A 57,671-nucleotide genomic window follows, 5' to 3' on the forward strand; every position below is an offset into this window, starting at 1 on the left:
AAAAATTGACAAATCTTCTTGGACATTAGTTGCAAATCAATCAATAAATGGAAATGCTTATGAGGGGCTAACTATTAATTTTTGGGATGATATTATAGATACAGTAGAAACAGATGCTGATAACAGTTATTTTATTATTACCAGAGATAACAATGGAGGTAGTTTAGACTTTCCACTAGACATTGTTATCGATTTAAATAAAAATGTGAAAATTCAACGTTTTAAGGTTTGGCAAAGAGCCTTTTGGTATAATGGTGGTGGAGTTACTTATCACTATCAAGAAGAAAACCTTAAATCGTTCGATTTGTTTTCGAGTACAGATGGTCAAACCTGGCAATTGCTGGGGCAGTTCGATATTGGAGATCCAAGAGATGCTGCAGGTAATATCCCAGCATCTGCTTTACAAGACGCTATAGATGGTCATGAATTTAGCTTACCAAATACCTCAGAAGAGTTTAGATATTTAAAATTCTCGATTACTTCTAATTACGGAAGTACTCAGATTACAGTAGGATCAGAAATTACATTATTCGGTTTAGATAACTTATAAAATGAAAAAAAATATAAACTTTTTTATCGTACTTTTTATGCTTAACACATTAAGTACAAATTCACAGGGCTTAAGAGCATTAGGAAAAAAAATTGTCAATAAAAATGGCAAAGAAGTATTGTTAAAAGGCATAGGACTTGGAGGTTGGATGCTACAAGAAGGCTATATGATGAATTCTTCTGGAGCAGCAGATACGCAACATGAGTTCATTGAAAAATTAAACGATTTAATTGGTGAAGAAGAAACTAATACTTTTTACACAAATTGGCGAAAAAACTTTATACAAAAGCGTGACATAGACTCCATTGCAAAATGGGGCTATAATAGTGTGCGTTTGGCCATGCACTATAACTTATTTACAAAACCTATTGAGGATGAGCCAGTAGCTGGAGAAAACACATGGTTAACTACAGGTTTTGAAATGGTAGATGAATTATTAAGTTGGTGCGAAGAAAATCAAATTTACCTAATTTTAGATTTACATGCAGCACCTGGTGGTCAAGGACAAGATGCTGCAATTTCTGATTATGATTCAGATAAACCATCTCTTTGGGAAAGTGATCTTAACAAAAGTAAAACAGTTGCTTTGTGGGGTAAATTAGCAGAAAGATACAAAGACAAAGAATGGATTGGTGGTTATGACCTCATCAATGAAATTAATTGGCCTATAGATGGCAGTGTAATTCGCGATTTGTACGTAAGAATTACCAATGCCATAAGAGCACACGATGCAAATCATATTATTTATATTGAAGGCAATTGGTTTGCGAATGATTTTTCAGGTTTAACACCACCTTGGGATTCTAATTTAGTTTATAGTTTTCATAAATATTGGACTTATAATGATACAGCCTCTATACAATGGGTTTTAGATTTAAGAAATCAACACAATGTGCCTCTATGGATGGGAGAATCTGGTGAAAATTCGAATGTGTGGTATACAGAAGCTGTTAAACTATTCGAAACTAATAATATTGGCTGGTCTTGGTGGCCTTGGAAAAGAATTGAAACAACAGTAAGTCCCTTTTCCGTAAAATCTAACCAAAACTATGAAGCCATTATTAACTACTGGAAGGGAGAGGGACCTAGACCAAGCTCTAGTGATGCTATTTCAGGTTTATCTCAATTAACAACAGATTTGTTAGTAGAAAACAACGATTATTTTAAAGATGTAGTAGATGCAGTACTAAGACAACCAAGTAGTGATACTCATATACCATATGCAGAAAATAATATTCCTGGAGTACTTTATCTTTCTAACTACGATTTAGGAACGAATCAAGTTGCGTATTCAGATACTGATTACGCCAATTACTCATTATCTACCAATAGCTTTCAGGCTTGGAACGCAGGTTGGGCTTTACGTAATGATGGTGTAGACATTCAAACCAACTCAGACAATACCAATAGTAATGGTTATCATATTGGGTACACAGAAGTAGGTGAGTGGTTAAAGTATACTTTAAATGTAGCAGAAACCGGCTTTTATAATTTTAACTTTAGATATGCTACTGAACAATCTGGTGCCAAAGTTAATTTTTTAATGAATGATGTAGACATCACTGGTAATGTTTCTATAGGCAACACAGGAAGCTGGTCTAACTTTGTAAATCAGTTTATAGAAAATGTATATTTAGAACAAGGCACTCACGTTTTTACTGTAAAGGTAAAGGCAGGTTCTTTTAATATGAGTAGTATTGCTTTTGAGAAATCTAACAATAATATTACAGATTTTAAAGTGTTAAGTGCTAAAACTATAGATGATGAGAAATCAATTAAGATAGTTTTAAATCAACCTGCAACAGATGTAAATTTAACCATAGAAGACTTTAAAGTAAAAGTAAATGATATTGAAGTAGGTATTAAAGCAGTGAAATTAGATCCTGCTTCACTTCGTTTTGTAGTGCTAGAGTTAGATGATTATTTGTATTATCAAGACGCTTTAAAGGTAAGTTATACAGGAGATGATTTACAGTCTGAAAATAACATCAAATTACCCATTTTTAACAATTATACTATTGAAAATACTTTAGTACAAAGAGCTTTTATACCTAATAAAATTCAAGCAGAAGATTTTCATATACAAATTGGTTTAGAAACAGAAAACACCTCAGACAATGGTGCAGGTCAAAACATAGGTTTTACTGACCCAGGTGATTATGCCACGTATAAAGTGTTTGTTTCTAAAGATGGCAATTATACCTTAGACTTAAGAACAGCCGCGGAAAATACAGAAGGTGAAATTGCTTTCGAGTTAAGTACCGAAAAAAGTTTAGAAACTTTAGTTAATGTTAATTTACCAATTACAGGTGGATGGCAATCTTGGCAAACAACATCAACAGACGTTGCTTTAAGGAAAGGTATTTATACTTTAAAAATGAAGGTAGTTAAATCAGGTTTTAACTTGAATTGGTTTGAGTTCAAGTTTGCAAGTAATCTGTCTGTACCCCAAATCTATAAAGAAAAGCTAACCATTTACCCTAACCCATTAGCCGATTATTTTCAACTAAAAACATCGGATCAAATATTGGTTTTAAATATCAAATTAATAGATGTTTCTGGTAGAATAATTAAAAGTCTAAATCCTGTTTTAGATAAAACCGTATATAATTTATCTGAAATTAAAGCAGGTATTTATTTTTTGGTTTTAGAAACAAATAAAGGCATTTTAAAAAAGAAACTCATTAAAAAATAAAATTAATAGTTTTAAATAATCGCATTCAAAATCTTTAAAAATAAACAAAAACTAACCTCATAGTCTTGTTTGGTTGTGTTATGGAAAAAATGTTTTTTATAATAGTAACTACCAACAGTTTTTTGTTTAAAAATTATAAATTATGAAAAAAACACCTTTAATAAAAAGTCAGAGAATCAAATACATATCAACCCTATTTTTTTTGCTAGTTTTAACCTTTTTAATGGCTTTTAGAAATACAAAAGATTCAAATAAGTCTTCTAATTTACAAATTTGGCAAGTTGATTTTTTTGATGATTTTAATACATTTAACTCTAACAACTGGCAAGATCAAATGATATGGGTAAACAATGAAACTCATTGTTATGTGCCAGATAACAAATACAATACTAGAGAAGTAAGCGAGGGTACTTTAAAGTTAAGAGTGGTAAATGTTGGTGAAGAATTACCTTGTAATAACTTTGATAAACACGGAAAACAACATCCAGCTACACAATATGTAGCAGGTAGAATTGCATCAAAGAATAAACAAGAATTTGTTAAAGGCAAATGGACTGCAAGGTTAAAATTATCTAGCAATGGCGAAAAAAGCATGTTTCCTGCATGGTGGTTATTAGGGGCTCAAAATAATGAACCTCCAGTACAAGAGGCAGATGAAACCATTTGTTGGCCACTTACAGGATCTGGAGAAATTGATATTTTTGAACATCATGGAGATCATCAAAAAAATCACTTTACAACAGGTGCCATAAAAAGTCTAGGGAATTGCGATAAAGGTGATTGGTGGAGTTTAAGAAAAGGCTTTGATGTTACTTTAAACGAATATCATGAATATTCTGTAGAATGGGAAGGTGAAGATCTTGTCTTTAGAGTAGACGCTAAAGAAATTTATAGAAATGTTGGACAAGGAGCTTTATATCCTGAAAAAATGTTTGCCATTTTAAACTTTGCAAAAATAACAGACGCACCTATGAATGGTGAATGGGTAATGGAAGTAGACTGGGTTAAACACGAATTTAAATTATAATGAAAAAAATAAAATTAAAACTAGCAATTCGCATAGTACTTTTATGTGTTTTTTTTGCCTGTAATACTACTGATGAAATCGCTGTTTCTAAGAATGTTGTTAGTAGGGAAGTGGCATTAAAAGCAAATTTACAAATATTTACTACAGCAAAAAACACCAATTTAAGACTTACTAAAACCATTGAAAAACAGTTTACTAAAAAAATCCAAACTTTAGAAACAGATGTTGCTGTTTTTGTAAACCCAAATAAAACCTTTCAAGAATTTTTAGGAATTGGAGGTGCTATTACAGATGCATCATCAGAAGTATTTTCTACGTTAAACGACGAAAAACAAGAAGAATTGCTAAAGGCATATTTTAGTAAAGAAGGTATATGTTACAATATTGTAAGAACTAGTATACACAGTAGCGATTTTGGTTTAGGGAGTCATACCTATATTGAAGAAGGTGATGCAGAACTAAAAACGTTTTCTATTGCAAAAGATAAAGAGAAAAGAATTCCATTAATTAAAAAAGCTATGGAGTATATAGGAGACGATTTGGTTTTCTATGCAAGCCCTTGGAGTCCTCCTGCATTTATGAAAACCAATAATAATATGTTGCAGGGAGGTAAATTATTGCCAGAGTTTAGACAAACTTGGGCAGACTATTATGTGAAATTTATCAATGCATACCAAAAAGAAGGAATTCCTGTTTGGGGTTTAACTTTACAAAATGAACCGATGGCAGTTCAACGTTGGGAGTCTTGTATTTATACAGCCGAAGAAGAAAGAGATTTTTTGAAAAACTATTTAGGACCAACCTTAGAAAAAGAAGGTTTGGGTGATAAAAATATAATAGTTTGGGATCATAACAGAGATTTAATTTCAGAACGCGCCAATACCATTTTTGAAGATAAAGAAGCAGCCAAATATGCTTGGGGAATTGGTTTTCATTGGTATGAAACTTGGACTGGTGGTTTACCAAAATATGATAATTTAAAAAACATTAATGCTTCTTTTCCAACAAAAAATATATTATTTACAGAGGGTTGCCAAGAGGGTTTTGATGTTGATAGATTAGACTATTGGCCTAATGCAGAGCGATATGGAAATTCTATGATTAATGATTTTAATAGTGGTGTAGTCGGTTGGACAGATTGGAATATTCTACTTGATGAAAATGGAGGTCCAAACCATGTACAAAACTTTTGTTTCGCTCCTATACATGCCAATACTGTTACAAACGAATTAATTTATACACCTACTTATTATTATATAGGTCATTTTTCTAAATTTGTGCAACCAGGGGCTAAACGTGTTAGTACAACAACAAGTAGATCAACCTTAGATAGTACTACTTTTTTAAATAATAATGGAAAACTTATTACTGTTGTTATGAATAAAACTGATAAAAAAATAAGTTATAAATTAGCAATTCACAAAGTAGAAACTACCATAGAAATTTTACCACACGCCATCCAAACATTAATCTATTAATTACATATTTAAATGTCAAAAAAATTAACTTTTATTGCCTTTGTAGTATCATTAGGTGGCTTTTTATTTGGATTTGATGCAGGTATTATTTCTGGTGTTATGAATTTTGCAAGTCCAGAATTTAATTTAGACGATATTCAATCGGGTTGGGTGGTAAGTTCTCCTTCTTTTGCAGCAATGATTGCTATGCTTTTTTCAGGTAGACTCAGTGATAAAATTGGACGGAAAAAGATTCTTATTATAGTTGCTTTACTCTACGCTATTTCTGCTATTTTCTCAGCATTAGCAAATTCTTATGAAATGCTTTATATTGCCAGAATGATTGGTGGCTTAGCCTTTGGTGCAGCCTTAGTTTTAGCACCTATGTATATTGCAGAAATAGCTACATCAGAGAATAGAGGCAAACTGGTTTCTATGCAACAATTAAACATTGTACTTGGCTTTTTTGCAGCTTTTTTAAGTAATTATTTATTTAATAAATATAACTCATCTGAGAATTTTTTCTTAACCGATCAAACTGTTTGGAGGTGGATGCTAGGTGTTGAGTTATTGCCAGCTTTATTGTATTTCTTTTGTATGTTTCTTGTGCCTAAAAGTCCACGTTGGTTATATCTTAATAATCAATACGAAAAAGCAAAAAATGTTTTAAAACAGATACATGGTAATGATATCGCTCAAAATGAAATAAAATCAATAGAAAAAAGTTTGGCAAGTAAGCAAGATAAAACCAAAGTTTCCTTTATTCAGTTATTTAAACCCTCCTTAATCTTTATTTTTAGTGTTGGTTTAATTGTTGGCATCTTGCAACAAATTACAGGTATTAATGCAGTGTATTTTTATGCAACATCTATTTTTAAACAAACAGGAATAGGTACAGATGCAGCATTTTCATCTGGTATTTTATTAAGTACAGTTACTGTTGTTTTTACAATTGTATCAATGTATTTGATAGATAAAATGGGAAGGAGACCTCTACTATTATTTGGTACAGCAGGAATAGCAATAAGTTTGTTGTTTTGCGCTTATGGTTTTAATCAAGCAAAATATAAAATAACACCATTAGGAATTGCAAAATTAGATTTTAAAGAAGCACATTTATTAACACCATTAGTAGACAAATTATATACCACTGATATCGACTTTAAAAACGAGCTTAAGTCTATACTAGGTAATAAAGTTTATAAAAAAAATGATGGGGCTATTTTAGAAATAGCGACCCAAATTAACACTACTATTGTTTTAGTTGGTATTTTAGGTTTTATTGCGTGCTTTGCCTTTTCTCTTGGTCCAGTAATGTGGGTATTGCTTTCTGAACTCTATCCTTTAAAATACAGAGGTTTGGCAATTGGTGTAATTGCTTTTGTAAATTCATTAATTAGTTCTGTAGTACAATTAATTTTTCCTTGGCAACTATCTAATTTTGGTAATGCCTTAACTTTCTTTATTTTTGGATCGATTGCTTTAATTGGCTTTTTTATTATGATTAAAATATTACCTGAAACTAAAGGGAAATCTTTAGAAGAATTAGAAACCGAATTAATAAAAAATTAGCTTATAATTTTTTATGGAGTTATATTAGGTTTTTAATAAATTTAGAATTAGAAGTTTAACAGTTAAGATTGTTTTAATTACAAACAAACGTTATCAGTTTTATAATTATATTCTAGAGTATATTGAAATTTATAACTAGAGTTTTGTATTTAGAGCATCGAGTAATTTTGAAATGTTTAATCTCAAATAATTTCACTTATGTTTACTTCCATACTCTCTACCTAAACAAATTAGAATAATCTTCAGGCAACTCAGCATCAATTTCTCTCAATTACTTTTCTAAGGAAGTCATGGAACTATGCCCTTTAATGAGCATTAAATTACTTTTCTATTCTCTGCAAAAGGATTGAAGCCTTGTTTTAACAAATGCAATAATTTTTTCTTATAATAAGATAGTATGCTTATTCTGTCTTCTTTAGTATGAAACTGATTTACTTTTCCATATAGATTTGTCATCCGTTCAAGTTTCCCTGTTTTAGGATTTCGATAAGAATAATAAACATACCAGCGTTTGGATAAGTCTCCATTGGCGATATAGATTTTGGGTGTAGAGAATTGGGGTAAAATTATCGAATCGTGTTCCAAAACGTGTTCCAAATCGTGTTCATTTGCAGTATTTAGGGTAATGTATTCGTAAATTGAAGGCATAAAACAACAGTTTAGAGGTCTAAACTGTTGTTTTGTAGTGATTTAAAATTGTAGCGAGGAGCAGATTTGAACTGCCGACCTCAGGGTTATGAATCCTGCGCTCTAACCAACTGAGCTACCTCGCCATTAGGTTTTGAGGGTGCAAATATAATTTAATTTTACAATCTGGCAAGTAGTGTTTTTAATTTTTTTTAAATAGAATTAATACCTATATTGTCGAACAAAGTTACATCAAATGGATAAAGTACAATACGAGCTAGAAATACCAATTCACGCTTCCCCAAATATGTTATATCAATACATATCTTCTCCATCTAATTTGCAAGAATGGTTCGCAGATAAAGTAAATTCAAGAGGTAAAATTTTTACTTTTGAATGGGAAGGTACAGAAGAGCAAGCCAAACTAATAGCTAAAAAAGCAGATGAAAGAATTCGGTTTAAATGGTTGGAAAGTGAAGATGATGACAGTTATTTTGAAATAAGAATCCAAGTTGATGCTTTAACAAAAGATGTTTCTTTAATAGTTACTGATTTTGCTGAGGATGAAGATGAGGTAGAAGAATCTAAACAATTATGGGAAAATCAAATTGATGAACTTAAACACACCATAGGCGCATAAATAAAATATTTATTATAGTAAAACTCAGCTTTTGGTTGGGTTTTTTTATGCTCAAAATCTAACAAAAAGCTGTAGTTTTGCAATCACAAAAAAATAAACAAATGGTTAATTTTAATGGGGAGTTGTTATTTAAAGAAAATGCAAAATTTACAACAGAAAATAGAGGGTTTAAATACGGTGATGGAATTTTTGAAACCATAAAAGTAAATAATAACAAAATTATTTTTTGGGAAGATCATTATTTTAGATTAATGGCTTCAATGCGTATGTTGCGCATGAAAATTCCTATGAATTTTACACTAGAATATTTAGAAAAAGAAATATTAAAAACAATAGCTGTTCAAGATGATGCAAATTCGTTTAGAGTTCGATTAAATGTATATAGAAAAGATGGTGGTTTATACACTCCAATAACCAATAAAATTGATTATTTAATTGAGGTTAAAGAACATAATTATACAACAAAAAAAACGTACAAAGTTGATGTTTTTAAAGATTTTTACAACTACTCAGGATTATTATCTACTATAAAAACAAACAACAGGATGTTAAATACTTTAGCGAGTATTTATGCGAAAGAAAATGATTTAGATAATTGTGTATTAATTAACGAAAAAAAAGGAGTAGTAGAAGTAGCAAATGCTAATATTTTTATTGTTAAAGGTGACGTGGTAAAAACACCGGCAGTAACAGAAGGTTGTATAAAAGGTGTGGCAAGAAAAAAAATAATAGAGATTATTACCAAAAATCCAGATTATATGATTGAAGAAACTAATATTTCTCCATTTGAAATTCAAAAATCAGATGAAGTATTTATTACCAATGCCATTATAGGTGTACAACCTGTAACTCATTATAAAAAGAAAAAGTTTTCAACCACATTTGCAACGAAATTAATGCAAAGCTTAAAAGTTTTAGCAGTGACATCAGTTTAGTTTAATTGAATATCGTTTGGAGCATTTGCCCAAATTTTATAACCACCACCTTTTTGCAGTATTTTATTTCGCCAAAGTGTATCACTTTTATTAGAAAAAATATCATCAATATCGTTTTCAGAAATAAACCAAGAATTTGTATTAACTTCATCTATTAATTGATGGCTTCCCCAGCCAGAGTACCCCAAGAAAAAGCGAATATCTGTTTTAGATAAAGTACCTGCATTTAGTAAATCTTTTAAAGAATCAAAGTTGCCACCCCAATATATAGTATCATCAATAGCAATACTTTCAGGTATTAGGTCAGGTATTTTATGAACAAAATATAAATTATCTTGCTCTACAGGGCCTCCTTGATAAATTGTAAAATCCGACTTTATTTCTGGAATCAAATCTTGCAATGTATATTCAAGAGGTCTGTTTAAAATAAATCCTACAGAACTATTTTCTGAATGTTCTGTAATTAATACAATAGCTCTATTAAAAGAGTTATCATTTAGTATAGAAGGCTCAGCAATTAATAACCTACCTTTAAGTGGTTTTAAATAGTGCATAAGTAAATATATACAAAATATAGGAATAAAAAAAACTCTCTTAAAAAAGAGAGTTTTATAAGAAATTATACTGTAATTATTAATTCACAGCGTCACTTAATCCAGCACCAGCTTTGAATTTAGGTACGTTTTTAGCGGCGATTTCAATAGTAGCTCCAGTTTGTGGGTTTCTTCCTGATCTTGCAGCTCTGTGTGAAACAGAGAATGTACCAAAACCAACTAATGCAACTTTTCCACCACCTTTTAAAGCAGAAGTTACATTATCTGTAAAAGATTCTAAAGCTGCTTTAGCTGCTACTTTAGATATTCCTGCGTCTGCAGCCATTGCGTCAATTAAATCTGACTTGTTCATAATAAATAGATTTTAAAATTAATTGTATACTTTTTTTGCTAATAAGCCTAACAAATATAGGTGCTTTAAGGGTTTGCACAAATTAGCTCCTTAAAAAAGTACTGATTTGTTAATAAGTACTACTAAATTGTTAATAACGCAAGTTGGTTATTTATTAAAAAATAGTAAAACCTTAACAATAAAGGGGTTTATAGTACTTTTGCCTTGTCTGAAAATGTAAATCCATTTAAAAGACTTGTAGCATCCATTTTTTTCTTTCCCGTTAATTTAATTTCTTTTATGTTTATAAAACCGTCTTTTACAGCTACTTTTAATTCTTTTTTTGTAGTTATAATTTTACCTAATTCATATTTATGCGATTCTACTAATTTTTCTACAGCATAAATTTTAGTATAAATTTCATCTTCATCATTTTTAATAGTAGTCCAAGCTGCAGGAAATGGGTTGAGACCTCGAATCATATTATAAATATTATCCAAAGAATTTGACCAATCAATTTTAGTGTTTTCAGAATGTAATTTCGGAGCAAATTTTTCTTCTAAATTGGGTTGTTGTGTTGTTTTAACAGTTCCTTTAGAAATTAAATCTACAGTTTTAATTACCAATTCAGCACCTAAAAACATCAATTTATCATGCAAAGAGCCCACAGTTTCCGTTTCAGAAATGGTAGTATCTTCTTGTAAAATAATAGCTCCAGTATCAATTTTATCATCAATAAAAAAAGTAGTTACACCCGTTTTTGTTTCTCCGTTAATTATAGCCCAATGTATAGGAGCTGCACCTCTATATTTGGGTAGTAAAGAAGCATGTAAATTGAATGTGCCTAATTTTGGCATTTGCCAAATAGTTTTTGGTAACATTCTAAAAGCAACTACAATTTGTAAATCTGCTTCTAAGCTTTGTAGCTTTTGCTGAAAATCTTCATTTTTTAAGTTTGTAGGCTGTAAAATAGTTAAGTTTTCAGAAAGTGCGTACTTTTTTACTGCAGATTGATTTAGCTTTCTACCTCTTCCTGAGGGCTTATCAGGGGCAGTAATTACACCAACTATATTGTAATGATGATCAACTAAATGTTTTAAAATAGTAACAGCAAAATCTGGGGTACCCATAAAAACAATACGTGTGTTTTTCATAACTTAATATTTTAGTTGATATTTATTTTGATAATTTATCTGGATTTTATCTTCTGATAAAAGCATGCGCAAATGTATTAAAATGTCTTTTTCATTTGCCTTTAAATGTTGGTTTATTTCTTGAGATGTAAGCGTGCTCTTTTCTTTTAAAAGTTCAAGTATTTTAAATGAAATATTAGTGCTAATCTCTTTTTTTTCTGACAAGCAAACATCACAAATTCCACATTTTTGTGTTGTATCTTCATCAAAATAACTTAAAATTTGAATGCTTCTACAAATCGAATTGTATGAAATGTAACGCAACATATCGTCGGCTTTTTTTTGTTTCTGATGTAGAAATTGTTTAATCTCTTTTGCACATAAATTAATGGTTCTATCATCTTCTCTAGGTACTAAAAACTGTATTTGAGCATCACTATTTACGCGTTTGTAATTAAGTATTTTATCTTGATGTAATTCTTTTAAAGTACGAATTACTTGTTGTGATGTTGTATTTGTTTTTTTTGCTAATAGAAACTCATTGATTTCAATTTCTTGTTTAAATAAACCAGAATAAGTTCTTAATAGTGAGTTTATTAAATTTTTAGTATAAGTTTTATTTATTACATAAGAAAGTACTTTTTTACTACTGGTGTTAAAAAGAATTGTAGATTTTTGATTAAACGTATTTGAAATTTCTAAGATGCCATTATTTGATAAAATTTGGATAACAGCAGTAACTTTTCTAGTAGAAAAATTGTAAGCTCTGCAAAATTCTGAAATTTGAAATTGATGTAATTCTTCAGACAATTCACCAATTGCAATTCTAAAATATTGATATAATTTTCTGTGAATTTCTTTTACTTCACTAAGTTCTGGTAACGATTTTTTTAATTGCTGTTTGTATACAGAAATATCGTGTTCATTTTTTAATAAAACAGCAAAAGATTTTTTTTCGTTCCTACCAGCTCTACCAGATTCTTGGATGTAGTTTTCTAAAGAAAAAGGCAAATCGAAATGAACAACAATACCCACATTGGGTTTGTCAATTCCCATACCAAAAGCATTTGTTGCTACAATTATTGGCGTTCTTTCAGACATCCAATTTTGGTAAGCATTTTCTTTTTCGTTTAAAGTTAATCCACCATGATAAAAGCTGCTTTTAAACTGATTTGCATTTAAAAAGTTTGAAATCTCTTTGGTTTTTTTTCTAGAACTTACATAAACAATTGCTGGTGTTTTTGTTTTGGTAAAAATTTGTTTTAATCGTAATAATTTATCTTCTACAGTAAAAACTTGATAAGCTAAATTTTGCCGATAAAATGATTTTTTGAAAACTTTTGGAGATGCTAATTCTAAATTTGTAGCAATATCATCGAGCACTTTTTTGTTTGCAGTGGCAGTTAATGCAATAAAATTAATGTTAGGCAATATTTCTTTCAAAACTTTAATTTTTCTGTAAGTAGGTCTAAAATCATGACCCCATTCAGAAATGCAATGCGCCTCATCTACAGCAACAAAAGTAATCTTAAGTTCTGTGATTTTTTGTTGAATTAATTGAGTTTGTAAACGTTCTGGAGAAATGTAAAGAAATTTGTAACCACCAAATTTAATGCTATCAAAAAGTGTAACAATTTCATCTGGTTTGGCACCAGATTTAATCATTGTAGCTTTTATATTTCTTTTTTTTAGGTTTTCTACTTGATCTTTCATCAAGGCAATTAGCGGAGAAATTACAATACAAACTCCTTCTGTTGCTAAAGCAGGCACTTGAAAACAAATCGATTTTCCACCACCTGTAGGTAACAATGCAATTACATCTTGTTTGTTTAAAACGGCTTGTATAATTTCTTCTTGGGGTTTTCTAAATTTAGGAAACCCCCAATAGTGCTGAAGTATGTTATTTACATCACTCATAAATCGCAAGCAAGCGAATTGATAATAAAGTTTGCTCTTTCATTAATAGAACCAAAAGGAATCGTTGTAATTTTGTATCCCAAGCTTTTGTAGGCATCAATTAAAAAAGCATCAATACTTGTAGCCTCCTTAAAATTTTCATAGCGCTCATTATCAGTAGTGTGGATTTCTTTCCAAGGCGAAAAATGAAAAACATAATCATATTTATAACGTTTGCTTTTTTCAATAAACACATCTGGAAACTCTGTTTTAAAATAATTTAAATAGGCAAAAACATCGGGTATTCCTCTATCAAAAAAAACAACATTTTCTTTAGTTTGCTGCGCTTCTAAATATTGTTGCTCTCTACCTTCTAAAAGCATTTTGCTAAATAGTAAGGGGTCTTTTAAAAAAAGTTGATCTATACCTTTTTCGCGTGCTTTTAATATAACTTCTCTAGAAACCTCATCAAAACAGCACAAGCCTTTTTCTTTTAAAGCATTTAATACACTTGTTTTCCCTGATGATGGACCACCTATTAAAACGATTTTTTGTTGATTTTTCAGCAAATATTTTATCTTAAAATGATTAATTTTGATGTTAGTTTTTTTGCAATTTTAACAAAAATAAATCATTCGCTTTATAAAACTAATTTTTAATGTAATTTTGTGTTTCGTTATTTGTAAAATAATTTTTAATTATGAGCGATAAAAATGCTTTTTATGTTAAATTAAAAGGTCAGTTAGAAGATACTACAGATTTTCCTTCAGATTATATGTACAAATTTATTGTGCCTACTGATGGCAATCAGTTAGATGAAGTTCAGTCCGTTTTTGACAATAAAGGAGCCGTAATAAAAACAAAAAAATCTAAAACAGGTAAATATATTAGCATTACAATCGTTTTAAAATTAAAAAATGCAGACGAAGTAATTGAATATTATAAAAAAGTTGAACAAATTAAAGGAATTATATCATTATAGACTTATGAAAAAATTAGTTGTTGCAATAGTTTTATGTTTTTCGAGTATAGTGTTTTCTCAAAAAAAAGACAAAGTTCTATTAACTATAGATGGTGATAAAACTACCATTTCAGAATTTAAAAGAGTTTATGAAAAAAACTTAGATGCTATTGATAATGAGGAAGCCAAAGATGTTCAAAAAAACTTAGATTTATTTATAAACTATAAGTTGAAAGTTAAGGAGGCTTACAAAATTAAGCTTGATACTTTACCATCTTATGTTAAAGAAATGGAAGGCTATAAAAACCAATTAGCTGCACCATATTTACAAGATACTAGTTATGTGAATAAGTTGGTTAAAGATGCCTATTACAGAACTAAAAATGAAATTAAGGCAAAACATATTTTGGTGAGAACACCAAGAATAGCAACACCAAAAGATACTTTACAAGCCTACAATAAAATTACTGAAATTAGAGATAGAATTGTTAATGGTGAACCTTTTGAAAAAGTAGCTGAAGAAACATCTGAAGACCCATCTGCAAGAGATGACGAAAAAAGTGGAAGAAAAGGGAACCAAGGAAATTTAGGTTATTTTTCTGCTTTTAAAATGGTTTATCCGTTTGAAGAGGCTGCTTACAACACAAAAGTAGGCCAGGTTTCTAAACCATTTAGAACTCGTTTTGGTTATCATATTTTAAAGGTTGACTCAATAAGACCTTCTAAAGGCGAGGTTGAAGTGGCACATATTTTATTAACTAAAGAAACAAAAAACGCAAAACAATTAATTGATTCTATTTATAATAGGTTAGAAAAAGATGAGCAATTTAAGGCTTTGGCAAGAAAATATTCTAATGACACTGGTTCAAAATCTAAAGGTGGTAAACTGCGAAAATTTGGTACAGGGGTTATGGTAAAATCTTTTGAAGATGTAGCCTTTAGTTTAGAAAAAGAAGGCGAGTATTCTAAACCTTTTCAAACGCGTTTTGGTTGGCATATTGTTCAATTGATAAAAAAACATCCAGTCCCTACTTTTGAAGATTTAAAAACAGACTTAAAAAGTAGAGTTAAATCTGGAGCTAGGGCACAATTATCGGAAAAAGCAGTAGTCAATAAATTAAAAAAACAATACACGATTTCTGAGAATAAAAATGCAAAAGAAATTTTTGACAATAAAAAAATAAGAGATATTGCTAAAGATTCTTTGCAAGCGGTAATTTTATCGATTAATGAAAAAGAAATTACACAAGAGGCATTTGTAGATTTCATAAAAAACAGAAAAAATAAATCTGTTTATGATTTGTTTGAAGATTTTAAAGACCAAGAAATTTTAGCCTATTACAAAGAAAATTTAGAGAAAACAGAACCAGAATATGCTTACACCTTACAAGAATACAAAGATGGTTTATTGTTGTTTGAATTGATGCAGCAGAAAATTTGGGAAAAATCATCAAAAGATACACTTGGGTTAAAAAAGTATTACAATTCCAATATCAGTGCATATAACAACAAAGAATTTAAAAAAGTAAAAGGTCAGGTAATGAATGATTACCAGAACCATTTAGAGAAAAATTGGATTGCAGATTTAAGAAACAAAAGTGCTATCGAAGTAAATAAAAAACAGCTTAAAAAGTTAATTAAACATTACAATAAATAATATGCGCAACTACTTTGCAGTTTTTTTTTGTGTGCTTTTTTTTCTCGTTTCTTGTGATTATTTAAATGTACAAGAAAAGGAAGCAACCACATCAGAAATTGTTGCCATTGTAAACACCGAAAAACTTTTTAAAGAAGATTTAAAAGATATTTTACCTAATAATATTTCTAAAGAAGATAGTATTGTTTTGGTAAAAGGTTATATCAACGATTGGGCAATAAAACAATTGTTATTAAATAAAGCCGAAACCAATAGTTCACAACAAGATATTGAAGAAATTAACGCTTTAATTAGAGATTATAAAGAAAGTTTGCTAATTAATAGCTATAAAGAAAGACTCATAAAGCAGCAATTAGATACTATTATAAATGATGAAGAAATCGAAGCCTTTTATGAAGAAAATAAACAAAACTTTAGGCTAAATGAAGAATTGGTAAAAATTAAATATTTACATTTCGATAACAATATCATCAACAAAAAAGAATTTATTAACTTATTTAAGTCCGATAATATTGATGATTTAGAAGCTTTAGAAAAACAACAATTAAGCTTTAAATTCCATCAGTTTAACGACTCAATTTGGACACAATTAGATAAGGTTTTGTTAAAACTCCCTTTTTCTAAAGATAATCTGTTAAAAAAAACAAAATATCTCCAAAAACAAGATTCATTAGGTTTATATTTGGTCGCTATAAAAGACGTTTTGCTCAGAAATGATATAGCACCATTAAGCTATATAGAGCCTACAATAACACAAATGATTTTACACAAACGTAAAATTCAATTAATTAGAGACATAGAAAAAATATTAGTAAAAGATGCAACAAAAAACAACAATTTTAAAGTTTACTAAAACCGCACTTTTTGCAACACTATTTGGCTTGATAAGTATCACTACTTTTGCGCAAGTTAAAATTGATGGGGTAGCAGTAGTTATTGGTAAAAATATTGTTTTAGATTCTGATATCGATAAGTTTAAACAAGAAATAGAACTGCGTTCTGAAGGTAAAATAAAAATTTCTGATTGTGAAATGTTAGAAGAGCTTATGCAACAAAAACTATTAGCGCATCACGCTATTATTGATAGCGTTTTAGTTTCTGACCCAGAAGTTGATGCAAGAGTAGATCGTAGTGTACAGTATTTTACACAACAGTATGGCTCTGTAGATAAAGTTATTAAAGCCTATGGTTTTAATGATTTAGATGATTTGAAAAAAGAATTATTTACAGTGCAAAAAGAAAATTTACTAATTGAAAAAGAGCAACAAAAAATTACTGAGAAAATAGATGTAACACCAGAAGAAGTTCGTTTGTTTTACAACGGTTTAAAAGAAAAAGGGGAGTTGCCAGAATTTTCTGCTGAAATTGAATTAGCACAAATTGTAATTAAAGCAAAACCAACACCAGAAGAAACCGAAAGAATTGTTAACAAATTAGAAGAATTAAAAAAAGAAATTGAAGATGGAGCTAGTTTTAAAATGAAAGCCATTATCAATTCTGATGATCCTGGGGTAACCAATAATGGAGGTCAGTATGAAGTTACCAAAGAATCTCAATTTATTAAAGAATTTAAGGAAATGGCCTTCAGTTTAGATGTTGGGCAGGTTTCAAAACCGTTTAAATCAGAATTTGGTTATCATTTAATGCAGTTGCATCAAGTAAAAGGAAACATGAGAGTGGCTTCTCACATTTTAATGCAACCAGATGTTCCTGACAGCAAACTTACAGAAACAAGAAACAAGGCAGAAAAAATTGCAGAAGATATTAAATCTGGAAAAATAACTTTTGAAGAAGCTGTTGAAAAATATTCTGATGATGATGAAACTAAAAATAGTGGTGGTTTAATTATAAATCCTTACACAGGTGAGTCTACATTTAATTTAACAGGTATGGATCCTGCTTTATATGCTAGAGTTGCAGAGCTTAAAACAGGTGAACTCACAGATGTTTTTTTTGATGAAAACAGAAGTGGAGAAAAAATGTATAAATTTATCATAATGAGAGACAGAACCAATACGCATATTGCAGATTTGGTAAATGATTATGTTAAAATACAAGAACTAGCATTAACCAAAAAGAAAGAGGAAACCATTGATAAATGGGCAAAAGAGAAAATACAAGATACCTACATAAAAATGGCAGATGTTCATAGAAAATGTAATTTTGTTAAAAATTGGAAAAAAGAAACAGGTAAATAATGTCAGACGTTAAAGCTGTAGATGATTTAGTAGTAAAATACAATTCATTACAATCAGAAATAGGTAAGGTAATTATTGGTCAACAAGAGGCTGTAAATTTTACGCTATTATCTATATTTTGTGGTGGTCACTCCCTATTAATTGGTGTACCAGGATTAGCAAAAACATTGTTGGTAAATACAGTTTCTGATGTTTTAGGATTAAAATTTAATAGAATTCAGTTTACCCCAGATTTAATGCCATCTGATATTTTAGGGAGTGAAATTTTAGATCAAAACAAACAATTTAAATTTATTAAAGGACCTATATTTTCTAATATTATTTTGGCAGATGAAATTAACAGAACACCGCCAAAAACGCAAGCAGCTTTGTTAGAAGCCATGCAAGAGCGTTCAGTAACAGTTTCTGGAAATCATTATAAATTAGATTTACCATTCTTTGTTTTAGCCACACAAAACCCTATTGAGCAAGAAGGTACTTATCCTTTACCAGAGGCACAATTAGATAGATTTATGTTTTCTATTAATTTAGAATACCCAACTTTTGCAGAAGAAGTTGCTGTAGTTAAAAGTACCACAAGTAGTGTTTCTCAAAATATTAACGCTATTTTATCTGGAGATGATATCATAGCCATACAAAAGTTAATTCGTAGAATTCCTGTTACAGATAATGTAATTGAATATGCTGTGGCTTTGGTTGGTAAAACAAGACCAAAATCTGCTGCAGCAACAGCAATGGTAAAGAGCTATTTAGATTGGGGTGCAGGTCCAAGAGCATCTCAAAACTTAATTTTGGCAGCAAAAGCGCATGCTGCAATTCATGGTAAGTATTCACCAGATATTGAAGATGTAAAAGCAGTTGCTATTCCAATTTTATCTCACAGAATCGTTAAAAATTACAAAGCAGAGGCAGAAAATGTTTCAATAGTAGATATTATAAACTCGTTACTTTAGTTTTCTTTTTCAGTAATTTTTTCAAAAAAGCTAAATACATTTCCACCATATCTTTTGTCATAACTATGATTTTTATGTGTGGACAAATCTGTGTGTTTAGAGTGTTCTATAATTAAAACGCCTTCATCTTCTAAAAGATTATTTTCAAAGACGGTATTAGCAATCGTTAAAAATTTTTCAACTTCAAAATCATAAGGAGGATCAGCAAAAATAACATCTGCCTGTAAAGAAGTTTTTTCTAAAAACTTGTACACATCACTTTTGTAAGTGTTGATGTTTAAATCAAGTTCTTTTGCGGTATTGTAAATGTATCTAATACAGTTGTAGTTGGCATCAATGGCATAAATACTTTTTGTGCCTCTAGAAGCAAATTCGTAACTAATATTGCCAGTACCAGAAAACAAATCAATTACAGAGATATCATCAAAATAATAAAGGTTATTTAAAATATTAAATAGTCCTTCTTTAGCCATGTCTGTTGTTGGACGAACAGGTAGGTTTTTTGGAGCCTTTAAACGTCTTCCTTTAAGTTTTCCTGATATAATTCTCATTAGCCTAGCAATATAAAATTAGAATGTCTTGGTAGTTTTAAATGGGTATAAATAGTGTTTTCACTCTCTAAAAACTGTATATTTTTGATGTAGGTATACGAAATGTTATATAATGCTGATTCTTTAGAAATATCGCCTAAAAAATAAAGTTGAAAGTCTTCTGTTTGTAATTGGTTTTGCTCTGCTGTAAATAAAATATAATAGATAAAATCTTCTTTAGATGAATAAGAAAACGAGTTTGATAAGATTAACTTTTTACCATGTAAAATAACAATATCAAAAGTGTTTTTTTGTACGTTAACATACATTACCTTATCGTCAGTATTATTTTGCAATAGTAATTTTTCAATTAAAACAGAGCTGTGATGTTGATAATTGAATTCACCAAAGTTTTGAAACAAAAAGTTATTAATATTTACGTAAGGTATGTAAACGTTTTTTGCTTTTATTTTTGGTACATCATCAAAAGTAATAAAATCTGTATGCAGCGTTTTAATAGTGTACTTTAAATAAGAACTTAATATGTTTTCATCAAAATAAGCTTCTGGTACAATGGTAGATAAGTTATTTTGATGAATTACATTTACACTATTAAACTCTTGCTGTAAATCTGTATCTTCTTTAAAAATACCTTCTATTTTTTTTAATAGATCTTCAGGTGAATTTAAGGTATCCTCAAAATTATAATTCTTAAAGCGTATTTTTTTGTTAGATGCTGTATCTGAAACGCAAAAAGAAAATCCATCCAAACTAAATTGGATGGATAACATAATATTTTCTATCTTTTGTAAAGTAGTCGAATTATTTTTCAACACCACCTTTTCTATCATAAAAAGGAGGCCAGTTACCACCTGTGCTCACTTCTTCTAAAGAACCAACTGAAACATATTCACCGTTAATTTGGTCAGTTTCAATAGCTTCTAACTCTTGTTTTACTAAAGATTTGTTTAATCCGTCTAAAATTGCTGTTTTTGGTGTTCGTGCTCTAAATGTAGGGACTACCAAACCAGGTACTTTTTCTACTTCACCAACTTCAATTTCAAATTCAGTACCCTCCAAATTTGGTACTTTAAACATCGTTTTATAATCTTTGTCTTTAAAATATTTTAAAACTGGTTCATAACCAATTGTATCTGTGACTCTTACTTCTTCATCAACCATAAGTGGTGCCCAAGAAGTACCTTTGTTTACTCTTTTTACAACGGTATTTGTTTCAGTAATAGCTAACTGCGCTGTATCTATGAATTGTATTAATCCTTGCTTGTTATCAGTATATTTTCCTGTAACATCGTAATATTTTACTTGAGCGTCTCTAATAATTTTTAAACTTTTAATAACAGGCTTATATCTTTCTACCTTTTCTTTTGCAAAAAGAATTGGTTGCATTATTCCGTCAAAAATCTTAACTCCAAGGTAAATGGCTAGAGCCAATAGTAAAATAGATGGTAACCATCTTAATTTTAATGGTAAATATTTAACTATAACATAAGCAATAAGAACTGCTACCAATATAGCTCCTACAATCATTAGTATTAAACTCATTTTAATTTGTTTTTTAATAGTGTTATCGCAAATCTACAATTTTTTTTTAATGATAAAAATTTTTCTTTGTAAAGAAATGTATCTTTGTTCATTATTAATTTTTATGGTAAAAAAAACTGCAGATTTTTACAATTTATTACTTCAAAGGTTTCCACACAATCCTACACAAAAACAAGGCCAATTATTAAAATTATTAAGTAATTTTTGTTTTTCTGATGATAAAAATGCGTTGTTTTTATTAAAAGGATATGCAGGTACAGGAAAAACCACCACGATTAGCACATTTGTAAACGCTTTATCTCTTGTAAAAAAAAGAGCGGTTTTGCTGGCACCAACAGGTAGAGCTGCAAAAGTAATTGCATTATATGCAAAAAGGCCTGCTTATACCATTCATAAAAAAATTTATTTTCCTAAAAAGCAAGCTAATGGAGGTGTAGATTTTGTTTTGCAAACAAATAAACACAGAAATACCATTTTTATTGTTGATGAAGCTTCTATGATTCCTGATAGTAAGCAAAATCAAAAATTATTTGAATCTGGATCTTTGTTAGATGATTTAGTATCTTATGTATATGCTGGCCATGAATGTAAATTGATTTTTATTGGAGATACAGCACAATTGCCCCCAGTAAAGTTAGATATTAGTCCAGCTTTAGAGGCAGACACATTAAATTATGAATATTTTAAAAATGTTGATGAAATTGAGTTAGATGAGGTAATGCGTCAACATAAAAATTCAGGAATTTTAGCCAATGCAACCCAGTTAAGATTACTTTTGCAAAATGACGACGATAACTTTAAGTTTAACATACAATTTCCAGATATAGAAAGACTTGAAGATGGTTATGATATTGAAGATGCTTTGGTAGATGCTTATGATAATGATGGGGTAGAAGATACTGCTTTTATTGTGCGTTCTAACAAAAGAGCCAACCAATACAACCAGCAAATACGTATGAAAATTCGTGGTCAAGAAAACGAAATTTCTACTGGAGATTATGTAATGATTGTTAAAAATAATTACTATTGGCTAAAAGATTCTTCTGATGCTGGTTTTATTGCAAATGGAGATATTTGTTTGGTACAAAGAATTTATAAAATTATAGAATTGTATGATTTTAAATTTGCTGAGGTTTTATTAAAAATGATAGATTATCCTGATATGCAGCCTTTTGAAACAGTATTGTTATTAGATACTCTGACTAGTGAAAGTCCATCTTTAACCTATGAAGAATCAAATAAATTGTATCAAGCTGTAAAAGAAGATTATGCTGATGAAAAATCGAAATATAAACAGTTTTTAGCCATCAAAAAAAACAAGTATTTTAATGCATTGCAAGTAAAGTTTTCTTACGCTATGACTTGTCATAAATCGCAAGGAGGCCAGTGGAAAACTGTTTTTATAGAGCAACCTTACCTTCCAGATGGCGTATCAAAAGCTTATTTTAGGTGGTTATATACAGCAATAACAAGAGCACAAGAAAAATTGTATTTAATAGGTTTTAAAGATGATTATTTTGTAGATTAATGTATAAAGTAACTTAAAATTATAGTTCCGTATTTGTTTCCATAGGTATATCGTAAATTTTTAGATTTACTAGTATTGTAATTAAAGACATAGCCAAAGTTAAATCTATTTGCACTGAATTTAAACCCTAATTCCATATCAAAAACAAAAGGAACTAATTCTTTAGTAACATCACTCCCAGTATTTAAAAAACTACCTTGTAAAGTAGCATCATATAATGTATATCTTAGCGTAGGTTTAAAATAAAAAAAGGATTCAATTTCATTATTGTATTTTGTAGACTTATCATTTAAATTTGTATTGAACGCAATAGAGTTTTTAAGATTTTGAAGTGGCGTAAAGCTAAATCTAAAATTAAATCCACTGCTAAAGTCGGTATGTACTGTACCTAAGTTTCCAGAACTAATCCAATACGCATCTAAAACATTCGATTCGTCTTTTCCTAAAAAACGAATATATTCAGTACCAAAATTTAGCCCAAAAGCATTTTTTATTTGATGTTTCCAACCTGTAACTTCTCTATAGCCATAAATATCATGAATAAAATTTTGAACTTCATAGCCTTTTGCATTAGGCCCAATAACTCCTATTTGTATGCTTGTGTTTAATATCTTATTTTTTTTATACACTCTTTTAATTCCAAAACTACCATATAAGTAAGCAGCAAAAGGTCTATCATGCTGTGAAATATTTTGCACAATTGGCTTATTAGGTGTGTACATTTGTTGCCCAATTTGCCAATCAAAAATTCTTTTTTCTAAGTTTTTGTTTTTAACTTTTGTAAGATGTTTATAACTTAAAAAAATTCCACTTGTATAGTAACGATCTCTATTTGCAGAGGTATATAAATCGTTATCTGTAACCAAACTAACTTCTTTTGAAAACTTTTGCTGAGCAATACTATTAAAAACAATAAAAAAGCAACAATAACACAATATATATTTCATGGCGCACAAAGATACGAATCAATTTAAAACGATAAATATTTAGGGAAATTATAAAAAAGGTTTTATTTTAGAGCTACCAAAAATAAAATATGCCTACCAAAGAATTTTTAACAGCAGAAGATTTTGAAAATTTACAAAATAGCGATGACTTAAAAACATTGATAAATAAAAAAGATATACCATTTCATAAAGTAAATAACACACTTTCTTATACCAATGAACTTCGATTATTACAAATTGAATTGGTTAAGTTGCAACGTTATATTTCTGGCCAAAACAAAAGAGTAGCTATTATTTTTGAAGGAAGAGATGCTGCAGGTAAAGGAGGAAATATACGTAGGTTTATGGAACATTTAAATCCGAGATCTACTAGGCTAGTAGCACTTAATAAACCTACAGAAGTAGAAAAAGGGCAGTGGTATTTTCAACGGTATATAAAAGAACTACCAAATCCTGGTGAAATTGTTTTTTTTGATAGAAGTTGGTATAACAGAGCTGTGGTAGAACCTGTTATGGGATTTTGCTCAGAAAAACAATACAAAGAATTTTTACTACAAGTGCCAGAATACGAACATATGATGTATGAAGATGGCGTAATCATCATAAAGTTTTGGTTATCTATTACAAAAGATGAACAAGCAAAACGTTTTGATGCAAGAAAAGAAAATCCTTTAAAACGTTGGAAATTTAGTCCTGTTGATAAGCAAGGACAAATTTTATGGGATAAATATACCTATTATAAAAGAGAAATGTTTTCTAAAACTCATACAACATACAGCCCTTGGATGATTATTAAAACAAATGATAAAAAAGTGGCAAGATTAGAAGCCATAAGGCATGTTTTATCAAAGTTTGACTATGAAGGAAAATCAGATGCTGAAGTAGTATTAAATCCAGATCCAAATGTGGTAATGCGTTATTACAGATCAAACATTCATCAAATAGAATAATTGCAATGAAGAAATTAACAAAATCAGATCTAAAGAAATTAAACTCAAAAAAAGGCTTATTAGCATTATTATCTAAAGAACCTTTAAGTGTAGAAAGAGCTTTACGTTATGTGAATTATGAGAGAAAACTTAAAAAATTACAAGTAGAATTGATTCGTTTACAAACTTGGGCTATCAAAAATAACGAACGTATTATTGTTGTTTTTCAAGGTAGAGATGCAGCTGGTAAAGGGGGGGCAATACGTAGAGTAACAGAACGTATTAATCCACGTTTTATGAGAATTGTTGCATTGCCAAAACCCACAGAAGATGAAAAGTCTCAATGGTATTTTCAAAGATATGTAGAACAGTTGCCAAAGGCTGGTGAAATGGTTTTTTTTGATAGAAGTTGGTATAACAGAGCAGTTGTAGAACCTGTAAATGGGTTTTGTACTCAAAAAGAATATAAAATCTTTATGAATCAAGTAAATGATTTTGAAAGGATGATTTTAGAATCGGGTATTCATTTGGTTAAAATATACATGTCTATTTCAAAAAAAGAACAGGCTAAACGTTTTGCAGATATCAAAAGTGATCCACTAAAACAGTGGAAAATGACTAAATTAGATGAAAAGGCTCAAGATTTATGGGAACAATATACTGAGTATAAAAATGCAATGTTCGAAAAGACAAATACAAAAATTTCACCTTGGAAAATTATTCGTGCTAATCGAAAAACAGAGGCACGTGTTAATGTTATCAATCATATATTACAAAGCATTCCTTATGATAAGAATTTAGAGATATAATTTTTAAGCACTGAAAGTTTTTAGTATTTTTAACCAAAAATTTGCAATGCTAAATAAATCCCCATTTATTTTTTTATTCTTTTTATTTGTATCGTCTGTTGTATTTGCTCAGATACCAAGAGCGAGAGTAGACTACGATACAGCAGATATTAATACCACACTTTCTGTAGCTGCTCCAGGGGTATTAGTAAATGATACAGAATCTAGTGGTGCTACACTAACTGTTGCTCAATTTTTTGTAGATGGTGTCGCTTTTAATGCTGGTGATACTGCAAATTTTGCAGAGGGCAGCATAACCATTTTAGGAGATGGTAGTTATACATTTGTACCAAGAGCAGATTATACAGGGAATGTATCCACAATTACATATCAAATTACAAATGGCACTTTAACAAGTTCTGCTAATTTATTTTTAACGGTAGAATTCACAAATGATCTATTAGTAGTAAGAGGTTTAAGAAGCTGTAATCAAGGTTTTAATTCTAATGGAGAGTATAAAATTGTTTATAGTTTTGAGCTAAATAACACCAGTAATGCAAGAGATTTTCATGAAACTAGTTTAATTAAAAACATCAACATAACCAATAATTTAGAGGCAGCTTTTGGTACAGGTTGTATTATTAATATTGATAATGTAAATATTTTTACCAGAAGTGATGTTACGTATGTAGATACACCTTATCCTAGAGAATTCGATGATTCAACAATAAATCAAGACTTTGTAAATGTAAGATCAAGTGAGTTTCTAAGTACTGCTGCAACTACCAATTTAACATTATACCCAAGACAATCTATCTTTGTTAGTTATTGCGTAACCGTAAACCCTTTTTGTAATGGAAGGTCAAACCCAACACCATCTGGTTCTGGGATAAATTTCACAAACACATTTAGTGTAAATTCTACAAAAGGCGGAAACTCGGAAGCAATAACCCTTACAGATTTTCATACAACTGAAGCAGTAGTTTCAGCGGGTTTACATGTGCCAGAATTTCATAGTAATCAAGAAAACCCTCCAGGTTTGGTAAATTCTGATGGAACTTACGATTACATAAATACTGTAGTTATTACAAATGAAGGATCTTCTGTAGCTCAAAATATCAACTTTAATATGGGGCTAGGAGATTTTGAGGATAAAGTTACCTTTAACGAAATTCGAGTTACACAGGTTTCTGGCCCAAATGTAACCGTAAATACCAATTTTAATGGCGATGATGAAACATTGCTTTTAACATCAAATAACACACTACCACCTGGTGAAACAATAATTTTAGAAGTCTTTTATTTAATTGGTCCAGTAGATAGCCAAAGTTATAGCTTTTTTAATCAAACAGATTTATCACAAACTCAAAGTGATTTAGATGGTTTTGATGCTGAAAATCAGGATAATAAAAAAACATTTTCTTATGTTACTTGGTCAGATAATCTAGGTAATCATTTAGATAGGTACTACGTTTTAAATGCTTTGGAAACCAGCGTTTCATCTAGTTTATATTGTGATTGTTCTTTAGTGGGTATGCGTTTTTTATTTAGTGCATCTTCAAATACAAATAATGAAATTACAACATCAATACCAGAGCCAAATGGAATTTTAGAACACGAAGAAATTACCTTTCAAACAACCATAGAAAATACGAGTCAGGCAGTAGAACTTAATAACTTACAACTAGAAGAAAATGTCAATAATGTCTGTGGTGGAAACATCATTTCTGTAAGTACACCCACAATTGTTAGTTCTTCTGCTACAACAAATCCAATATTAAATCCTTCTTTTAATGGGGTTAGCGACACCAATTTGTTTGATGGTACATCAGGCTTATTAAAAATTACAGAAAAAATAACTGTTGAATATACTGTGGTTTTTAGTGAAGCATGTCTTGGAAACAACACCTCGTTTTTTTCAGCACAAGACCCTTTAGGAAGACAGGTTTCATCATCAAACTCCATAACTGTAATTGCAGCAACTGACACCGATAATGATGGTATAACAAATGATGTTGATTTAGATGATGATAATGATACCATACCCGACGTTTTAGAATACAATGGTTTAGATCCTTTAGAAGATGCAGATGCAGATGATATCCCAAACTATAGAGATGTAGATTTTGGTACTGATGCAAATGCAGATGGTATTATAGATATGTTTGATTTCGATAATGATGGCGTACCAAATCATTTTGATTTAGATAGTGAAAATGATGGTATTTTAGATATTGTTGAAGCTGGAAACTCAGGTTTAGACACCAGTAATAATGGTAGAACCAACAGCAATGTTGGTAGTAATGGATTGGATAATACCTTAGAATCTAACGATTCTACTACTGCATCAATTATTTATACGATAGCTAACACAGACAATAATGGAAATCCAAATTTTTTAGATATTGATGCTGATGATGATGGAATTGTAGATGTTATAGAAGCACAAGCCACAAATAACTTCATCACTTTAAATGGTAGTGTTTCAGAATGGGGTATAGATATTGCGCATCCAAATGGAATACGACCTGTGGATACAGAAAATGATGGAATCCCAGATTATATCGATATAAATTCAGATGATGATATTCGCGATGATGTTTTAGAAGGTTGGGACACTAATAGTGATGGTACTGCAGAAGTAGTTCCTTTAAATTCTGATGCAGATAACGATGGTTTAGATGATGCTTTTGATAATGATGATACTAGATTAAATCAAACCAATGGACAAACACCTCAGAGTTTTCCGAATGCAGATAATACTGATAACCCAGAAAGAGATTGGAGAGAGATTATTGCCATTGTTATTCTTATTGATGATATTACAGTAACTGAAGGTGAAGAAATAACATTTACAATACTTTTTGTAACCAAGAACAATAATACCATTTCAATTGAAAGTGCATCACCAGTAGATATTAACTTTTCCACTTCTAATGGTAGCACAACCACAGATGTATATGATGTGGCAATTGCACCTTTTGATTATCCAGCAGTTACAAATACAACTTTTACGATAAGTCCGTTTACAAATACTGCTCAATTTACAATTACTTCTTTAGAAGATACTATTTACGAATTAACAGAATTATTTACATTAACAGGTACAGTCACATCAAACAACACGTTAACAAAACAATTTAATGGCATTGTTTCGCTTTTAGATAATGATGATCCACCACCAATTGAGATGAATAACACCAAAGAAGATGAAGGTGTTAATTTAGTACATACTATTACTATTGGTAATCCTTGTTCAACACCAATAGAAATTGCTGTAAATACTAGTGATAATTTAGCTATAAGTCCAGATGATTACAATCCAACTTCAGAGCTTTTAACTATAAATGGTACAATTGATCCTAATAATGCAAATACAGAGGTCTCGTTTAGTATTACTTCTTTGTTAGACAATTTAAACGAATTAGATGAAGAACCATTAAATGTAGTAGGCGTTGTACAAACCACAAATGTAGGCACACAAGATTTAACAAAAACAGCAACAATAGTTGATATTGATCCAAAACCTTTGGTGCAAATAGACAGTGTTACAACAGAAGAAGGTGGTTTTTTAAAATTTACAATTCGTCTTTTAAATAATAATGATGAATTGATGCAAAATTATTTACCAATAAATATGATTTTAGAAACTGTAGATAATACAGCAAGTGCAACCTTAGATTATGAATATAAATCTAAACAAATAACAATTCCAGCATTTACAGAAAGTATAACTCAAACCATTAATACCTTAGACGATACATTAAATGAAGATACAGAGACCTTTTTTTTACAAGCCAATCCGTTTAGTAATGATGTTTCAAATACCTTTTCTCCAAAAGGCTTAGGTACCATAAAGGATAACGATTATCCGAATTTGTTTTCACCAAATGGTGATGGTAAAAGTGATGTTTTTGAAATCTCAGGAATAGAAGATTATCCAAATTTTAAAATTAAAATCTACAATCGTCAAGGCAATGAGGTCTACAATTATAGCAATAATGGAAATGTAAATCCTGTTTGGTGGAATGGAACTCAAAAAGGTCAACCTGTACCTACAGGAGTATATTATTACATTTTAGATTTTAATGATGGTGTTAAAAAACCAATTACTAAGTTTATACAATTGATAAGGTAATGAAAAAGAAAATTGTATTAAATAGCATCAGAAAAATTGTTTTTTTAACATTGGTAACAACCTTTATTAGCTTAAATAGTTACACTCAACAACTGCCACATTACACCCAATATTTGTATAATATGCAAATTATAAACCCTGCTTTTGTGGGGTATAGAGCAGAGTTAAGTATTTCTGTTTTAGCACGTCAACAATGGGTAGGTGTAGAAGGTGCACCCACCACAAGAACATTTTCATTAAATGGAAGAACAAGAAGGGGCTTAGGTATTGGAACTACAATTGTAAATGATAAAATTGGTTTATCACAAGTTAACAATATCAATGTTGATGCTTCTTATACTATTGTAACTTCTCAAAATAGTAGATTGGCATTTGGTTTAAAAGGTGGTTTACTTTTTTTTAATAACAATTTATTTAATGGAGTTACTGTAGATAGTGAGGTATATGCATCAACAACAGGAAGATTTGTAAACGTTGGTTTTGGTGGCTTATTTTATACCAAAAAATTCTATGTTGGTTTATCAGTACCCCAATTATTAGAATCACCACAATTTTATATTGAAGATAATTTAAACCAGGCTGTTTTGTCTAAAAATCCAAATATATTTTTGTCTTCAGGAGTGTTATTTAAGTTGTCAGAAAGCTTACTTTTTAGACCATCAACTATGGTAAGATATACCGTAAATCAGCCAACATCAATAGATGTAAATGCCAGTTTTTTATATAACGAAATTTTAGAAACCGGAATTTCTTATCGTTATAAAAATTCAGTGAGTGGTTTATTCACAGTTGTTTTGAATAAAAAGTATAGAGTGGGTTATGCTTACGATCATAGGTTTTCTGTGCTAGGTCGTAATCTGAGCTCACATGAAATTGTATTTCAAATGGATTTAAATTTTAAAAGAAATACAAGGTGGTTATTATTTGATAACTGTTACTTTTAACAATAACAAAATTTTATTTTAAGAGATTAGCTTTTTAACTTGCGAAAAGATAAAATACACTTCCCCAGCAATTTGCTTATTGGTTTCTAAATAAGTTTGTTCTTGAATATCAGATCCATCAGAATGTTTAGGGTCTACAAAAGGCAAGTGAAAACGATGTGTAGCAGAAGGTATAAAAGGGCAATTTTTATCAGCACTATCACAAGTGGTGATGGCCATATATGGCTCTTTATTTTCAGGATGATCATACAATTTTGAAAAACCAAGAATCACATTTTTAGAACCATTAAACTTAATTTGATAAGTTGGGTTTTGATGCGAAAAATCAACTACTTGAAATAAAAATCCTACTTTTTGTAATGTTTTTACAGTATTTCTATAAAATGATGTAACTTCTGTTCCACCAGAAAATGAGTTAATATGTAATCCAAAATAATCAGCTGCATAAAAGCCCCAAACTTGCCCAATTTGGCTTCGTCTTGAGTTGTGCGTACAAATAAAATTTAAGTTTACAACTTCATGAATTGAATATTCTTTTGCTATAGTTTCTGCAATCTTCAATAAAAGTTTTACCCTTTCTTCCGAAATTGTGCTCTTTTTAAAAGCGTTTTCAAAAAAGTTTTTAGTAGTGGTAATTGAAGTTTTTAACATATTACTATTTTTGCAACAAAATTAGGCTAAAATTGTACTTTTGTTAATTAATATAATGTTAAGAATGCGTTTAGAAATTGGAAATAAAGTGGCTGTTTTAGATGATGTTATAAAAGGTATTGTAACTAATATTAATGGTGATGAAATCTCTATAAAGTCAGATGATGGAATGATTTTTAACTTTTCAGCTTCCGAACTTGTTAAAATAGGTAAAGATCAGTACGAATTAAGTAAATTTTCTGATATAAATAACCCCTTATTAAAAGATAAATTATCAACTCAAAAACCAAAGAAAAGTCATTTTGTAAAAGATAAAAATGAAGTGATTTTAGAGGTAGATTTGCACATCAATCAACTCATAAAATCTACAAGAGGTTTAGATAATTATGATATGCTAAACTTGCAGTTAGACACTGCTAAAAGAAAGATTGAATTTGCAATTGCTAAAAGAATATCTAAAATTGTTTTTATTCATGGGGTTGGTGAAGGTGTTTTGAAAGGAGAGTTATTAAGGTTATTAAACAAATATCCTGTTAAATATTATGATGCATCGTATAAAAAATACGGTTTAGGAGCTACAGAAGTATACATTTATCAAAACGCATATTAATTGTATTTTAAATTATGGAGCCAATTTATTTAGACAACGCAGCAACCACCAAAATTGATGATGAAGTTTTATCATTGATGCATAAAAGTATGCAAGAAAATTTTGGAAATCCGTCTTCTACGCATCAATTTGGTAGAAAAGCAAAATCTGCAGTAGAAACTGCAAGAAAACAAATTGCTCAACATTTTAAGGTTTCAGCAAGCGAAATTGTATTTACAGCTGGTGGTACAGAAGCAGATAATTTAATTTTAAATAACGCTGTTTTAAATTTAGGAGTAAAAAGAATAATTACCTCAAGAATAGAACATCATGCAGTGTTGCATGTTTGTGAACATCTTAAAAAAACGCATAACATTCTATTAGATTTTGTAAACTTAAATGAATTTGGTGGCATTGAATTACAACATTTAGAAGAATTATTATCAACTTCAAACCATAAAACCTTAGTAAGTTTAATGTATATTAATAATGAAATAGGTAACATTTTACCTGTAGATGACGTTTGTAAACTATGTGAAAAACATGAAGCTTTGTTTCATTCAGATACGGTTCAGGCAGTTGGGCATTATCAATTAAATTTACAAAAAACACCTATAGATTTTATAGTGGCAAGCGCTCATAAATTTCATGGACCAAAAGGAGTTGGTTTCGCATATTTTAAAAAAGGTTTTGGAATTTTACCCATGTTTTTTGGAGGTGATCAAGAAAGAGGTGCAAGATCTAGCACAGAAAATGTACATAGTATTCTGGGTATGGAAAAGGCCCTAACTATTGCTAACACTAATTTAGAAAGAGATAAAAAATATATAAAAAGCCTAAAATTATATTTTATTGAAAAACTAAAAGACATCTCCGAAAAAATTTATTTTAACGGACTTTCATCTGATGCTGAGAGCAGCACCTACACTATTTTAAGCGTTCGTTTTCCTGTAAAGAATGATATGCTTTTATTTAGTTTAGATATGGCAGGTATAGCTGTTTCTGGTGGCTCTGCTTGCCAAAGTGGTAGTAACAAAGGTTCTCATGTATTAGCTGAAATTTTAAATGATGATGAATCTGAGAACACTTCAGTACGGTTTTCGTTTTCAAAGTTTACAACAAAACAAGAAATTGATAGCACTTTACTAAAAATAAAAGAATTGATTTAAAGAATTATCGTTTGCTAACTTTATTAAATTCTTTAATCATTAAATAAGCCCAAATAATTACACAGAAACCTACAAAAATAGAAAAGTAGAAAATTATATCATCTGCGCTCATTCATAATTATTTTTAAGAAAATCATTACACCTAACAATGTGGGCGCCCAGAGTCCCAAAAATATACCATGCAATTTATCACCAGTTAAAAAAAGATATTCTGCTATTACTATAATAAGTACACATAATAACAACATTAGTGTGTTAACTTTACCCAACTTCTTCATCAAGTTCATTAAATCAAAACTATTTTAAATCTATTTTTGTAAAGTTAACAAATAATATTAAAGTCATAAAGTTTTGTTAAGGATATTTAAATAAACCCCCAAAACTTATAGTTAACACTCTTTTTTATTAATTAATAGACTTTAAAAAATAATTAATCTTAAAAAGTTGTGTTATATTTTGTTAAATTCGTAACTTAAAAATTCAACTCTAACATTCTATATGAGAGTACTTTTATTTTCTATTCTTTGTTTTTTCATAATACCTATTGGTTTCGGACAAGAAATACCTCCAATAAATATCTTTTCTACTGAAGACTATGGTGCAGAAAATCAAAACTGGGGTATTTCTCAAGCTTCAAATAAATTTATCTATATAGCGAATAATAATGGTTTACTAGAGTTTAATGGTTCAGATTGGCAATTATATCCTACCCCAAATGAAACCATTATGCGTTCTGTAAAATGTTTTGGCAACAAAATATATACAGGTTGTTATATGGATTTTGGATTCTGGCAAAAGAATGAATTTGGTTCTCTAGAATTTACCTCAATGGTTCAAGATAGTAAAATACAAATGCTAGAAGATGAGCAAATATGGGAAATAGCAGAATTAGATGGTTGGATGATTTTTAAATCTCTTAAAAGAATTTACTTATACAATTTAGATACAAAATCATACAAAATCATAGAAGCATCAAAATACCTATCAAAACTATCTAAAGTAGATAATATTATATATTATCAAGATTTAGAACATGGCGTTTTTAGGATTGAAAATGGTGGACCAAAATTGGTGTCTGATGAAAAATCGTTAACAGAGAATTTAATTGTTGATATTTTTTATATGAACAATAAACTGTTTTTTATTACACAAAAAGATGGCTTTTATTATTTAGATGATAATATCTTAAAAAAGTGGGATGTATCTGCAAACAGCTTTTTATCAAACAAAACCATTTACAGTGCTCAATTACTTAAAAGTGGTGATATTATTTTGGGTACAATCTCTAACGGAATTATAAAACTTGATAAAAATGGAGATGTATTTTATGAAATTACTCAAGGCTTAGGGCTAAGTAACAATACAGTCTTATCAATTTTTGAAGATATAGACGAAAACGTATGGTTAGGCTTAGATAATGGTATCAATACAATAAATCTTAAATCGCCATTTAAGTTATTTGTAAAAAAAGAAAACTTTTGGGGTACTATTTATGCATCAATTGTTTACAATGACTATTTATATTTAGGTACAAATCAGGGTTTATATTACAGAAGAAAAAACTCTAATGAACGCTTTAAGTTTGTTAAAAATACCCAAGGACAAGTTTGGGATTTACAAGAGATAGATAATACACTATTTTGTAGTCATAATTCAGGAACCTTTGTTGTTAAAAATAATAATGCCACATTAATAAAAGGAGGAGAAGGAACTTGGGGAGTAAAAAAAATAGATGCTAATACTTTAATTATGGGAGCCTATGATGGCTTGTATATTTTAACTAAGAAAGGAAACTCATGGAGTATAAGGAACAAAATAAAAGGTTTTTCTAATTCTAGCAGATATTTTATTTTAAAAGATGATAATAAAATATTTGTAAATCACGAATACAAAGGGGTGTTTAAATTAGAAGTAGACAAAGACTTTAGAAATATTACCAAAGTAGTTAAAGATGAGTCTGTAGAAAAAGGAATTCACTCTAGTTTAATACAATACCAAAATCAAATCTTTTATTCATGTAAAAAAGGAGTTTATAAATATATAGCAGCAAAAGATAGCTTTAAATTAGATACTACTTACAGTAAATTAATGCCCAAAAATAAGTTTTTATCAGCCAAATTAATATACCATAAAACCAATAGTAAATTATGGTCTTTTACTAAAGATGATATCCGTTTTTTTGCACCAGGTAAATTAAGTGATAAACCCGATTTAGAAATAATTCCTATTAGAGGAGGTTTACATTTAGGAGCTTCTGGTTACGAAAATATAATTCACCTGCAAGAAGAAGAATATTTAATAGGTACCTCTGAAGGTTATTTAGTAGTAGATTTAAATAAAATAAAACCACCTAAAGATTTTACGATAAAATTAAATAGAGTTTTAAATAATAAGACAGATGGTGCACAGAGAAAAGTAAGCTTGTTTAAAGAACCAGAATTTAAGGTAAATCAAAATAATATAGAATTCTACTATAGTGTATCTAACTTTAACAAAACATCATCTACCAAATTTCAATATAAATTAGAAGGACTGAATGAAAAGTGGAGTAAACTGTCTAAAAACAATTCTGTACTTTTCGAAAACTTACCTAGTGGAGAATATGTGTTTAAGGTACGAGCATCTTTAGACAATAAATTAAGTAAAAATGTTGCAGAATATGCATTTAAAATTTCCAAAGCATGGTATTTATCTAATGTTTTTATTTTTATTTACATTGTAGTTATCATCACTATTTTTTACTTATTGCATATTGCTTCTAAAAAATATTACAAAAAACAAAGAGAAGATCTTCTAGAAAAAGCACAAAGAGAAATTGAACTCAAAGAACTAGAGAACTCTCAAAAAATCATTAAATTAAATAATGATAAACTTAGAAACGATATTGAAAGTAAAAACAGAGAATTAGCAACCTCTACAATGAGTATCATTAAAAAGAATGAATTTTTAAATACTATCAAATCGGAATTAGTAGAAAATGGTAAAAGTAGTGTCAATAAAGTGATTAAAATTATTGATAAAAACCTAAATAATACTGATGATTGGAAATTGTTTCAAGAAGCATTTAATAATGCCGATAAAAACTTTCTAAAAAAGATTAAAACCAAACACCCTGAATTAACTCCCAATGATTTAAGGTTATGTGCTTATTTAAGATTAAACCTATCCTCTAAAGAAATTGCACCGCTTTTAAATATATCTCCTAGAAGTGTAGAGGTAAAACGCTATAGGTTAAGAAAAAAGATGAGCCTGCCTCACGATGCTAACCTAACCAACTACATAATTGAAATTTAATACTATACAACTAATTAAAATCACCTATACATTCACACAACATTAGGGTATTTTCTTGTTTTTAGCTTCACCAAACACAAATAAATTTATATTGATTTTATTGGCTTTCAAGGTCTTTTTTGTTATGTATGTTTTTTGTTGAGGTGTTTTTTACGGTTTTCATTATTTTTTCACGTTATTTTTGTGTTAAACATAATTAAAACTTTATTAATGAGAAAAATTATCATAGTATTACTCTTTTCATTCAGCTCTGTTTTGGCTTTTGCTCAAACTATGAATGTTAAGGGTGTTGTTAAAGATGCAACCTCTGGAGAACTTTTACCAGGCGTTAGTATTATTATTAAAGGAACTACTGTAGGTACTGATACCGATTTTGATGGGTTATACAGTTTAAAGGTTCAAAAAGGTGAAACTATAGTATTTAATTACCTAGGTTACAAACAAAAAGAAGTAATTGTAGATAAAGAAACCATTAATGTTGGTCTTGAACAAGCTACAGAAGCTTTAGATGAAATCGTTGTTGTTGGTTATGGTAAACAGAAAAGAAAGGATGTAACAGGAGCTGTATCTTTAGTTGGTGAAGAAACATTGGAGTCTCTAAAGCCAACTGATGCTTCAACAGCATTACAAGGTACTACATCTGGGGTTACAGTTAATTTATCTTCTGGTGCACCTGGTGCAGCAGCTAACATTTTAATTAGAGGGGTTAGTTCAAATACCAATAACCAACCTTTAGTAATTGTAGATGGATATCAAGGTGATTTAAATAGTATTAACCCAAGTGATATCGAATCTATTACCGTTCTTAAAGATGCTCAAGCTGCTATTTACGGAATACGTGGTGCAAATGGGGTTGTTTTGGTAACTACAAAAGCGGGTAAGAAAAATAAAGCGCCATCTGTAAAGTATGATGTGCAAACAGGTTTACAAAACACTACAAGAAGGTTAGATTATTTAAACGCTACAGAATATGCTTTGGTTTTAAACGAGGCTTATGCTGCTAGTGGGCAAACGATACCTTTTACCAATGTTGGCGGCCTTGGTAAAGGTACAGACTGGCAAGATCAATTATTCAATCAAGCTTTTATGCAAAACCACAACATTAGTGTTTCTGGTGGTGGTGAAAATGTAAGTTATTTTGTAAGTGCAAATAGAATAGAGCAAGAGGGTATTATTGCCAAAGAAAAATCGAACTTTATTAGAAATAACATAAAAGTAAATTTAGGGATTGATATTTCAGAAAAACTAAAGTTTTCTTTAATTTCAAACTTTTTTACGGCTTATTCAGAAAGTATTCCAGGTTCTCTTTTATTTAATGGATTAAATTATGCACCTACGTTTGGTGTTAATGAAGATGATACCAATAACTTTTTAGGGATAGAATTGATAAATCCCGTAAATCAATTGTCAAATGTTTTTAATGAAACTTATGGAAGTGGTTTAGAAGGGAATTTTAATTTAGAATATCAACCTATTGAAGGTTTAAATGTAACTGCAAGATTGGGATACAAAATTTTCAATCAAAAAGGAAAAACGTTTACACCTATACAAGATTATGGTTTGGGTAAAGTATTTAATACACCTCAAAGTTCAGTATATCAATTTAAGACTACATCAACAAGAATTAATGGAGAAGTTTTTGCTTCTTATAATAAATTAATTCAAGAAGATCACAACTTTACATTTACCCTAGGTACAAGTATGCAAAACGATTATTTTGATGGTCTTTATGCAACAGGTATCGATGTTCCAAGTAATTCAATTGATTTTGCAGAATTGTATTTAACAGATCCTCAAAATATTCAAAGAAGTTTAAATAGTGGTTTTGATGATTTTAGATTAGTGTCTTATTTTACAAGATTACAATACGATTTTCAAGGTAAATATTTATTTTCTGCATTGTTAAGAAGAGATGCTGCTTCGCCTTTTGCAGAAGATTTACGAGTAGATCATTTTTGGTCAGTTACTTCTGGATGGAAAATTTCTGATGAAAAATTCATGGAAGATAATGAAACTATCAGTTTCATGAAATTAAGAGCAAGTTATGGTACATTAGGAAACTATGTAGGGAACAACTTATACCGTTCTTTATTAAATGGTGAAGCTACCTATGTTTTTGATGGTGCTTTGGTTAATGGTAGAGCTCAAGGAGGATTAGCTAATCCATTAGCACAATGGGAAACTGCGGAAAAATTAGATATTGGTTTAGATATTAATTTCTTTAATGATAGGTTAGCAGTTGTAGCAGATTATTTTGAAGAAAGTAGAGATAATTTATTAATACAAGGCTTTCCAGTTTCAGGTATTTTAGGTACTGGTGCTCCAGGTGGTGGAAACCCAACCGTAAATGCGGGTACTTCTAAAAATACTGGTGGTGAATTAGCCATAACTTACAAAGCTTTACAAACAGAGAATGCAAATTTAAACATCAATTATAATGTTACTTATGTAACTAATAATGTAACCGATGTTCAAGGTGGGGCATTTTTAGAAGGTGGTGAATTTGCAATTGGTAATCCTGCTATTTCTAGAATGGAAGTTGGGCAACCAATTGGCTATTTTTACGGTTTGGTTACTGATGGAATTTTTCAAAACCAAGCAGAGGTAGATGCACACCCATCACAATCTGATTTAGGAGCTACTACTACTTCTCCTGGAGATATTCGTTATAAAGATATGAATGGTGATGGAGTAATAGATCTAGATGATAGAGTAAACATTGGTAATCCACAAGCAGAGTTTTTAATGGGGTTAAATTTATCTGCTAATTACAAAAATTGGGACTTTTCAACGTATTTATATGCTGAAATAGGAAAAGATATGGTAAGAAACTTTGAGCGTTTTCTACCTAATGTAAACAGACCAACTTATTATTTAGATAGATGGACAGGAGCAGGAACAAGCAATTCTGTACCAAGATTAACTAATGATGCAACCAATAACAGATTGTTCTCTGATTTTTACGTAGAAGATGCTTCGTTCTTAAGAATGAATAACATTCAAATTGGTTACAGTTTATCATCAGAAGTTTTAGAAAAAATAGGTCTATCTAAATTTAGAATTTACACTACTGTAAACAACCTATTTACATTAACGAAATATACAGGTTTTGACCCTTCCATTAATGGTGGTGCAATAGGGGCAGGTATTGATTATGGTAATTATCCATCTGCTCAGCAGTTTTTATTAGGTTTAAATGTTACATTTTAATATATAGATATGAAAAAAATAAATAAATATTTACAAAGAGCTATCTATCTATGTATAGCTTTAGTCACAATTTCATCGTGTTCAGATGAATACATAGACAATGCAAAAGTAATCGCAATTGATTCTGAATCGTTTTTTAATTCAGAAGCAGAGTATTATCAAGCTTTAGTTGCAGCTTATGATCCATTACAGTCTACATTTATCAATGTTTTAATGGGAGAAATTGCATCTAACAATACATTATGTGGTGGTGAAAGTGCTACAGATGTTCCAGGCTATCAGCAAATAGATGATATGATTCATACCCCAGTTAATGCACAACTTCAAAATTTATGGAGTTGGATGTTTGGTGGTGTAAATAGAGCAGCTTATATAATTGAGTTTAAGGATGAAATAGATTTTGCAGGAAAAGATGCTTTAGTTGCTGAGGCTTATTTTTTAAGAGCATATTACAATTTTGAATTGGTAAAATGGTTTGGAGACATTCCAATCAAACCAGAAGGCCGTTTCTTTTTGGGTGATGAAAAATCAATTCCAAGATCACCAAAAGCAGATGTTTATGCTTTAATAGAGCAAGATTTAGAGTGGGCTGTAGATAATTTAACATATACTGCACCTCAAGTAGGCAGAGCAACAAAAGGATCTGCTCAAGCATTACTAGGAAAAGTATACCTATACCAAGATAAGTTTGATAAGGCTGCAACTGTCTTAGAAAACTTGATTCAAAATGGACCTTATATGCTAGAGTCTGACTACAGCAAAATTTTCGAATTTGCAGGAGAAAATGGACCAGGTTCTGTTTTTGAAATTCAATATACAGATGTTGAAGGTGCTGGTTTTGGTTGTTTACAGTGTAGTGAAGGTAATGTAGCTGTTGGTTTTCAGGGAGTAAGAGGGTATAGTGGTCCAGATTTTACCCCAGGTTTTAGTTTTAACGTACCAACACAAGATGTTGTTGACGAATTTGAAGCTGGAGATTTAAGAAAAGACGTTGCCATTTTAGACATTGAAGCTTGGGCTGCTACAACTGGCGCAGAATTTACAACGGGTTATGAACACACTGGGTATTTTAATAGAAAATATATACCAAGAACTAGAAGTGCAAATGCAGCAGGAGATCAAAACTTAACGAATCCTAATAATTACAGAGCTATTCGTTATGCAGATGTGTTATTAATGGCTGCTGAAGCAAATAATCGTAAGTCTAGTCCAAACGATGCTTTAGCAAGAACCTATTTAAATATGGTAAGAGAAAGAGCTTTTGGTAATGCTGATAATAATGTTACTACAAGCGGAACTAATTTAACTGCGGCTATTTACAAAGAACGTAGGGTAGAATTAGTCGGCGAAGGTCATCACTTTTTTGACTTGGTAAGAACAGGAAGAGGAGACCAAATTCCTGGATTTACATCAAATAAAAACGAGGTATTTCCTATTCCGTTTGAAGAAATTCAATTTTCTCAAGGTAATTGGTCACAAAACCAAAACTATTAATTTTATAGAAATATGAAAAAATTTAAAACAATATACAGAGCATTAGTTGTACTTCTACTAGTTAATGCCTGTACAGAAGAAAGGTCTTTAGACTTTTTAGATAATATAGCTCCACCATCAAATGTTGCAGCTGCTTATACTATAACCCAAGATAACTCAGGTTTGGTAACAATCACTCCAACAGCAGAAGGAGCAGTTGCTTTTGATGTGGATTTGGGAGATTCCTCACCAGTTGTTGAAGGTTTAGAAATGGGTAAAAACATTCAGCATACCTATGCAGAAGGAACGTATAATATTAAAGTTTCTGCATACAATTCTAAAGGAGATGTAACAGAGTTAACACAAGAATTAGTGGTTTCATTCAGAGCACCAGAAAATTTAGTGGTAACCATAGAAAATGATGCAGCAATTACAAAACAAATCAATATTTCTGCCATTGCAGATTTTGCAGCAACCTACGAGTTTTATTCAGGTGAAAGCGGGGTTGATCAACCAGTTGCTACTGCTAATATTGGTGATGCTATCAATTATCAATATGCAGAAGCAGGTATGTATAGTGTAAAAGTTGTTGCTAAAGGTGGTGCTGTACAAACTACAGAATATACAGCAGACATTGAGGTAACTGAAATTTTAGCACCAATTGCTTCTGCTGCAATTCCACCATCTAGAAATCCAGAAGATGTAATTTCAATATTTTCAAGTGTTTATACCGATATCAATGCAACACTTTTACCAGATTGGGGTCAAAGTCAGTTTGGAAGTAGTTTTGGTGAATATGATTTAAATGGTGATAAAATGTTACAATACACCAACCTTTCATATCAAGGTATTGCTTTTGATGATAATAAACAAGATGTTTCTAACATGGAGTTTCTTCATATAGATGTTTGGACACCAGATGTAACTAAATTAAAAACGTTTATTATCAATGAAACAGATGAAGTTCAAGTTACTTCAGATTTAAGAATTAATCAATGGACTACACTTAATATTCCGCTTTCTGAGTATACAGACCAAGGTTTAACATTAGATTTAATTCGTCAGTTTAAATTCGAATCAGAAGGGCCTTGGCCAAGAGAAGGTACAGTATTTGTAGATAATATTTATTTCTGGAAATCTCCAACTCCTGCTGGTACTGCAATTTTATCCGACGATTTTGAGGGTAATGGTAATATTACTTCTTGGGCAGGTGATGATTGTGGAATGGATAATAATTTTGCAAATCCTTTTAAAGACGCATTAAATGATTCTGATACTGTATTAGAATATAATGATACTGGTGGTCAATATGCAAATATTAGATTTGACAAAGATTCTAATTTCGATTTAACTGGTGGTAATAGTATTTTCTCATTAAAAATATACGTACCTTCTTCTAGCGTTAGTGGTAGCCAACCAAATCAAATATCTTTAAAATTACAAGATGGTACAGCTGCAGAACCTTGGGCGCAACAAACAGAAATTATAAAATCTATTGCCTTAGATACTTGGCAAACGGTTTCTTTTGATTTTGCTACTGATGTAACTGCAGGTGCTGCAGATCCATTAAGTAGAACAGACTTTAATAGAGTAGTTTTACAGGTAAATTCAGAAAATAATAATGATACTGTAATTGCTTATTTAGATGATTTTACATACGGTACTGAAGTTGCAGACACCGAACCTTTTGTAAACGATGATTTTGAAGGAAATGGAACAATTACAACTTGGGCTGGTGACGATTGTGGAATGGATAACAATTTTGCAAACCCGTTTAAAGATGCTTTAAACAGCTCTGATACAGTTTTAGAATATAATGATACAGGTGGTCAATATGCAAATGTTCGTTTTGATATTACACCAAATTATGATTTGAATGCAAAATCTAAATTTTCATTAAAAATTTATGTGCCTTCATCTAGTATTTCTGGCAGTCAGCCAAATCAAATTTCGTTAAAACTACAAGATGCTGATCCTAATCCTTGGGAAAGACAATCAGAAATTATCAAAACGATTGCTTTAGATACTTGGCAAGAGGTTACTTTCGATTTTGCAACGGATACAGTTTTAGGAGTTACAGATGCATTAAGTATAACGAATTTTAGTAGAGTTGTTCTTCAAGTAAATTCAGAGAACAATAACGATACTGTTATCGCTTATATAGATGATATTAAACACTTCAAATAAAAAATATAAAAATGAAAAAAATAAAAAATAGTTATATCGTATTATTTTCTGTGATTCTAGCCCTTGTTGGGTGTCAAGAAAATGATTATCAATTTGGAGAAATTGTTACTCCATCAAATATTACCATAACTGCAGACATTGTTGGTGCAGATGCCAACAATCCTTATGGAGATGGTAGTGGTACTGTAAACTTTACGGTTAATGCAAGTAATGCTTCGTCTTATGTATTTTATTTTGATGGTGTTGCTGAGAAATCACCATCAGGAGAATTAACAAAAAGATTTTCAAAAGTTGGTGTAAATACCTATTCAGTAGTTGTAAAAGCTAATGGAACAGGTGGTGTATCTTCAACAGCATTAACAGAAGTAGAAGTGTTTAGTTCTTTTTCTGATGTGGATGCCGAAAACTTTTTAAGTGGTGCAAATGTAGGTGATTCTAAAAAATGGTATTGGCAAGCAAATGTAGATGTACATGTTGGTTTAGGACCAGTTTCAGATGATTATGGAAATGGTGAGTTTGCTTACGAGGCTTGGTGGAATGGAATTAAAGCTTGGGATGCTGAGAAATCTTGTATGTATGATAACGAATTTGTTTTTACAAGAACGGCAAACGGACTTACTTTTGAACAAACAGTTGGGCCTGCTTTTGTACCAGGCACTTATGCTGGTTATTTAGGTGTTGGTGGAGATCAATGTCATGATGAATCAGTAGCAACAAATATGTTTGGTGTTAAAAATGTTTCTCTTTCACCATCAGTATCAAAGGCAGCTACAGAAGGTTCTTACAATAATGAACCATACAGAGGTACTTCTTTTACCATTTCTGAAGGTGGTTTTATGGGCTGGTTTGTAGGTGCTAGTACTTATGACATTATCTCAATTTCAAATACTGAATTAATTGTTAGAATTATAGAAGATACTGCATCTGGAAGTGGAGCAGCTTGGTATCATAAATTTACTTCTACAAAACCAACACAAACTGCTGGTTATACCTATACTGATTTAGTTTGGGAAGATGATTTTAATACAAATGGTGCTCCTGATGCTACAAAATGGACTTACGACCTTGGTGCTGGAGGTTGGGGTAATGGAGAAGAACAAACCTATACCAATAGTGCAGATAATGTAATTGTAGAAGACGGTTCTTTAAAAATTATGGCAATAGCAGATGGTGCAAGCTATACTTCTGCAAGATTAAAATCGCAAGGTTTGTATGAATTTACCTATGGTAGAGTAGAAGTAAGAGCAAAATTACCAGCAAGTCAAGGTACTTGGCCTGCAATTTGGATGTTAGGTGCTAATTTTTCTACAGTTGGTTGGCCAGAAGCAGGTGAAATTGACATTATGGAGCAAAAAGGGCAAGACAAAAATACAGTGTTAAGTACGTTGCATTACCCAGGTAATTCTGCAGGTAATGGTCCTTCTCAATCTACATCTGTTCCAACATCTACTACAGAGTTTCATAACTATACAGTAGAGTGGACAGCTTCAAAAATTGAATTTTATGTAGATGATGTACCATATCATTCTTTTACTAATGATGCAACCTTACCTTTTAATGCAGATTTCTTTTTAATCTTAAATGTTGCTATGGGAGGTTCTTTAGGTGGAGATATCGATCCAACTTTTACAGAAGATTCTATGGAAATAGATTATGTTAAAGTATATCAATAGTTAATAGTAAGAGCCTATTTACTTAAACTTAGTATAAAAGGTCAGAATTTTTTTCTGACCTTTTTTAATGATATTTAACAAGACCTATTTCATTTTTTAAAAGTTCTAATTTAGTAAGGTAACTACAACATTTAATTTAACATCTTCAATTTCAACCTTTACAAGATTATTAACCTTAAATTTTTACCACATCATTTTACAAAATACCTATACAAAGCTACAACACAACTTAAAAAAAACACAATAAAATATGTTTCTAATGCCAATATACATAGGCAATTCGTAAAGAATTAATTCTTTTTTTACAATGTATGTTTTTTGTTGAGGTGTTTTTTAGCAATATCATATAATAAATGCATTAAATTTATAATTCGTTAATAATTCAAATAACCTAACCGACTTTGTTTAGATAATTTATCATAAAACAAACTCTCAACTTAAAAAGAAAATTATGAAGAACGCTTATTTCAGATTACTATTTTTCTTATTTACATTTAGTCTTTGTGCTCAAGGGCCTAAAGTGTCAGTAATGAAAGATGCTAATGGTATGAAATTAATGATTGATGGTAAGCCAACAATGGTTAATGGTATCAATTGGGATTATGTACCAATTGGTTATAATGTATTAGATGCCAAATTTTGGGAAAAATCAGATGAAATTATAAAAGCTGGTTTGGATGGAGAAATGCCTTTATGGCAAAATATGGGCGTAAATGCAATAAGAACATATATAGGTATGCCTCCAAAGTGGATCACCTATATTTATGAAAACTTTGGTATTTATACAATGATAAACCATCAGTTTGGTGCTTATGGTTTAACTATAGATGGAGTTTGGTATCCAAAAACAGATTATGCAGACCCAAAGGTACGTAAGCATTTAATTAATGCTACAGTTCAAATGGCTAAAACCTATGAAAATACACCTGGTCTTTTACTTTTTATGTTGGGTAATGAAAATAACTACCATTTAACTTGGGAAGGGGCAGAAACAGATGAAGGAGTGATTATTAATGATGATGATCCTGCAAAAAGAGCTCAAGCTAGAGCAATGTATAAATTGTTTAACGATGCAACTGTAGCCATGAAAGCTGTAGTTAAAAACCATCCAATAGGTATTTGTAATGGAGATTTATTGTATTTAGATATTGTTGCTGAAGAGTGTAAAGACATAGATATTTACGGAACAAATATGTATCGTGGAGATTCTTTTTATGATGCTTTTGATAGGGTAAGTAGTGAGTTTAACAAGCCAATACTTTTTACAGAGTTTGGTTCTGATGCTTTTAACGCAAGAGATAATAAAGAAGACCAGTTAATGCAAGCGTATTACATGGTAAATAACTGGAAAGAAATTTATGCAAATGCTTATGGTTTAGGTAAAGCTCAAAACTCAATTGGTGGTTTTACTTTTCAATCAAGTGATGGTTGGTTTAAGGCAGGTTTTAATGATAGAAAAAATGCAGATGTTCATGATACTAAAGCTTCTTGGGCAAGTAATGGGTATAGTAGAGACCAAGCTAAAGAAAATGATAAAAACATGAATGAAGAGTGGTTTGGTATCGCAGCAAAAGGACCAACAGATGTTAGAGGCTTGTATACCTTATATCCTAGAGCTTCTTATTATGCTTTAAAAGAAGCGCACGCTGTAAACCCATTTGGTAGTACTTTAGAATCTGTAAAAAATCATTTTAAAAACATTAATTTGATGGATGCTGTACTTAAGGCAAGAGGTGATAAGGCTGCAATGGGAAGTGGAAAAAAATTAGAAATAAGTAATTTAAGAGCACAATTTACAACATTTAATACTGGAGGTTCTTTAACAACTACTCCACAATTTGCAGATGGTACAGGAGATGCTTATCCTGATAGATTAGGTTTCGATCACATGCAATCTTATTTCGTTGGTGTAAAAGGGCAACCTGCTGCGAATATTAAAGCAGAAGTGAATTTTAATATTTTAGGAAATGTTGCTGGTAATCCTATTGATGATATTTTCTATGAAAATGTAGGAAGACCTATTCAAGTAGATTCTCCAGATGGCGTGTTAACTTTAGCTGATAACAACAGGTTAAGAGTTTATAATGCAGAATTTGAATGGAGTGCAGAAGATTTTGATATGAGAGGTTTCTATAGAACAGGCCACTATCATTGGGGCTATGAAGGAGATTTTTTCGGTATTTATCCAGAAGCATATTATGGTCCTAATTTAGATATTTACAATGGAGAAATTTTAGGAGTTGAAGTTGATGGTAAAGGTGCATTTTCAGGTTTAAAAGCAGCTTTTGGTCCTCAACTTTGGTGGGGAGCTAACCCAGCTGTATTATTAAAGTATCAAAAAAGCCATAAAGGCTATGATTTTTCAGCAATTTATCATAAAGATATTGTCTCTGGTTCTGGTGTAGATGAAAATGGGAATCGTGTTTTAGATCCAGTACAATTAAGAACAGGGGTTATACCTGCTTTACCAACAGAAAGAGCTACAATAGCTGTTGAAAGAAAAGGAAATCATTTTGGAATGCAGCTTGGAGCAATTTGGGCTGGTAGACCTTTAAATGGCAGAGGTTATCAAGATATAGATGCTAATGGAAATGTTGTTGTAGATAAAATTCAATCAAAAGACAATTGGGGTGGTAAAGCAAAAATCACCTATTCAAATGGTGGTTTTAATTGGTATGCACAAGGTTCTGTAATGGGCTTAGTGGCTAATGGTGGTGCAGACCCAACATTAACATTTACTGGATGGAAACTAAAAGATTCTGGAAGTGGTAATATGAGTAATTTTTTATCAGGTATTGCTTATAATTTTGGTGGTAAATTTCAAATTGCCCCTAACTTTATGTATCAAAGACCTTTAGTTGAAGCGATGCCAAATGGTGGTGCAGCTCCAGGAAGGTTAAGAAATTTTGTAGATGATCCGTTTGTAGTTAGAGGAGGAAATAGAGAAATGACAGCTGGTGAAATCTTATTTACCTTTGATCCAACACCTGCTACATATATGTATGAGTTTGATAATGACAGAGCCGAAGATGCAAAATTTGCTTTTAATTTAGGGTTTGTATATCGCAGTTTGCCAACTACGCAAGATGCAGCTATTGGTTTCTTAGCAGATCGTTCTTCATTTGCTTTTGCTCAATCAGCGCCTGCAGCAGATCTATGGGAAGTTAATTCTAGAATCGTTTCTAAAATGAATCCTGATTTTGGTTTTATTACGAATTTGTACTATGGTACAGGGCAAGCTAATGGAGATAGTGAAAGACTAATTTATAGAGGTGGTGCAGATTTAAGAATGATTTATAATAAATTAAAAGTTACAGGTATGGTTAAGGTAAATGACTGGGGACCTTTTGATTACCATAGAGATTTTAACTTAACGTTTCCAATGCAATTAATGTTAGATATTTCAACATCTGTAGGTAAGCCAGATTGGTTGATTTTACCAGATACCAAAGTAGGTATTAGAGGTACATGGAGATCTTTAGACCAGTATTCGCCAAGATACGCTCCAAACCAAACTGCATCTGCATTTGCAACCGAAACTAGACTAAGTCCAGTAGGTTTTCCAAATGGTTCAGAATGGGAAATTAGAACTTATATTCACATCAACATAGGTAAATAAAATAAAAAGACATGAAAACAAAAAAATATATACATACAAAATTCACATTCTTTTTAGGCTTAATTTTACTGACGGCCATAAGTTGTGAAAGAGAAGTATCAGACCAAGCAGTTCTTGCAACTTTTAATTCTTCAGGAGAAATTTTTGGTGATGCTCCTTCTGGTTTAACAGATGAATTCTTTATCTCTTTTGATCCAGCTGGTGGTGCAAATACCGAAGGTTTTGGTACAGATGAAACTATCTTTTATGAAGGCAGTAGCTCTATAAAAATAGCTGTTCCAGCTCCTAATGATCCTAATGGAGGTTTCATTGGTGGTATTTTTAGAGATAGAGGAGAGGGTAGAGATTTGTCTGGTTATGATGCACTAACTTTTTGGGCTAAAGGATCAACAACAGGTACTATTGGTCAAATTGGTTTTGGTACTGATTTTTTAGATGGTCAATTCCCAGTTTCTCGTCCTAACATTCAATTAACAACAGACTGGAAACAATATGTTGTTCCAATTCCAGATGCAAGTAAATTAATGCAAGAAAAAGGTATGTTCCTTTTTGCTGCAGGTGGTTTAGATATTATTGACAATATTCCAAATGGAAATGAAATAGGGTGGACCTTTTGGTTAGATGAAGTAAGGTTCGAAAAATTAGGAAACATAGGGCAAGCAAGACCAATGATTTATAATGGTCAAAATGTTTCAGAAGATGTTTTTACAGGTTCTCAAATATTTTTAAATGATTTAAAACAATCATTCCAATTGGGCACAGGCGAAGTGGTTACTGTTAATCCTTCTCACAACTATTATTCATTTAGTTCTTCTGATTCAAATGTAATAAATACAGATAATATGCTATTCGATCAATCAGGCAATCCTTATTTTGAAGTTCTAGGGTCAGGTACAGCTACTATTTCAGCTACATTAAATGGAGTTGCTGCTGAAGGTTCGTTTACAGCAAATTCTTTAGGTGAATTTACTACAGCACCAGAACCAACAAAGCCACAAGCAGATGTAATTTCTATTTTTAGTGATTCTTATACAAGTGTATCAGGTTTAAATTTTGCTGCATTTAATGATGATAATGTAGTAATATCGGCTCCTATTGCTAACGGAAATCAATATATAAGTTACGAAACGCTAAACTTTGTAGGTTTAGGATGGAATGGAACTGTTAATGCTTCAGGAATGACGCATCTTCATGTAGATGTTCAATTAAATAGCGATGGCGCAAAAAACTTTATCGTAGAACTCATAGATTTTGGAGCTAATGATTCCGATGATGGTCTTGGTGGAACTGATGACACAGCTGGTGGATATTTAGTGCCAAGTAATAATCTTGTAAAAGGTACTTGGGTTGGTGTAGACATACCATTAAATGCATTTACAAGAAGCACAGGTGGTGGTGGAGCTGGTAGACCAAACTTAAGTAATATAGGTCTAGTTGGTTTTGTTTCAACTAGTTTAGATTCTTATTTAATTGATAATGTTTATTTCTACAAATAATAAATTGCTTCTAAAACTTATAAATGATGAAAATAAAAAATATAATACTTAAAGTTTCAGTAACCCTATCAATAGCAATATTGATGAGTTGTGAAACGAGTGAAACTCAAACCGTGGCAACACTTACAAATTTAGTTTGGGCAGATGAGTTTGATACTAATGGTGCACCAGATTCAGCAAATTGGAACCTTTTAACTGGTGATGGTTCTGCACAAGGAATTCCGGGTTGGGGTAACAATGAATTACAGACGTACACAGACAGACCTGAAAATGTAACAGTTCAAGATGGGGTTTTAATTATTACAGCTAAAGAAGAAAGTTTTGATGGTAAATCTTATACATCTGCTAGAATTACCACAAAAGGTAAATTAGATCAACAATATGGAAGGTTTGAAGCTAGAATTAAATTACCAGCAGGTAAAGGAGTTTTTCCTGCATTTTGGCTCTTAGGTGATGATGCTAACGGAAGCTTGGTTTGGCCTGAAATAGGCGAAATCGACATTATGGAGTATTTAGGAGATGAACCAACAACTGTTTTTGGTACTATTCATGGTCCTGGATATTCAGGAGCAAATTCTATTACCAAAGAATATCAAATATTACAAGATAGATTCGATAGTGGTTTTCACGTTTTTGGTGTGGAGTGGACACCAAATCGTATTAATTGGTATGTTGATGGAGATTTATACAACTCTATAACTCCAGAAGATGTAAACGAAGAAACTGGTGGTGCAGAATGGGTGTTTAACAGGCCATTTCATATCATTTTAAATGTGGCCATAGGTGGTAATTTACCTGGTGCTCCTGATAGTACAACTGTTCTTCCGCAAAGAATGTTAGTAGATTATGTAAGAGTTTATAATTAATAAAAAAAATCATGAAAGATATCCTAAAAAAAATAAGTATTTATTCGCTTTCAATTTTATCACTTTTTGTGATGATATCCTGTGAAGACAATGAAGGTGGCGTAACCAATCCTGGTGAAATAGGGTCAGAAGTAATGGCTAGATTTACCAGAACTCAAGAAGGTAAAACCATTTCGTTCATCAACATTTCAGAAAATGCTACGAGTTACATGTGGGATCTTGGAGATGGTACTACATCTACGCTTATAAATCCTGAAAAAAGGTATACAAACGGAACCTATAAAGTTACTTTAACAGCTTCAAATGAAAAAGGTGAGTCGAATACTTCTAGTACTACTTTTTTAATTGATGGTTGTGAAGATGAAATTTCAGAAAATATAGATCCAGCTAATGGAGATTTAAATTGGACTTTTTTAAATGAAAACGGAAAATCAAATTTTGATGCCTTTGGTAACATTGGTGGAGGAATCGTTAATAATCCTGTTTTAGATGCTGTAAACACAAGTTGTAACGTTTTTATATACAATAAAATAGGTGGCTGTGAAACATGGTCTGGAGCTGGTTATGTATTAAATACACCTTTAGATTTTTCTAAAATGACCAATAAGATGTTTAAAATTAAGGTTTTAGCTCAAACACAGGTTTCAGATGTAACACTTCTTTTAGAAGAAAATCCTTTTCCTAATAATAATCCATTTATTCAAAGAGTAGCAAGTATTACAGAGGTTGGTCAATGGCAAGAATTAACATTCGATTTTTCTGATGTAAACTCAGGTACATTTAAAAATATGGTCATCTATTTTGAACGAAATGCAGCTTGTGATGGTGATGTTTATTATTTTGATGATATTACACAAGCACCATAACAAACATTAGTTGGAAATCAAAAGTCGATTGCCAACTCATTTTTAGTAAAATTACATTCAAGTTTTAAGAAATAGCTATAAAATTTAAAAATAAAAACATTGTTTTTCATGTCTCTTTAAGATATGTTTTAGTTTAATTTATAATGACGAAAACAACTTTATCAAACAAAAAAGCGGTAAATAATTCAACTCCTAAAATCAAAGGAGAAATGGTGCAATTAAATAATGAAACTTTTTACAAAATTTCTAACAGTCATTTAATGCGTCCATTTTTTATGACGATTGTTTCAGATTCTAATCACTGGATGTTTATTTCAAGTAATGGAGGATTAACTGCTGGGAGAAAAAATGCTGAATATTCATTATTTCCATATTACACAGACGATAAAATAACGGAATTAGCAGAAACTACAGGCTGTAAATCAATTTTTAGAATCCATAAAAATGACAGTATCCATTTATGGGAGCCATTTTCAGAAAGACAAGCAGGAATCTATAACATCAAAAGAAACATCTATAAAAACATTTATGGAAACAAGATTGTTTTTGAAGAAATTAATGAAGATTTAGAAACTTCTTTTCAGTACGAGTGGAATTCAAGTGATGAATATGGCTTTGTTAGAAAAGCAACTTTAACAAATGCTTCTAAAGATGATTTACAAATTTCTTTATTAGATGGTTTTCAAGATCTTTTGCCTTATGGTGTAGGTTCAGATATTCAAGGTATTCGCAGTAACTTGGTAGACGCTTATAAAAAATGCGAATTAGAAGCTGATTCTGGTTTAGGTATTTATGCTTTAAGTGCTATAATTGTTGATAAAGCTGAACCAAGTGAGGCCCTAAAAGCAAACTTAGTTTGGTCTTTAGGTATAGAAAAACCAACATATCTTTTATCTTCATTACAACTTAATAATTTTAGAAGGGGAATTGCAGTTGAGCAAGAAGTTGATATGAAAGCCGAAAAAGGGGCTTATTTAGTAAAAGCTGAAATTTCTTTAGCTGCAAATAGCCATAAAAATTGGTTGCAAGTGGCGAATGTAAATCAAACTGTTTCTGATGTAACTCGAATTTCAGAATTGATTAAGAGTAATGCCAATATTGAATCGCTTTTAGAAAAAAGCATCAATCAAGGTACCAAAAACTTAATCAATTTAGTAGCTGCTTCAGATGGTTTACAACTATCAAACGATCCGCTAATCAATACAAGACATTTCTCAAACACTCTTTTTAATATTATGAGAGGTGGTATTTTTGATAACAATTATACCATTGAAAGAGATGATTTTAGCACCTATTTATCCAAAGCAAATAAACCATTATTTGAAGCTAAAAAAGCAGCTTTAAAAACATTGCCAGAAAATTTTACGTTACAATTTATTAAAGATTTAGCAGAAAATGATGCCGATAAAGATTTTAAAAGATTGTGTTTAGAGTATTTGCCATTAAAATTTAGTAGAAGGCATGGAGATCCAAGCAGACCTTGGAATAAATTTTCCATCAATACAAAAAGTGAAATTGATGGCTCTAAAATATTAGATTACGAAGGCAATTGGAGAGATATTTTTCAAAACTGGGAAGTACTAGCACATTCATATCCTCAGTTTATAGAAAGTATGATTCATAAGTTCTTAAACGCAACTACTTTTGAAGGGTATAATCCATACAGAGTTACCAAAGATGGTTTTGATTGGGAAGTTATCGAAGAAAACGATCCATGGTCTTATATTGGTTATTGGGGAGATCATCAAATTATTTATTTGTTAAAGTTTTTAGAATTTATAGAAAAACACTATCCATCTAAATTAGCGGCATTATTTAACGATGATATTTTTGTGTATGCAAATGTGCCTTATGTTATAAAATCGTATGAGGATATTTTAAAAAACTCTAAAGATACCATTGATTTCAATCACCGTTTGCAAGAAGAAATTGAAAAAAGAAGAGAGGAAGTTGGTGCAGATGGCGCTTTGTTAAGAGACAAAAATAACAATCCGTATAAAGTAAATTTAATAGAAAAGTTATTAGTAACAGTCTTGGCAAAAGTATCCAATTTTATTCCAGAAGGTGGTATTTGGTTAAATACACAAAGACCAGAGTGGAATGATGCCAACAATGCCTTAGTAGGTAATGGTGTTTCTATGGTTACTTTATATTATCTAAGAAGGTTTATCAATTTCTTTGAAAACGTAGTGCAAAATACAAACGTTAACAACATTCATATTTCAGATGAAGTAGCTACATTATTTAATGATATTTTAAAAACATTAGATGAAAACGCAACAATTTTATCAAGAAATGTAACCAACAACGAACGAAAGAGAGTTTTAGATGGTTTAGGAAAACCAGCAAGTACCTATAGAGAATTGGTGTATGAAAATGGTTTTTCAACTCAAAAAGCAGAAATTACAAAAGCATCATTATTACACTTTTTTGCAATCACTAAAAATTATTTAGAGCATAGTATTCGTGCAAATAAACGTACAGATAATATGTATCATGCTTATAATTTAATGACGATAGAAAATGATGAAGAGGTTTCTATTTCTTACCTGTCCGAAATGTTAGAAGGCCAAGTAGCTGCATTAAGTTCTGGATATTTAACACCACAACAAGCATTAGATTTGTTAGATGGTTTAAAAGCTTCTGCTTTATTTAGGCCAGATCAATACAGTTATATCTTATATCCAAACAAAAATTTACCAAGATTTACAGATAAAAACAATATTGCATCAGAAAAGGTAGAGAACTCTAAATTATTACAACAATTAGTTCTTGACGGAAATAATACGCTTATAGAAAAAGATGTTTTAGGCAATTATCATTTTAATGGAAATTTCAATAATGCCAATAGTGTAAAGGAAAGTTTAGGAAAGCTGTCTGAAGAATATGGAGATTTAGTTACGCAAGAAACCGACTATGTTTTAGCAGTTTTCGAAGAAACTTTTGATCATAAATCTTTCACAGGTCGTTCAGGAACATTTTTCGGATACGAAGGCTTAGGATCTATTTATTGGCATATGGTATCTAAATTATTGGTAGCTGTTCAAGAAAATTGTTTGTTAGCCATTAATACTATTGATGATGAAGCAGTAATTGGTAAATTGCTAGATCATTATTACGAAATTAATGCAGGTATTGGTGTACATAAATCACCAGAGTTATATGGTGCTTTTCCAACAGATGCTTATTCACACACCCCAGCAACAAAAGGCGCACAACAACCAGGTATGACAGGTCAAGTAAAAGAAGATTTGTTAAGTAGATTTGGAGAATTGGGTGTTTTCGTAAAAGAAGGTACTGTTATTTTTAAACCAAGATTATTAAAGGATGTCGAGTTTTTAAACATGTCTCAAATTTTTAATTATGTTGATGTTAAAGGCGATAGAAAAGCATTAAATATTGGTGTAAATGAATTGTGTTTTACGTATTGTCAAGTACCAATTGTCTATGTAAAATCAGATACTGAATCTGTTGAAGTGTTATTTAATAATGATACTACAGAAGTATTTAACAACCTTTCTTTAAATAAAGAAATTAGCACTAAATTATTTGATAGAACCAACGAAATCAGTCATATAAAAGTTTCGATTATAAAATAAGATGAATGAAAAGTAACAAGCTAAAATACGGTCTGTACTGTTTTTTATGCTTATATATTTCCTGTAAAAAAGAAATGAATTTAAGTAAAGAAATGCAAATAGAACAAAAAGTAGAAGCACTTTTAGAGCAAATGACTTTAGAAGAAAAAATCGGACAAATGTCTCAAATTAGGCATTTTGAAGATGATGCAGATGCACATGTTACTGAAAAATTTATAGGATCTATCATTCACACACAAGGACCAACTCCTGGTGAAACCGCTTTAGATTGGCAAAAACGTTTTATAGCGCTTCAAAAAAAGGCACTTTCAACAAGATTAGGTATTCCGCTACTTTTTGCAGTAGATGCTGTTCATGGACAAAATACGTATGAAGGTGCAACTATTTTTCCACATAATATTGGTTTAGGAGCAACAGGAAATGAAAAACTGGTTGAAGAAATTGCCAGAATTACAGCTTTAGAGAGTCAAGCAACTGGTTTTAATTGGGTGTTTTCTCCTTGTATTGCCATTCCGTTTAATGAAAAATGGGGTAGAGTTTACGAAGCATTTTCAGAATCTACAGCTCTTACAGAAAAATTAACAAAAGCTTCTGTGAGAGGTCATCAAGGTAATTTATCTGACCCCACTACAGTTTTGGCAACTGCCAAGCATTTTGTGGGCGATGGCGCAACCGATTTTGGTGTAGAAGGTGGTAATACTTCATTAACGGTTAATGAAATTAAAGATTTATTGTTACCTCCATACAAAACTGCGGTTCAGGAAAAAGTGGGTGCTGTAATGGCATCATTTAATTCCATTACAGAAACTTCAATGCACAATCACAAAGCATTGTTAACGGATACTTTAAAAGTGGGAATGCAATTCGACGGAATCTTAGTTTCAGATTGGAAAGCCTATTCTCGTTTTAATGGAATTGCTGTTGTAAATGCTGGAGTAGATGTTATTATGGCTGTTGATGGAGATTTAAATGATTTTCAAGAAGGAATAAAAAAAGCAGTACAAGATAGCGCTGTTTCTATTTTTAGGATTGATGATGCTGTTCGAAGAATTCTTAGACAAAAATTTAGATTGGGCTTATTCGAAAACCCTTTTCCAGATACAACTTTAGTTAATAAAATTGGTATTAAATCACATCGTAAAGTGGCGAAGCAAGCGGTTAGAGAATCCTTAGTTTTATTAAAAAACAAGCAAAAAACTTTACCAATATCTACAGAAACCAAAAAAATAGTAGTTGTTGGTGAGCATGCTAATTCATCAGGATTACAATCAGGAGGTTGGACAGTAGATTGGCAAGGAAAAAAAGAAAATTATAAAGGAGCTACCAATATTTTACAGGGCATTAAAAAACATGCAAAAGGTAAAGTTTTTTTCGATAAAGATGCTACAGGTAAGCATTTTGATGCAGATGTTGCCATTATTGTGGTTGGTGAAATGCCTTACGCAGAATTTTTTGGAGACATTGGTCATGAATCCAATCAGCTGGAATTAACCTTAACAGAAGAACATCAAAAATACATAAAAACCTATCAAGAAAAAGGTGTTAAAACAGTGGTGGTTTTAGTTTCTGGCAGACCTTTAGTGGTAACTGAACAAATAAAACAATCAGATGCTTTTGTAGCTGCTTGGTTAATGGGTTCTGAAGGAGATGGTTTAGCAGACGTTTTGTTTGGAGATTATAATTTTTCAGGGAAACTTCCACATTCTTGGCCAAAATCAGTAACAGATTATAAAGGTAAATATGGTCCTAATTTTTGGGATGATACTATAGAGCCTTTATTTAAAATAGGGTATGGATTACAATATTAACCATAGAATCGTTCTATAAAAAGTAGATTTTATCATAAAATAAGACAAAAAATGAAAAATAAATTACAATCATTTCTTTATGTAATGCTCTTAGTTTCTATGATATCTTGTGTAAAATCAGAAAAAAAAGAAGAAACAGTTTTGAAAACAAAGAAAAATTTAACCGCAGCAGAAATTTTAGGGAATCCAAAGTATTTAGCAATTTCGTATGGTGGTTATAGAGAAAATTCTAGAGAAATTCAGCCTACAATTCCTCAGTTAAAAGAAGATTTAAAAATTATGCACGCAATGGGCATTCGCATTTTAAGAACCTATAATGTGCAACCCAAATTACCTCATGCATCCAATATTTTAAAAGCAATTTCACAGTTAAAAAAAGAAAATGCAAATTTTGAAATGTACGTAATGCTGGGCGCTTGGATAGATTGTTTAAATGCTTGGACAGATAAAGAACCTAATCATGATATAGAAAGTCCTGAAAACGAAGGCGAAATTGCAAGAGCTGTAGCTTTGGCAAATCAATATCCAGATATTGTAAAGGTAATTGCTGTAGGTAATGAAGCTATGGTAAAGTGGGCAACCAGTTACTTTGTGCAGCCTAATGTAATTTTAAAATGG

The 57,671-nt window shown here is 30.8% G+C and carries 42 protein-coding genes and 1 tRNA gene (1 of these 43 running past the window's edge); 31 read left to right on the forward strand and 12 right to left on the reverse strand.

Annotation, left to right across the window (positions count from 1 at the left end; genetic code table 11):
- The 5 genes from ACTG3V_RS06200 to ACTG3V_RS06220 all read left to right on the forward strand — a co-directional run.
- Positions 1-550, forward strand: a 550-nt coding sequence (locus tag ACTG3V_RS06200; RefSeq protein WP_439131277.1) for a DUF5000 domain-containing lipoprotein, incomplete at its 5' end; no start/stop codon positions are given.
- A gap of 1 nt (position 551) precedes the next feature.
- Positions 552-3,245 carry a carbohydrate-binding protein gene (locus ACTG3V_RS06205; protein WP_439131278.1) on the forward strand — a complete coding sequence of 898 codons (2,694 nt, stop codon included), beginning with the start codon at positions 552-554 and terminating at the stop codon, positions 3,243-3,245.
- Between the two features lie 142 nt (positions 3,246-3,387).
- Positions 3,388-4,272, forward strand: a complete 885-nt coding sequence (locus tag ACTG3V_RS06210) for a glycoside hydrolase family 16 protein (protein WP_439131279.1) — start codon at positions 3,388-3,390, stop codon at positions 4,270-4,272.
- Positions 4,272-5,750, forward strand: a complete 1,479-nt coding sequence (locus ACTG3V_RS06215; protein ID WP_439131280.1) for a glycoside hydrolase family 30 protein — start codon at positions 4,272-4,274, stop codon at positions 5,748-5,750. Before ACTG3V_RS06210 ends, ACTG3V_RS06215 begins: the two co-directional genes overlap by 1 nt.
- A gap of 12 nt (positions 5,751-5,762) precedes the next feature.
- Complete coding sequence (locus tag ACTG3V_RS06220; RefSeq protein WP_439131281.1) at positions 5,763-7,301, forward strand: sugar porter family MFS transporter; 1,539 nt, start codon at positions 5,763-5,765, stop codon at positions 7,299-7,301.
- A gap of 315 nt (positions 7,302-7,616) precedes the next feature.
- Here ACTG3V_RS06220 and ACTG3V_RS06225 read toward each other — a convergent pair whose 3' ends face one another.
- Together ACTG3V_RS06225 and ACTG3V_RS06230 are read right to left on the reverse strand one after the other, a co-directional pair.
- Positions 7,617-7,949, reverse strand: a complete 333-nt coding sequence (locus tag ACTG3V_RS06225; RefSeq protein WP_439131282.1) for a hypothetical protein — start codon at positions 7,947-7,949, stop codon at positions 7,617-7,619.
- 51 nt (positions 7,950-8,000) lie between these two features.
- Positions 8,001-8,074 (reverse strand) — tRNA-Met (locus ACTG3V_RS06230).
- 110 nt (positions 8,075-8,184) lie between these two features.
- On the opposite strand from ACTG3V_RS06230, the gene ACTG3V_RS06235 reads away from it, so the two are divergent.
- Positions 8,185-8,568, forward strand: coding sequence for an START-like domain-containing protein (locus ACTG3V_RS06235; RefSeq protein ID WP_439131283.1), 384 nt, complete (start codon positions 8,185-8,187; stop codon positions 8,566-8,568).
- A 101-nt stretch (positions 8,569-8,669) separates the two neighbouring features.
- Positions 8,670-9,503: an aminotransferase class IV gene (locus ACTG3V_RS06240; protein WP_439131284.1), complete on the forward strand. Its 834-nt coding sequence runs from the start codon at positions 8,670-8,672 to the stop codon at positions 9,501-9,503.
- Here ACTG3V_RS06240 and ACTG3V_RS06245 read toward each other — a convergent pair.
- The 5 genes from ACTG3V_RS06245 to ACTG3V_RS06265 form a co-directional block, all read right to left on the reverse strand.
- A complete protein-coding gene (locus tag ACTG3V_RS06245) occupies positions 9,500-10,057 on the reverse strand; it encodes a YqgE/AlgH family protein (protein WP_439131285.1) in 558 nt (185 codons plus the stop codon). The genes ACTG3V_RS06240 and ACTG3V_RS06245 overlap by 4 nt on opposite strands.
- 79 nt (positions 10,058-10,136) lie before the next feature.
- The gene (locus ACTG3V_RS06250; RefSeq protein ID WP_397446903.1) at positions 10,137-10,409 is read right to left on the reverse strand and encodes an HU family DNA-binding protein; all 273 of its coding nucleotides are present in this window, start codon (positions 10,407-10,409) and stop codon (positions 10,137-10,139) included.
- Positions 10,410-10,597: 188 nt separating this feature from the next.
- Positions 10,598-11,542, reverse strand: a complete 945-nt coding sequence (fmt, locus tag ACTG3V_RS06255) for a methionyl-tRNA formyltransferase (protein ID WP_439131286.1) — start codon at positions 11,540-11,542, stop codon at positions 10,598-10,600.
- A 3-nt stretch (positions 11,543-11,545) separates the two neighbouring features.
- Positions 11,546-13,438 (reverse strand): RecQ family ATP-dependent DNA helicase, encoded by a 1,893-nt coding sequence (locus tag ACTG3V_RS06260; RefSeq protein WP_439131287.1) that lies wholly within the window; start codon positions 13,436-13,438, stop codon positions 11,546-11,548.
- Positions 13,435-13,986 (reverse strand): AAA family ATPase, encoded by a 552-nt coding sequence (locus ACTG3V_RS06265; protein ID WP_439131288.1) that lies wholly within the window; start codon positions 13,984-13,986, stop codon positions 13,435-13,437. The genes ACTG3V_RS06260 and ACTG3V_RS06265 overlap by 4 nt, the downstream gene beginning before the upstream one ends.
- A 131-nt stretch (positions 13,987-14,117) precedes the next feature.
- Between ACTG3V_RS06265 and ACTG3V_RS06270 the strand changes: the two genes are divergently transcribed.
- The 5 genes from ACTG3V_RS06270 to ACTG3V_RS06290 are packed head-to-tail and all read left to right on the forward strand — an operon-like array spanning position 14,118 to position 19,186.
- Positions 14,118-14,399, forward strand: coding sequence for a DUF493 family protein (locus ACTG3V_RS06270; RefSeq protein ID WP_439131289.1), 282 nt, complete (start codon positions 14,118-14,120; stop codon positions 14,397-14,399).
- 4 nt (positions 14,400-14,403) lie between these two features.
- Complete coding sequence (locus tag ACTG3V_RS06275) at positions 14,404-16,035, forward strand: peptidylprolyl isomerase (protein WP_439131290.1); 1,632 nt, start codon at positions 14,404-14,406, stop codon at positions 16,033-16,035.
- A gap of 1 nt (position 16,036) precedes the next feature.
- Positions 16,037-16,888, forward strand: coding sequence for a hypothetical protein (locus tag ACTG3V_RS06280; protein WP_439131291.1), 852 nt, complete (start codon positions 16,037-16,039; stop codon positions 16,886-16,888).
- Positions 16,854-18,233 carry a peptidylprolyl isomerase gene (locus ACTG3V_RS06285; protein ID WP_439131292.1) on the forward strand — a complete coding sequence of 460 codons (1,380 nt, stop codon included), beginning with the start codon at positions 16,854-16,856 and terminating at the stop codon, positions 18,231-18,233. The genes ACTG3V_RS06280 and ACTG3V_RS06285 overlap by 35 nt, the downstream gene beginning before the upstream one ends.
- Entirely contained in the window at positions 18,233-19,186 is a 954-nt protein-coding gene (locus ACTG3V_RS06290; RefSeq protein WP_439131293.1) for an AAA family ATPase, read from the forward strand. Before ACTG3V_RS06285 ends, ACTG3V_RS06290 begins: the two co-directional genes overlap by 1 nt.
- On the opposite strand, the gene ACTG3V_RS06295 is transcribed toward ACTG3V_RS06290, so the two are convergent.
- Genes ACTG3V_RS06295 through ACTG3V_RS06305 form a run of 3 tightly spaced genes read right to left on the reverse strand, consistent with a single transcriptional unit; the run spans position 19,183 to position 21,279 of the window.
- Positions 19,183-19,737: an RsmD family RNA methyltransferase gene (locus tag ACTG3V_RS06295; protein ID WP_439131294.1), complete on the reverse strand. Its 555-nt coding sequence runs from the start codon at positions 19,735-19,737 to the stop codon at positions 19,183-19,185. The genes ACTG3V_RS06290 and ACTG3V_RS06295 overlap by 4 nt on opposite strands.
- Positions 19,737-20,552 (reverse strand): DUF3822 family protein, encoded by an 816-nt coding sequence (locus tag ACTG3V_RS06300; protein WP_439131320.1) that lies wholly within the window; start codon positions 20,550-20,552, stop codon positions 19,737-19,739. The genes ACTG3V_RS06295 and ACTG3V_RS06300 overlap by 1 nt, the downstream gene beginning before the upstream one ends.
- On the reverse strand, positions 20,539-21,279 hold the full coding sequence (locus ACTG3V_RS06305) for a hypothetical protein (RefSeq protein WP_439131295.1): 741 nt from the start codon (positions 21,277-21,279) through the stop codon (positions 20,539-20,541). The genes ACTG3V_RS06300 and ACTG3V_RS06305 overlap by 14 nt, the downstream gene beginning before the upstream one ends.
- Positions 21,280-21,382: 103 nt before the next feature.
- Between ACTG3V_RS06305 and ACTG3V_RS06310 the strand changes: the two genes are divergently transcribed.
- Positions 21,383-22,807 carry an ATP-dependent DNA helicase gene (locus ACTG3V_RS06310; protein WP_439131321.1) on the forward strand — a complete coding sequence of 475 codons (1,425 nt, stop codon included), beginning with the start codon at positions 21,383-21,385 and terminating at the stop codon, positions 22,805-22,807.
- On the opposite strand, the gene ACTG3V_RS06315 is transcribed toward ACTG3V_RS06310, so the two are convergent.
- Positions 22,804-23,754, reverse strand: coding sequence for a lipid A deacylase LpxR family protein (locus tag ACTG3V_RS06315; RefSeq protein ID WP_439131296.1), 951 nt, complete (start codon positions 23,752-23,754; stop codon positions 22,804-22,806). The genes ACTG3V_RS06310 and ACTG3V_RS06315 overlap by 4 nt on opposite strands.
- Before the next feature lie 89 nt (positions 23,755-23,843).
- Between ACTG3V_RS06315 and ppk2 (ACTG3V_RS06320) the strand changes: the two genes are divergently transcribed.
- The 4 genes from ppk2 (ACTG3V_RS06320) to ACTG3V_RS06335 are packed head-to-tail and all read left to right on the forward strand — an operon-like array spanning position 23,844 to position 30,553.
- Positions 23,844-24,704 carry a polyphosphate kinase 2 gene (ppk2, locus tag ACTG3V_RS06320; protein ID WP_439131297.1) on the forward strand — a complete coding sequence of 287 codons (861 nt, stop codon included), beginning with the start codon at positions 23,844-23,846 and terminating at the stop codon, positions 24,702-24,704.
- Positions 24,705-24,709: 5 nt separating this feature from the next.
- Positions 24,710-25,492: a polyphosphate kinase 2 gene (gene ppk2 / locus ACTG3V_RS06325; RefSeq protein ID WP_439131298.1), complete on the forward strand. Its 783-nt coding sequence runs from the start codon at positions 24,710-24,712 to the stop codon at positions 25,490-25,492.
- Between the two features lie 46 nt (positions 25,493-25,538).
- Entirely contained in the window at positions 25,539-29,609 is a 4,071-nt protein-coding gene (locus ACTG3V_RS06330) for a gliding motility-associated C-terminal domain-containing protein (RefSeq protein ID WP_439131299.1), read from the forward strand.
- Positions 29,609-30,553: a PorP/SprF family type IX secretion system membrane protein gene (locus ACTG3V_RS06335; RefSeq protein WP_439131300.1), complete on the forward strand. Its 945-nt coding sequence runs from the start codon at positions 29,609-29,611 to the stop codon at positions 30,551-30,553. The genes ACTG3V_RS06330 and ACTG3V_RS06335 overlap by 1 nt, the downstream gene beginning before the upstream one ends.
- Positions 30,554-30,571: 18 nt before the next feature.
- On the opposite strand, the gene ACTG3V_RS06340 is transcribed toward ACTG3V_RS06335, so the two are convergent.
- On the reverse strand, positions 30,572-31,204 hold the full coding sequence (locus tag ACTG3V_RS06340; protein WP_439131301.1) for a hypothetical protein: 633 nt from the start codon (positions 31,202-31,204) through the stop codon (positions 30,572-30,574).
- A 64-nt stretch (positions 31,205-31,268) separates the two neighbouring features.
- Between ACTG3V_RS06340 and ACTG3V_RS06345 the strand changes: the two genes are divergently transcribed.
- From ACTG3V_RS06345 to ACTG3V_RS06410, 14 genes are all read left to right on the forward strand, one after another.
- On the forward strand, positions 31,269-31,814 hold the full coding sequence (locus tag ACTG3V_RS06345) for a Smr/MutS family protein (protein ID WP_439131323.1): 546 nt from the start codon (positions 31,269-31,271) through the stop codon (positions 31,812-31,814).
- Between the two features lie 14 nt (positions 31,815-31,828).
- Complete coding sequence (locus tag ACTG3V_RS06350; RefSeq protein ID WP_439131302.1) at positions 31,829-32,962, forward strand: cysteine desulfurase family protein; 1,134 nt, start codon at positions 31,829-31,831, stop codon at positions 32,960-32,962.
- A gap of 498 nt (positions 32,963-33,460) precedes the next feature.
- The gene (locus ACTG3V_RS06355) at positions 33,461-36,256 is read left to right on the forward strand and encodes a triple tyrosine motif-containing protein (RefSeq protein WP_439131303.1); all 2,796 of its coding nucleotides are present in this window, start codon (positions 33,461-33,463) and stop codon (positions 36,254-36,256) included.
- Between the two features lie 210 nt (positions 36,257-36,466).
- Positions 36,467-39,466, forward strand: a complete 3,000-nt coding sequence (locus tag ACTG3V_RS06360) for a SusC/RagA family TonB-linked outer membrane protein (protein WP_439131304.1) — start codon at positions 36,467-36,469, stop codon at positions 39,464-39,466.
- A gap of 9 nt (positions 39,467-39,475) precedes the next feature.
- Positions 39,476-40,960 carry a RagB/SusD family nutrient uptake outer membrane protein gene (locus ACTG3V_RS06365; protein WP_439131305.1) on the forward strand — a complete coding sequence of 495 codons (1,485 nt, stop codon included), beginning with the start codon at positions 39,476-39,478 and terminating at the stop codon, positions 40,958-40,960.
- A gap of 12 nt (positions 40,961-40,972) precedes the next feature.
- Positions 40,973-43,126, forward strand: coding sequence for a hypothetical protein (locus ACTG3V_RS06370; protein WP_439131306.1), 2,154 nt, complete (start codon positions 40,973-40,975; stop codon positions 43,124-43,126).
- Positions 43,127-43,137: 11 nt separating this feature from the next.
- Positions 43,138-44,799, forward strand: coding sequence for a glycoside hydrolase family 16 protein (locus ACTG3V_RS06375; protein ID WP_439131307.1), 1,662 nt, complete (start codon positions 43,138-43,140; stop codon positions 44,797-44,799).
- Between the two features lie 451 nt (positions 44,800-45,250).
- Positions 45,251-48,418 carry a glycosidase gene (locus ACTG3V_RS06380; protein ID WP_439131309.1) on the forward strand — a complete coding sequence of 1,056 codons (3,168 nt, stop codon included), beginning with the start codon at positions 45,251-45,253 and terminating at the stop codon, positions 48,416-48,418.
- 11 nt (positions 48,419-48,429) lie between these two features.
- Positions 48,430-49,914, forward strand: coding sequence for a glycosyl hydrolase family 16 (locus tag ACTG3V_RS06385; protein WP_439131310.1), 1,485 nt, complete (start codon positions 48,430-48,432; stop codon positions 49,912-49,914).
- A gap of 23 nt (positions 49,915-49,937) precedes the next feature.
- Positions 49,938-50,780, forward strand: coding sequence for a glycoside hydrolase family 16 protein (locus ACTG3V_RS06390; RefSeq protein ID WP_439131311.1), 843 nt, complete (start codon positions 49,938-49,940; stop codon positions 50,778-50,780).
- Positions 50,781-50,791: 11 nt separating this feature from the next.
- On the forward strand, positions 50,792-51,646 hold the full coding sequence (locus ACTG3V_RS06395; RefSeq protein ID WP_439131312.1) for a PKD domain-containing protein: 855 nt from the start codon (positions 50,792-50,794) through the stop codon (positions 51,644-51,646).
- Positions 51,647-51,789: 143 nt separating this feature from the next.
- Complete coding sequence (locus ACTG3V_RS06400; protein WP_439131313.1) at positions 51,790-55,245, forward strand: hypothetical protein; 3,456 nt, start codon at positions 51,790-51,792, stop codon at positions 55,243-55,245.
- 74 nt (positions 55,246-55,319) lie between these two features.
- Entirely contained in the window at positions 55,320-57,053 is a 1,734-nt protein-coding gene (locus ACTG3V_RS06405) for a glycoside hydrolase family 3 protein (RefSeq protein ID WP_439131314.1), read from the forward strand.
- A gap of 51 nt (positions 57,054-57,104) precedes the next feature.
- Positions 57,105-57,671 carry the 5' end (the start) of a glycosyl hydrolase family 17 protein gene (locus ACTG3V_RS06410; RefSeq protein WP_439131315.1) on the forward strand. Its footprint extends 717 nt past the window's final position, so only the first 567 of its 1,284 coding nucleotides appear in the window; it begins with the start codon at positions 57,105-57,107; its stop codon lies beyond the right edge, outside the window.

The organism is Polaribacter sp. (genome assembly GCF_965660385.1).
Lineage (GTDB): Bacteria > Bacteroidota > Bacteroidia > Flavobacteriales > Flavobacteriaceae > Polaribacter.

What these genes read in the sequence shown, in the direction of transcription:
- ACTG3V_RS06205 (WP_439131278.1), top strand. Translation starts at nt 552, where the DNA reads ATGAAAAAAAATATAAACTTTTTTATCGTACTTTTTATGCTTAACACA.
- ACTG3V_RS06210 (WP_439131279.1), top strand. Translation starts at nt 3,388, where the DNA reads ATGAAAAAAACACCTTTAATAAAAAGTCAGAGAATCAAATACATATCA.
- ACTG3V_RS06215 (WP_439131280.1), top strand. Translation starts at nt 4,272, where the DNA reads ATGAAAAAAATAAAATTAAAACTAGCAATTCGCATAGTACTTTTATGT.
- ACTG3V_RS06220 (WP_439131281.1), top strand. Translation starts at nt 5,763, where the DNA reads ATGTCAAAAAAATTAACTTTTATTGCCTTTGTAGTATCATTAGGTGGC.
- ACTG3V_RS06225 (WP_439131282.1), bottom strand. Translation starts at nt 7,949, where the DNA reads ATGCCTTCAATTTACGAATACATTACCCTAAATACTGCAAATGAACAC.
- ACTG3V_RS06235 (WP_439131283.1), top strand. Translation starts at nt 8,185, where the DNA reads ATGGATAAAGTACAATACGAGCTAGAAATACCAATTCACGCTTCCCCA.
- ACTG3V_RS06240 (WP_439131284.1), top strand. Translation starts at nt 8,670, where the DNA reads ATGGTTAATTTTAATGGGGAGTTGTTATTTAAAGAAAATGCAAAATTT.
- ACTG3V_RS06245 (WP_439131285.1), bottom strand. Translation starts at nt 10,057, where the DNA reads ATGCACTATTTAAAACCACTTAAAGGTAGGTTATTAATTGCTGAGCCT.
- ACTG3V_RS06250 (WP_397446903.1), bottom strand. Translation starts at nt 10,409, where the DNA reads ATGAACAAGTCAGATTTAATTGACGCAATGGCTGCAGACGCAGGAATA.
- fmt (WP_439131286.1), bottom strand. Translation starts at nt 11,542, where the DNA reads ATGAAAAACACACGTATTGTTTTTATGGGTACCCCAGATTTTGCTGTT.
- ACTG3V_RS06260 (WP_439131287.1), bottom strand. Translation starts at nt 13,438, where the DNA reads ATGAGTGATGTAAATAACATACTTCAGCACTATTGGGGGTTTCCTAAA.
- ACTG3V_RS06270 (WP_439131289.1), top strand. Translation starts at nt 14,118, where the DNA reads ATGAGCGATAAAAATGCTTTTTATGTTAAATTAAAAGGTCAGTTAGAA.
- ACTG3V_RS06275 (WP_439131290.1), top strand. Translation starts at nt 14,404, where the DNA reads ATGAAAAAATTAGTTGTTGCAATAGTTTTATGTTTTTCGAGTATAGTG.
- ACTG3V_RS06280 (WP_439131291.1), top strand. Translation starts at nt 16,037, where the DNA reads ATGCGCAACTACTTTGCAGTTTTTTTTTGTGTGCTTTTTTTTCTCGTT.
- ACTG3V_RS06285 (WP_439131292.1), top strand. Translation starts at nt 16,854, where the DNA reads ATGCAACAAAAAACAACAATTTTAAAGTTTACTAAAACCGCACTTTTT.
- ACTG3V_RS06290 (WP_439131293.1), top strand. Translation starts at nt 18,233, where the DNA reads ATGTCAGACGTTAAAGCTGTAGATGATTTAGTAGTAAAATACAATTCA.
- ACTG3V_RS06295 (WP_439131294.1), bottom strand. Translation starts at nt 19,737, where the DNA reads ATGAGAATTATATCAGGAAAACTTAAAGGAAGACGTTTAAAGGCTCCA.
- ACTG3V_RS06305 (WP_439131295.1), bottom strand. Translation starts at nt 21,279, where the DNA reads ATGAGTTTAATACTAATGATTGTAGGAGCTATATTGGTAGCAGTTCTT.
- ACTG3V_RS06310 (WP_439131321.1), top strand. Translation starts at nt 21,383, where the DNA reads ATGGTAAAAAAAACTGCAGATTTTTACAATTTATTACTTCAAAGGTTT.
- ACTG3V_RS06315 (WP_439131296.1), bottom strand. Translation starts at nt 23,754, where the DNA reads ATGAAATATATATTGTGTTATTGTTGCTTTTTTATTGTTTTTAATAGT.
- ppk2 (WP_439131297.1), top strand. Translation starts at nt 23,844, where the DNA reads ATGCCTACCAAAGAATTTTTAACAGCAGAAGATTTTGAAAATTTACAA.
- ppk2 (WP_439131298.1), top strand. Translation starts at nt 24,710, where the DNA reads ATGAAGAAATTAACAAAATCAGATCTAAAGAAATTAAACTCAAAAAAA.
- ACTG3V_RS06330 (WP_439131299.1), top strand. Translation starts at nt 25,539, where the DNA reads ATGCTAAATAAATCCCCATTTATTTTTTTATTCTTTTTATTTGTATCG.
- ACTG3V_RS06335 (WP_439131300.1), top strand. Translation starts at nt 29,609, where the DNA reads ATGAAAAAGAAAATTGTATTAAATAGCATCAGAAAAATTGTTTTTTTA.
- ACTG3V_RS06340 (WP_439131301.1), bottom strand. Translation starts at nt 31,204, where the DNA reads ATGTTAAAAACTTCAATTACCACTACTAAAAACTTTTTTGAAAACGCT.
- ACTG3V_RS06345 (WP_439131323.1), top strand. Translation starts at nt 31,269, where the DNA reads ATGCGTTTAGAAATTGGAAATAAAGTGGCTGTTTTAGATGATGTTATA.
- ACTG3V_RS06350 (WP_439131302.1), top strand. Translation starts at nt 31,829, where the DNA reads ATGGAGCCAATTTATTTAGACAACGCAGCAACCACCAAAATTGATGAT.
- ACTG3V_RS06355 (WP_439131303.1), top strand. Translation starts at nt 33,461, where the DNA reads ATGAGAGTACTTTTATTTTCTATTCTTTGTTTTTTCATAATACCTATT.
- ACTG3V_RS06360 (WP_439131304.1), top strand. Translation starts at nt 36,467, where the DNA reads ATGAGAAAAATTATCATAGTATTACTCTTTTCATTCAGCTCTGTTTTG.
- ACTG3V_RS06365 (WP_439131305.1), top strand. Translation starts at nt 39,476, where the DNA reads ATGAAAAAAATAAATAAATATTTACAAAGAGCTATCTATCTATGTATA.
- ACTG3V_RS06370 (WP_439131306.1), top strand. Translation starts at nt 40,973, where the DNA reads ATGAAAAAATTTAAAACAATATACAGAGCATTAGTTGTACTTCTACTA.
- ACTG3V_RS06375 (WP_439131307.1), top strand. Translation starts at nt 43,138, where the DNA reads ATGAAAAAAATAAAAAATAGTTATATCGTATTATTTTCTGTGATTCTA.
- ACTG3V_RS06380 (WP_439131309.1), top strand. Translation starts at nt 45,251, where the DNA reads ATGAAGAACGCTTATTTCAGATTACTATTTTTCTTATTTACATTTAGT.
- ACTG3V_RS06385 (WP_439131310.1), top strand. Translation starts at nt 48,430, where the DNA reads ATGAAAACAAAAAAATATATACATACAAAATTCACATTCTTTTTAGGC.
- ACTG3V_RS06390 (WP_439131311.1), top strand. Translation starts at nt 49,938, where the DNA reads ATGATGAAAATAAAAAATATAATACTTAAAGTTTCAGTAACCCTATCA.
- ACTG3V_RS06395 (WP_439131312.1), top strand. Translation starts at nt 50,792, where the DNA reads ATGAAAGATATCCTAAAAAAAATAAGTATTTATTCGCTTTCAATTTTA.
- ACTG3V_RS06400 (WP_439131313.1), top strand. Translation starts at nt 51,790, where the DNA reads ATGACGAAAACAACTTTATCAAACAAAAAAGCGGTAAATAATTCAACT.
- ACTG3V_RS06405 (WP_439131314.1), top strand. Translation starts at nt 55,320, where the DNA reads ATGAATTTAAGTAAAGAAATGCAAATAGAACAAAAAGTAGAAGCACTT.